Annotated in this window: 55 protein-coding genes (1 of these 55 running past the window's edge); 26 read left to right on the forward strand and 29 right to left on the reverse strand. The window is 40.3% G+C overall.

The features are described 5' to 3' along the window. Positions 1 to 17: 17 nt before the first annotated feature. The 3 genes from V7O61_RS13950 (at position 18) to V7O61_RS13960 (ending at position 5,698) form a co-directional block, all read left to right on the forward strand. The gene (locus V7O61_RS13950) at positions 18 to 1,334 is read left to right on the forward strand and encodes a Fic family protein (protein ID WP_407283276.1); all 1,317 of its coding nucleotides are present in this window, start codon (positions 18 to 20) and stop codon (positions 1,332 to 1,334) included. Between the two features lie 85 nt (positions 1,335 to 1,419). Next, positions 1,420 to 2,250, forward strand: coding sequence for a CbbQ/NirQ/NorQ/GpvN family protein (locus tag V7O61_RS13955; protein WP_407283275.1), 831 nt, complete (start codon positions 1,420 to 1,422; stop codon positions 2,248 to 2,250). Positions 2,251 to 2,275: 25 nt separating this feature from the next. Further along, positions 2,276 to 5,698 (forward strand): nitric oxide reductase activation protein NorD, encoded by a 3,423-nt coding sequence (locus V7O61_RS13960; RefSeq protein WP_407283274.1) that lies wholly within the window; start codon positions 2,276 to 2,278, stop codon positions 5,696 to 5,698. 72 nt (positions 5,699 to 5,770) lie between these two features. Here the strand turns inward: V7O61_RS13960 and V7O61_RS13965 are convergent, their stop codons facing one another. The 3 genes from V7O61_RS13965 to V7O61_RS13975 all read right to left on the reverse strand — a co-directional run bounded on the left by V7O61_RS13965 (position 5,771) and on the right by V7O61_RS13975 (position 8,028). Further along, positions 5,771 to 6,211: a hypothetical protein gene (locus V7O61_RS13965; protein WP_023845372.1), complete on the reverse strand. Its 441-nt coding sequence runs from the start codon at positions 6,209 to 6,211 to the stop codon at positions 5,771 to 5,773. Between the two features lie 241 nt (positions 6,212 to 6,452). After that, entirely contained in the window at positions 6,453 to 7,493 is a 1,041-nt protein-coding gene (locus V7O61_RS13970) for a DUF2278 family protein (protein WP_407283273.1), read from the reverse strand. A gap of 64 nt (positions 7,494 to 7,557) precedes the next feature. Then, positions 7,558 to 8,028 (reverse strand): GIY-YIG nuclease family protein, encoded by a 471-nt coding sequence (locus V7O61_RS13975; RefSeq protein WP_407283272.1) that lies wholly within the window; start codon positions 8,026 to 8,028, stop codon positions 7,558 to 7,560. 109 nt (positions 8,029 to 8,137) lie between these two features. On the opposite strand from V7O61_RS13975, the gene V7O61_RS13980 reads away from it, so the two are divergent. After that, the gene (locus V7O61_RS13980; protein ID WP_023845369.1) at positions 8,138 to 8,497 is read left to right on the forward strand and encodes a carboxymuconolactone decarboxylase family protein; all 360 of its coding nucleotides are present in this window, start codon (positions 8,138 to 8,140) and stop codon (positions 8,495 to 8,497) included. Between the two features lie 9 nt (positions 8,498 to 8,506). On the opposite strand, the gene V7O61_RS13985 is transcribed toward V7O61_RS13980, so the two are convergent. Then, complete coding sequence (locus tag V7O61_RS13985) at positions 8,507 to 8,794, reverse strand: DUF1294 domain-containing protein (protein WP_023845368.1); 288 nt, start codon at positions 8,792 to 8,794, stop codon at positions 8,507 to 8,509. A gap of 117 nt (positions 8,795 to 8,911) precedes the next feature. On the opposite strand from V7O61_RS13985, the gene V7O61_RS13990 reads away from it, so the two are divergent. Continuing rightward, a complete protein-coding gene (locus tag V7O61_RS13990) occupies positions 8,912 to 9,328 on the forward strand; it encodes a hypothetical protein (protein ID WP_023845367.1) in 417 nt (138 codons plus the stop codon). Positions 9,329 to 9,356: 28 nt separating this feature from the next. On the opposite strand, the gene msrB is transcribed toward V7O61_RS13990, so the two are convergent. Then, positions 9,357 to 9,776: a peptide-methionine (R)-S-oxide reductase MsrB gene (msrB, locus tag V7O61_RS13995; RefSeq protein WP_288068607.1), complete on the reverse strand. Its 420-nt coding sequence runs from the start codon at positions 9,774 to 9,776 to the stop codon at positions 9,357 to 9,359. A 184-nt stretch (positions 9,777 to 9,960) separates the two neighbouring features. Between msrB and V7O61_RS14000 the strand changes: the two genes are divergently transcribed. The 4 genes from V7O61_RS14000 to V7O61_RS14015 all read left to right on the forward strand — a co-directional run bounded on the left by V7O61_RS14000 (position 9,961) and on the right by V7O61_RS14015 (position 14,156). Beyond that, a complete protein-coding gene (locus V7O61_RS14000) occupies positions 9,961 to 10,290 on the forward strand; it encodes a hypothetical protein (protein ID WP_023845365.1) in 330 nt (109 codons plus the stop codon). A 125-nt stretch (positions 10,291 to 10,415) separates the two neighbouring features. Continuing rightward, positions 10,416 to 11,852, forward strand: a complete 1,437-nt coding sequence (locus V7O61_RS14005; RefSeq protein ID WP_407283271.1) for an MATE family efflux transporter — start codon at positions 10,416 to 10,418, stop codon at positions 11,850 to 11,852. 47 nt (positions 11,853 to 11,899) lie between these two features. Then, the gene (gene gpmI / locus V7O61_RS14010; RefSeq protein WP_407283270.1) at positions 11,900 to 13,447 is read left to right on the forward strand and encodes a 2,3-bisphosphoglycerate-independent phosphoglycerate mutase; all 1,548 of its coding nucleotides are present in this window, start codon (positions 11,900 to 11,902) and stop codon (positions 13,445 to 13,447) included. Positions 13,448 to 13,499: 52 nt separating this feature from the next. Then, positions 13,500 to 14,156 carry a hypothetical protein gene (locus V7O61_RS14015; RefSeq protein WP_407283269.1) on the forward strand — a complete coding sequence of 219 codons (657 nt, stop codon included), beginning with the start codon at positions 13,500 to 13,502 and terminating at the stop codon, positions 14,154 to 14,156. Between the two features lies 1 nt (position 14,157). Here V7O61_RS14015 and fen read toward each other — a convergent pair whose 3' ends face one another. From fen to V7O61_RS14030, 3 genes are all read right to left on the reverse strand, one after another. Beyond that, positions 14,158 to 15,174 carry a flap endonuclease-1 gene (gene fen, locus V7O61_RS14020; RefSeq protein WP_288068598.1) on the reverse strand — a complete coding sequence of 339 codons (1,017 nt, stop codon included), beginning with the start codon at positions 15,172 to 15,174 and terminating at the stop codon, positions 14,158 to 14,160. A gap of 35 nt (positions 15,175 to 15,209) precedes the next feature. Then, a complete protein-coding gene (locus V7O61_RS14025; RefSeq protein ID WP_023845361.1) occupies positions 15,210 to 15,524 on the reverse strand; it encodes a hypothetical protein in 315 nt (104 codons plus the stop codon). Positions 15,525 to 15,626: 102 nt separating this feature from the next. After that, positions 15,627 to 15,950 carry a hypothetical protein gene (locus V7O61_RS14030; RefSeq protein ID WP_023845360.1) on the reverse strand — a complete coding sequence of 108 codons (324 nt, stop codon included), beginning with the start codon at positions 15,948 to 15,950 and terminating at the stop codon, positions 15,627 to 15,629. Between the two features lie 148 nt (positions 15,951 to 16,098). On the opposite strand from V7O61_RS14030, the gene V7O61_RS14035 reads away from it, so the two are divergent. Then, entirely contained in the window at positions 16,099 to 17,034 is a 936-nt protein-coding gene (locus V7O61_RS14035; RefSeq protein ID WP_407283268.1) for a presenilin family intramembrane aspartyl protease PSH, read from the forward strand. Between the two features lie 35 nt (positions 17,035 to 17,069). Here the strand turns inward: V7O61_RS14035 and V7O61_RS14040 are convergent, their stop codons facing one another. The 9 genes from V7O61_RS14040 to V7O61_RS14080 all read right to left on the reverse strand — a co-directional run bounded on the left by V7O61_RS14040 (position 17,070) and on the right by V7O61_RS14080 (position 25,529). Then, the gene (locus tag V7O61_RS14040; RefSeq protein ID WP_023845358.1) at positions 17,070 to 17,537 is read right to left on the reverse strand and encodes a carboxymuconolactone decarboxylase family protein; all 468 of its coding nucleotides are present in this window, start codon (positions 17,535 to 17,537) and stop codon (positions 17,070 to 17,072) included. 48 nt (positions 17,538 to 17,585) lie between these two features. After that, complete coding sequence (locus tag V7O61_RS14045; RefSeq protein WP_407283267.1) at positions 17,586 to 18,524, reverse strand: methanogenesis marker 7 protein; 939 nt, start codon at positions 18,522 to 18,524, stop codon at positions 17,586 to 17,588. Continuing rightward, a complete protein-coding gene (locus tag V7O61_RS14050; RefSeq protein WP_288068589.1) occupies positions 18,524 to 19,120 on the reverse strand; it encodes a methanogenesis marker 17 protein in 597 nt (198 codons plus the stop codon). Before V7O61_RS14050 ends, V7O61_RS14045 begins: the two co-directional genes overlap by 1 nt. Before the next feature lie 4 nt (positions 19,121 to 19,124). Continuing rightward, positions 19,125 to 20,366: a methanogenesis marker 15 protein gene (locus tag V7O61_RS14055; protein ID WP_023845355.1), complete on the reverse strand. Its 1,242-nt coding sequence runs from the start codon at positions 20,364 to 20,366 to the stop codon at positions 19,125 to 19,127. Next, positions 20,363 to 20,827 carry a methanogenesis marker 5 protein gene (locus tag V7O61_RS14060; RefSeq protein ID WP_023845354.1) on the reverse strand — a complete coding sequence of 155 codons (465 nt, stop codon included), beginning with the start codon at positions 20,825 to 20,827 and terminating at the stop codon, positions 20,363 to 20,365. The genes V7O61_RS14055 and V7O61_RS14060 overlap by 4 nt, the downstream gene beginning before the upstream one ends. Positions 20,828 to 20,836: 9 nt before the next feature. After that, a complete protein-coding gene (locus V7O61_RS14065; RefSeq protein ID WP_407283266.1) occupies positions 20,837 to 21,271 on the reverse strand; it encodes a methanogenesis marker 6 protein in 435 nt (144 codons plus the stop codon). 2 nt (positions 21,272 to 21,273) lie between these two features. Continuing rightward, complete coding sequence (locus tag V7O61_RS14070) at positions 21,274 to 22,842, reverse strand: methanogenesis marker 3 protein (protein WP_407347496.1); 1,569 nt, start codon at positions 22,840 to 22,842, stop codon at positions 21,274 to 21,276. Positions 22,843 to 22,850: 8 nt separating this feature from the next. Then, entirely contained in the window at positions 22,851 to 24,461 is a 1,611-nt protein-coding gene (gene atwA, locus V7O61_RS14075; protein ID WP_023845351.1) for a methyl coenzyme M reductase system, component A2, read from the reverse strand. Positions 24,462 to 24,710: 249 nt separating this feature from the next. Continuing rightward, positions 24,711 to 25,529, reverse strand: a complete 819-nt coding sequence (locus V7O61_RS14080; protein ID WP_288069671.1) for an HAD family hydrolase — start codon at positions 25,527 to 25,529, stop codon at positions 24,711 to 24,713. 109 nt (positions 25,530 to 25,638) lie between these two features. Between V7O61_RS14080 and V7O61_RS14085 the strand changes: the two genes are divergently transcribed. From V7O61_RS14085 to V7O61_RS14110, 6 genes are all read left to right on the forward strand, one after another. After that, positions 25,639 to 26,355, forward strand: coding sequence for a matrixin family metalloprotease (locus tag V7O61_RS14085; protein WP_407283265.1), 717 nt, complete (start codon positions 25,639 to 25,641; stop codon positions 26,353 to 26,355). Between the two features lie 2 nt (positions 26,356 to 26,357). Next, positions 26,358 to 26,723: a methylated-DNA--[protein]-cysteine S-methyltransferase gene (locus V7O61_RS14090; protein ID WP_288069674.1), complete on the forward strand. Its 366-nt coding sequence runs from the start codon at positions 26,358 to 26,360 to the stop codon at positions 26,721 to 26,723. Further along, positions 26,724 to 28,517 (forward strand): aldehyde ferredoxin oxidoreductase family protein, encoded by a 1,794-nt coding sequence (locus V7O61_RS14095; RefSeq protein ID WP_407283264.1) that lies wholly within the window; start codon positions 26,724 to 26,726, stop codon positions 28,515 to 28,517. Between the two features lie 149 nt (positions 28,518 to 28,666). Beyond that, positions 28,667 to 29,050, forward strand: a complete 384-nt coding sequence (locus V7O61_RS14100) for a translation initiation factor IF-5A (protein ID WP_023845346.1) — start codon at positions 28,667 to 28,669, stop codon at positions 29,048 to 29,050. A 42-nt stretch (positions 29,051 to 29,092) separates the two neighbouring features. Next, the gene (gene speB, locus V7O61_RS14105; protein ID WP_023845345.1) at positions 29,093 to 29,962 is read left to right on the forward strand and encodes an agmatinase; all 870 of its coding nucleotides are present in this window, start codon (positions 29,093 to 29,095) and stop codon (positions 29,960 to 29,962) included. A 68-nt stretch (positions 29,963 to 30,030) separates the two neighbouring features. Then, on the forward strand, positions 30,031 to 30,555 hold the full coding sequence (locus V7O61_RS14110) for a GNAT family N-acetyltransferase (RefSeq protein ID WP_407283263.1): 525 nt from the start codon (positions 30,031 to 30,033) through the stop codon (positions 30,553 to 30,555). A 21-nt stretch (positions 30,556 to 30,576) separates the two neighbouring features. Here V7O61_RS14110 and V7O61_RS14115 read toward each other — a convergent pair whose 3' ends face one another. Beyond that, positions 30,577 to 32,406: a PAS domain S-box protein gene (locus V7O61_RS14115; RefSeq protein ID WP_407283262.1), complete on the reverse strand. Its 1,830-nt coding sequence runs from the start codon at positions 32,404 to 32,406 to the stop codon at positions 30,577 to 30,579. Positions 32,407 to 32,606: 200 nt separating this feature from the next. Beyond that, on the reverse strand, positions 32,607 to 33,815 hold the full coding sequence (locus tag V7O61_RS14120) for an ISL3 family transposase (RefSeq protein WP_023843742.1): 1,209 nt from the start codon (positions 33,813 to 33,815) through the stop codon (positions 32,607 to 32,609). A gap of 133 nt (positions 33,816 to 33,948) precedes the next feature. On the opposite strand from V7O61_RS14120, the gene hsdR reads away from it, so the two are divergent. Genes hsdR through V7O61_RS14140 form a run of 4 tightly spaced genes read left to right on the forward strand, consistent with a single transcriptional unit; the run spans position 33,949 to position 40,099 of the window. Further along, complete coding sequence (hsdR, locus tag V7O61_RS14125) at positions 33,949 to 36,237, forward strand: EcoAI/FtnUII family type I restriction enzme subunit R (protein WP_407283261.1); 2,289 nt, start codon at positions 33,949 to 33,951, stop codon at positions 36,235 to 36,237. Between the two features lie 29 nt (positions 36,238 to 36,266). Continuing rightward, positions 36,267 to 37,715, forward strand: coding sequence for an N-6 DNA methylase (locus V7O61_RS14130; protein ID WP_407283260.1), 1,449 nt, complete (start codon positions 36,267 to 36,269; stop codon positions 37,713 to 37,715). Then, on the forward strand, positions 37,712 to 39,376 hold the full coding sequence (locus V7O61_RS14135; RefSeq protein ID WP_407283259.1) for a restriction endonuclease subunit S: 1,665 nt from the start codon (positions 37,712 to 37,714) through the stop codon (positions 39,374 to 39,376). The genes V7O61_RS14130 and V7O61_RS14135 overlap by 4 nt, the downstream gene beginning before the upstream one ends. A 54-nt stretch (positions 39,377 to 39,430) precedes the next feature. Next, complete coding sequence (locus V7O61_RS14140; RefSeq protein ID WP_407283258.1) at positions 39,431 to 40,099, forward strand: hypothetical protein; 669 nt, start codon at positions 39,431 to 39,433, stop codon at positions 40,097 to 40,099. On the opposite strand, the gene V7O61_RS14145 is transcribed toward V7O61_RS14140, so the two are convergent. From V7O61_RS14145 to V7O61_RS14175, 7 genes are all read right to left on the reverse strand, one after another. Beyond that, positions 40,096 to 40,605, reverse strand: a complete 510-nt coding sequence (locus tag V7O61_RS14145; protein ID WP_407283257.1) for a DUF4411 family protein — start codon at positions 40,603 to 40,605, stop codon at positions 40,096 to 40,098. The two genes, V7O61_RS14140 and V7O61_RS14145, sit on opposite strands and share 4 nt — an antisense overlap. A 19-nt stretch (positions 40,606 to 40,624) precedes the next feature. Continuing rightward, entirely contained in the window at positions 40,625 to 41,776 is a 1,152-nt protein-coding gene (locus V7O61_RS14150; RefSeq protein WP_407283256.1) for an XRE family transcriptional regulator, read from the reverse strand. 139 nt (positions 41,777 to 41,915) lie between these two features. Next, positions 41,916 to 42,623 (reverse strand): DUF1614 domain-containing protein, encoded by a 708-nt coding sequence (locus tag V7O61_RS14155; protein WP_407283255.1) that lies wholly within the window; start codon positions 42,621 to 42,623, stop codon positions 41,916 to 41,918. An 82-nt stretch (positions 42,624 to 42,705) separates the two neighbouring features. Continuing rightward, positions 42,706 to 43,194: a bifunctional nuclease family protein gene (locus tag V7O61_RS14160; protein ID WP_407283254.1), complete on the reverse strand. Its 489-nt coding sequence runs from the start codon at positions 43,192 to 43,194 to the stop codon at positions 42,706 to 42,708. A gap of 40 nt (positions 43,195 to 43,234) precedes the next feature. Then, a complete protein-coding gene (locus tag V7O61_RS14165) occupies positions 43,235 to 46,873 on the reverse strand; it encodes a hydantoinase B/oxoprolinase family protein (RefSeq protein WP_407283253.1) in 3,639 nt (1,212 codons plus the stop codon). 97 nt (positions 46,874 to 46,970) lie between these two features. Further along, positions 46,971 to 47,630 (reverse strand): protein-L-isoaspartate O-methyltransferase, encoded by a 660-nt coding sequence (locus V7O61_RS14170; protein ID WP_407283252.1) that lies wholly within the window; start codon positions 47,628 to 47,630, stop codon positions 46,971 to 46,973. Beyond that, a complete protein-coding gene (locus V7O61_RS14175; RefSeq protein WP_407283251.1) occupies positions 47,597 to 48,250 on the reverse strand; it encodes an HVO_0476 family zinc finger protein in 654 nt (217 codons plus the stop codon). Before V7O61_RS14175 ends, V7O61_RS14170 begins: the two co-directional genes overlap by 34 nt. A 278-nt stretch (positions 48,251 to 48,528) precedes the next feature. On the opposite strand from V7O61_RS14175, the gene V7O61_RS14180 reads away from it, so the two are divergent. Both V7O61_RS14180 and V7O61_RS14185 read left to right on the forward strand, forming a co-directional pair. Beyond that, positions 48,529 to 50,766 (forward strand): PAS domain S-box protein, encoded by a 2,238-nt coding sequence (locus V7O61_RS14180; protein ID WP_407283250.1) that lies wholly within the window; start codon positions 48,529 to 48,531, stop codon positions 50,764 to 50,766. Positions 50,767 to 50,830: 64 nt separating this feature from the next. Then, a complete protein-coding gene (locus V7O61_RS14185) occupies positions 50,831 to 52,039 on the forward strand; it encodes an ISL3 family transposase (RefSeq protein ID WP_023843742.1) in 1,209 nt (402 codons plus the stop codon). 45 nt (positions 52,040 to 52,084) lie between these two features. Here V7O61_RS14185 and V7O61_RS14190 read toward each other — a convergent pair whose 3' ends face one another. The 3 genes from V7O61_RS14190 to V7O61_RS14200 form a co-directional block, all read right to left on the reverse strand. Further along, positions 52,085 to 52,432 carry a DUF86 domain-containing protein gene (locus tag V7O61_RS14190; protein ID WP_407283249.1) on the reverse strand — a complete coding sequence of 116 codons (348 nt, stop codon included), beginning with the start codon at positions 52,430 to 52,432 and terminating at the stop codon, positions 52,085 to 52,087. Further along, positions 52,429 to 52,719: a nucleotidyltransferase family protein gene (locus V7O61_RS14195; protein WP_407283248.1), complete on the reverse strand. Its 291-nt coding sequence runs from the start codon at positions 52,717 to 52,719 to the stop codon at positions 52,429 to 52,431. The genes V7O61_RS14190 and V7O61_RS14195 overlap by 4 nt, the downstream gene beginning before the upstream one ends. Positions 52,720 to 52,885: 166 nt before the next feature. Continuing rightward, complete coding sequence (locus V7O61_RS14200) at positions 52,886 to 53,515, reverse strand: DUF6064 family protein (protein WP_407283247.1); 630 nt, start codon at positions 53,513 to 53,515, stop codon at positions 52,886 to 52,888. Between the two features lie 241 nt (positions 53,516 to 53,756). Between V7O61_RS14200 and hisF the strand changes: the two genes are divergently transcribed. The 4 genes from hisF to V7O61_RS14220 all read left to right on the forward strand — a co-directional run. Then, positions 53,757 to 54,578 (forward strand): imidazole glycerol phosphate synthase subunit HisF, encoded by an 822-nt coding sequence (gene hisF, locus V7O61_RS14205; RefSeq protein ID WP_407283246.1) that lies wholly within the window; start codon positions 53,757 to 53,759, stop codon positions 54,576 to 54,578. Positions 54,579 to 54,607: 29 nt separating this feature from the next. Then, on the forward strand, positions 54,608 to 54,895 hold the full coding sequence (locus V7O61_RS14210) for a MazG nucleotide pyrophosphohydrolase domain-containing protein (RefSeq protein ID WP_407283245.1): 288 nt from the start codon (positions 54,608 to 54,610) through the stop codon (positions 54,893 to 54,895). A 133-nt stretch (positions 54,896 to 55,028) separates the two neighbouring features. Continuing rightward, on the forward strand, positions 55,029 to 55,736 hold the full coding sequence (locus V7O61_RS14215) for a class I SAM-dependent methyltransferase (RefSeq protein ID WP_407283244.1): 708 nt from the start codon (positions 55,029 to 55,031) through the stop codon (positions 55,734 to 55,736). Positions 55,737 to 55,799: 63 nt separating this feature from the next. Next, on the forward strand, positions 55,800 to 57,671 hold the 5' portion of the coding sequence (locus V7O61_RS14220) for a DUF3656 domain-containing protein (protein WP_407283243.1). It continues 609 nt past the right edge of the window; 1,872 of the gene's 2,481 nt are visible here — the first part of the coding sequence; it begins with the start codon at positions 55,800 to 55,802; its stop codon lies off the right edge, out of view.

The following is a 57,671-nucleotide window of genomic DNA, read 5'->3' on the forward strand; positions in this document are numbered from 1 at the left end:
TGATAGATATTGATAATATGAAAAGGTTAGCCAGAACACCGAAGTTATCGGAAAGCGAAGAACAAAAAGCTGTTCTTAGTCTCGATAATAAAGAAGTCGTGGAAATAGTTAATGACTACAATGAAAGATATCTTCACTGGGAAGAAGTCAACAGAAGAAAAGACAAACTTCCTGTGAAACCGGAATATATCTGGCACCTTATGAAATTTTTCAGAATAATGAAATCCAGAAATATTGTTTTTGGCAGATACAGCCTCCACTACAACATACTTGATGACTTTCAGGAAAAGCTTCACATTCTGGATAAGGGCGCAGCAGGAAATCTCGCCAGCACTATCGATGCAATATCCGATACAAGGGAAAAATACATACTAAACTCACTAATGGAAGAAGCCATCGCTTCAAGCCAGATTGAAGGAGCAACACCATCACGCAGGGTTGCAAAGGAAATGCTAAGAGAGAACAGGCGTCCGCGGAATAAAGACGAGAGGATGATCATCAATAATTACAACACTATGAAATACATCCTTAAGATCAAAAATGAGGAACTTACACCTGAACTTCTGTTAGAGATACAGAAAAGAATGACATACGGAACTCTGGATGACAAAGAAGACGAAGGTACATTCAGGGACAACAACGAAATCCGTGTTTTTGATAACGACGGAGAAGTGCTTCATGTTCCCCCGGAACACAGTGAAATACCGGAACTCGTAGACGCTCTCTGTGATTTTACAAATGACAGAAATAACAATTTCGTACACCCGATAATAAAGGGAATACTCCTGCATTACCTGCTTAACTACATACACCCGTTCAATGATGGAAACGGACGAACCGGAAGGAGCCTCTTTTACTGGTATGTTCTCAGGAAAGATTACTGGCTCTTTGAATACATGTCAGTTTCACGTCTAATCTACCAGAAACGCAGACAATACAAAATGGCATACCAGTATGCAGAATCGGACCTTATGTTCGATTCAGATAACGGACTGGGAGACCTTACCTATTTTATCAGATTCAACCTGAACACCATAATGGAATCACTTGAACATATCCAAAAATATCTTAAAGAGAAACAGAAAGAACAATACCTTGCACTGAAGAAACTGGAAGAATCTGATAATCTCAATACACGCCAATTACAAATCATCCAAGAGTTTGTGAAGCATCCGCAAAAGACCATAAACATCAAAACCATCATGAGTACTTACGGAGTGGCCTATGCAACAGCAAGAAATGACCTGTTTTATCTTGAAAAACTTGGATATCTGAAAAAGATAAAAGCAGGAAAGGAATTCATTTTTATTTTCAACGAACGGCATGGACAATAAAACCAACTGTTGACTCTCACAAAACTTCCTGCACAGCACATTTAAACCAGAAAAGGATAGTTACTACCATAAAAGGAGGATTGCTATGGCAATGAAATGCGCTTTATCCGAGGAACTGCCGGTTGATGAATACCTGATAACTGAAGAACCTTATTACGTACCAGTAGGCAACGAAGTGGAAATCTTTATAGCCGCTTACAGGAACAAACTTCCGGTTAACCTCAAAGGACCGACAGGTTGTGGAAAAACACGATTCATGGAGTACATGGCATGGAAATTACAGCGTCCTCTGATAACAATTGCCTGCCATGAAGACCTCACAGCAACTGACCTTGTGGGAAGATTCCTAATCAAAGGTGACAACGTTGAATGGAGTGACGGACCTCTCACAAAAGCAGTGAAAAGCGGTGCTATCTGCTACCTTGATGAAGTTGTAGAAGCCAGAAAAGATACTATAGTAGTCATTCACCCGCTAACCGATGACAGGCGCATAATCCCAATTGACAAACTCGGAGTAATTGTCAAAGCACCGGATGAATTCATGCTTTCTGTTTCATATAATCCCGGCTACCAGAGCATTGTAAAGGACATGAAGCAGAGCACAAGACAAAGATTCGTTGCCGTAGAATTCGATTATCCGCCTGCTGATCTGGAAAAAGAGATTGTTGCACACGAGACACATGTTGACGAGCAAACTGCAGCCAGGCTTGTTGAGATAGGCCAAAGCATAAGGAACTTCAAGCACCACGGACTCGAAGAAGGAGTCAGTACACGTCTGCTCATCTATGCTGGCAAACTTATTCAGGAAGGAATCGAGGCAAAAGAAGCCTGCCGTATTGCCATGTCACAGCCAATAACTGACAACCAGGACCTGCAGAAAAGCATTGATGAAATTATTGCCGCAATAATGGGATGAGTAATAAATCGAATAGCGGGGATAAATGAGTACTGAAAAGATTACAGGACTTATATCATCCTATTTTCCATCACTGGAAAGTTCACTGGTTTCTGAAATTGCAACAGAATTTTCCAATCTTGATGACAATGCACTGGAAATCATACTCCATGCAGGAAAAGGAGCAAAAAAAAGAGGGCAGAGAGTCCTTATTGCCTATATTGGAGCAGCACCCGGAGTATTCAAAGTTCTTGGAAAAAGAGAGTTCATCAACTGGCTTGGGCTCGCAAAGAAGGTATCCCTTCTTAGTGTGTCATGCTGCGAAGGATTCTTTGATTCTTCACTTGACATAATTAATAAAGGCAAATTTGAACTTCTTGAAAAGTGGACCCTGAAAGGAATAGAACTATCATCCCAGAACAAATGGATTGCAATAGCCTATTTCAAACATACTGGTAAAGTTGTTGTCATCACAGAACCTGAATGGTTCCAAAAACTGGTTTCTTATGGAAGTGAGCTAGGGTACATTAATACAAAAGTCGCAGAAGCTTATTTTGAACATCTGGAACAACTGAATTTACTAATAAATGAAGATGACTTTTCAACATACTGCGAAATTGTAGAGAAAATCAGCAGCATACACTGGCTTACAGGAATTGAACTAATTGACATCACAGAAAATATATTAACCGATATTCCAGCTCAAAAAAGAAAAACAATTCTTGTTTCAATGAAAGAAACATTGGAATGCGGAGAACTCGTCACAATGGCACTGTTCAGAAATGCCGTAACAATTGTGGAAAAAGCAGATGACACAAAGCTGACAAGACTAATTGATGCCACCTGTAGCCTTGCAGACAAAGACAAAAAAAGCGCCGGTTACTTTCTAAAAACATATCCGCAGCATATTGGTGCATTGGAACTTTCCGAAGCATTGGAATGGATAGACAGAGGAACAAGGGAATTAAGCAACAACAAAGATGTTCTTCGGAATTTTGTATCAACTGTCTTCACACTTGGAAAATATGAAAACACAACTGCTGAGAAGAGATCAGCAATTGTAGATGCAGGTATCAAACTTGCAGACATCCAGACCGGATGCCTTGAAAGCTATTTTGAGAATGCATCTGAAGCCTCAAATATTCTTGGCAAGGACATGTTCATTATCTGGACAGAGATTGGTGAAGGAATCGCATTGCAAGACCCGGATGGAGGCAGAGAATACTACGAAAAATCGGTTATATCTTTATCAAAAGTACCACCTCAACTACACGAAGAAACGTTCAATATCGCTGACAGACTTCTTCAAAGAGAAGGAGCCCTTACAAGCACATTCTTTGCTAATCTTGGAAACTTTGCAGACAAAAACAAAATTGAAAATGCTGAAAAATGGGCAAATATAGCAACCAGGGTTTACGAAAAAGACAGGAACCTTGCACTGGATTTTTTTGCGAACTCTCCCACTCTTCTTGAAAAGCTGGATATTGAAGAACTGGAAGACTGGACTCTAAAAGGACTTGAAGCAGCAAGTGAAAAAGAACCTGCAGGAAAAGCCTATTTTTCACTTGAATCAAAAAGTTCCAGAGAGCTTGTTGAGGAACTCACAGGTGCTGTTGCTCTTAAGAAAGTTGCCAACGTCCTGAGATATTATACCCTCGGGCTTTCAGGAAGCAATTTCATAATACGTTCCATGGCAGCTTTACCTTTACAAGTCGAAGTTCAGGGAATGAATCCTATCATCGCAGGTAACACAATCTATCTCGCACCGAAGATGAGAGTTTACGAGAATATAGACGATAATTTCAAGATCTATAAACTCAGTGTGATGCACGAAGTTGGACATGCACGCTACAGTTCACTGGATGCTGACCCGCAAAAGCTAACCGAACTTGAAAAGTGTATTAGAAATAGATATCTCTCAGCAGTTACTGAAAATAAGGAAAATGGAAAAATCATCAACCTTGTGGACATGCTCTCACTTTTCCCAAACCAGATACTTGCTGCAACCATATTTGGAATACTGGAAGATGCGCGTGTTGAGTATATGATAATGGAGCATTACAGAGGAGTGCGTACTGACCTTGAAGAAGTACGCCACCAGATGCTTTTAATGAGAGAAATACCGGAAGATGAACTTGAGAAATTCATGGAGGGGTTGTTATGGATCTCTACAGGACATACTCCTAAAGCCAAACTTGAACTGGACAAGACTATGAATCAAATCCTGAATAGACTTCAGGATGAGCTTGAAAACAGGATATTCACCACTAAATCCAGCACCTTTTCAACCTTTGAACTGGCTTTTGAAATATACTGTACTCTGGAAGATAAACTCGGATCACTTGATGATATCGACTACAGGATGATAAAAAACATTGAATATCGTGGGATGGATGTGAGTGCAACAGGACAAACTGACCCTATGATGACTAATCCATCAGAGGATATCATCAAGAACTTTATTCCTGAGACAGAATCAGATCTTACTGCTGAGGAGGACAGGCCAAAAGAACAGGCAACAGATAAGCCGTCACAACCCCTTGAAAATAACTGGCGGGTGCTTGGCAGTTACAAGTATGATGAGTGGGACAGCACAATCAATGATTATCGCTCAGAGTGGAGCACTGTTAATGAAATGGAACCCCACGGAGGAAACACTGCTCACTACAAAAAAACGCTAGAACGTTACGGGAATGAAATTGCACTTCTCAAACATACATTTGGACTTATGAAACCGGAATCATTCCATCGGATGAAAGGACAAAACGACGGTACTGAGATTGATATTGATGCTTACACTGAGTCCCTGATTACCAAAAGATGTGGATCAAATCCTGACGAAGGAATGTACATCAGGTGGGATAAACAGGAAAGAGATGTTGCAACCCTTTTCCTTATGGATGTGAGCGCCTCCACACGCAAGATACTTGGAATGGATGGCAGAAGTATACTTGATGTTGAAAAAGAAGCTTTGATAATAATGAGCCAGGCGCTTGAGAGTATTGGTGACAAGTATGCAATCTATGCATTTTCCGGAAAAAGCAAGGATAATGTAGAATATTTCAAGATCAAGGAATTCGATGAGAGATTCTCAGATAATGTTGCAAAGAGAATGAGCATACTGGCTTCTGAGTCTAACACACGTCTTGGACCAGCTATCCGCCATTCCATAAAGAAACTGGAAAAGGCCGGTGCAAGGACTAAAATGCTGGTATTGCTGTCTGACGGTGAACCATATGACAGAGCCAGAGGTGAAGATTCATATCAGGGTGACATTGCGCAGGAAGATACCCGAATGGCAATCTCTGAAGGACAAAATCGTGGAATATATTTCTTCTGCATAACGGTGGATAAAAACCCGGGACAATATCTCAATAACATCTTTTCCGATGTTGGATATACTATTATTGATGATGTATTGATGCTGCCTGAAATGCTGCCGCTTTTGTATAAGAGGCTGACAACATAATTATTATAGAAAAAGAAAACAGAGAGGAAGTAAAATGATATGTGGAAATACCACATATCCAAAATAACATCTTCAGTAAGATGCGTGGATCTTAGCTTCAAGAGTTGTGTCTTTGGCTTCACTCCACGTTACATCGAGTGAGATATTTGCTTTAAAACCGGTCTTGTGCTTGAAACTTATTTTGTCACCTTTCTTTACACCTTTTTTATTCAGGATAGTATGACTGCCGTCTTTAACAACAATATCCCAGGTGCCTTCGTCAGGAGATGTGATCTCAAAACTACCGGAAATTGTAACCCATGCTGTTGTCTGGGAAACTGACTGATGGCCTTTTCCATTTTTGACATTAAGCTTGAAAGTGATATCTTTACTTGCTCCAAGAATCACTTCTTCCTGGGACAGCTTCATCAGTTTCTCTAACTGGGCATCAGTAATACCAATATGTGCCATAATATCATTATGTACAGCAGTCATTGTTCCGGCAAGTTCTGTATTTTCTAATTGTCCTGTCATTTTTGTATCTCTCCTGTTTGAACCTTTAACCAGCTGCATCAGAATTCTATTCAAACAAACGTACTCTCATTTTATCAAAGCAAGGAAAGTAAATTTGATTGTACTTTCTGAATATATGTTGCTTAATATAAAACAGTGTTGGATATTTTTAATTGGACATAAAAATATAAATTTGAGATGAACCAGACGAACAATAGAAAAATAAAATAAGAAAAGAGGAACGGAAAATGAACAGCAATGGTCAGAACACAATAGTCCAGCCGGACCTGACTTCTCTACTGCTGTACTTCACTTCATGCATGAGCGTTCCCTGATTATCATAAAGGCTGATGGTTCCACCGCCGTTTGAGAGAATAACTCCCTTCCCGGAGAACAATATTCTTGTCCCCGAACCTGCTCGTATCTTGCCTTTAATGTTTGACTTACGACCTGATGCATCTTTAAGTGACCATCCTGCAAGATCAACTGTCTTTGGAGAAGCATTGAAAAGTGTCACGGATTCTTTACTGGAATCAACTCCCTCCGGATTAACAAGAGCCCCTACTATCAGTACAGAACCTGCCTCTGTTGACTCGGGTTCTTCAACCTCACATGTTTGTGATGAGGTTTCAGGTACTTTTTGAGGAACATCAGGCAAACAGTGCCCGGTCGTGTCATCCGTATTGAAACACTGTGACTGGAAAGCCAGGAAAATAGCAACCCAACGGTTTTCTTCCGGTAAGTGAATGAGCAGACCTCCGTCCTGGCACGGTGCATCATCATCCTGCCACTTTTCAGAATTACCCTGGTTCATATGAATATCATGAATTCCACTGCCTGGCCTGAAACCAAAGAAACTGTCTGGTAAAAAGGATTCCGGACCCCATCTTTCTCCAAATGCATAGAGCATACCGTTATCCATAGCAGCAGCTTTCTCAACATATTTCTGGATAAGTTCATTTAGGTCATTGGACGGACCAGGAACATCACATTCCAGCGGCACCATTTTTGATGTATCAAAAAGTCCTCCACGGACATAATCTAAACGCAGGTCCCTTGATGAACGGTCAAGGCTTTTGTAACCCATTTCAAGAGAATCAAGCTTTTCAATTATAGGATGACTGAAGTTATCATCTGCAAAATAAAGCAATTCAGAAGGAGCAACTTTCGAATTAATATTCACAGCTATGCGGTGTTCATTTTTTCCATCATCAACAAGAATCTGGTAATGAGCACTCCTGCCTTTTCCTCGTTTGCAGTCTTTTGGTTTACCTTTCAATATCCCATAATTTTCAAGAGACATAATGGAACTTATTCTGCAATTGATTTAAAAGTTTTCCGCATAATAGTTCCTGATTGCAGAACCACTAGACAAAATGTGCAACTTTGAATTTCAATCCAGGTGTATTAAATGAATCTTTGATTAAAGACAAAGGACGTTTTTTACTGTAAAAAAGATGAGAAGAACAGCTGCAATCGCCTGCTCCAAAACCCTGGATAGAATTGTTAAAAACGGATTTTAGTTTTCCTGCAAGTTCACATTCAATCGGTTTGTCAGTAATTGCATATACCACAGATATTAGTTCAAATTCCTGTGAAACCGAAAGATAATCCACATGCCAGCGTGGTTTTTTGTTTTTATCTAATGATAGCAGCACATGTCGTTTCAGTCTTTTAAGACCTCCACTTCCAAGTGCAGAACCAACATATATATAGTAACCTTTTGAAAATCCAATCTTTTTAAGGCTACCTGCATCCAGAATGCAGTTTCTATTTCTGAATATGAGACAATAAACACCTTTTTCAGAAATATCCGGAAAATTCCTTTTATCCTGCATATTAAAGAAAGAGCAAAGAAAGCATTAAATTGTTTCCTGCCAAACCTTCATTGATAAATCTAAAGGTTATAAAAAACATAGATTCAAAATCAAAAGAAGGGAAGAATAAATGCCAGATGAAATAAAGGAAGCAAAAGATGTGAAAGGTTTCCAGCCAAGGGCTGTGACCTATGCAAAAAAGATGGATGACGATTTCTCAGAAGCTGTAGCCGGATTATATAGTTCTGTCTGGGAAGAAAAAGAAGGTGGACTCTCCAAGAAACAGAAACATCTTCTGGTATTTGCAATTGCATGCTCAAATCAGAAAACAAAAAGTGCTGTGAAGATCCTCCAGAGACTGAAGAAATATGGAGTAACCGCACAGGAAATAAAGGACGTCATGATGATAGCAGCCTGGACCAGCGGTATTCAGAATTTCACTAATTTAAGCCCCGAAGTCCTTAAAGAAATGGAGAGACTGGAATTCTGAGCTTTCGTCTCAATTTAAGGCGTATAATGGAAGCAGAAAGCGTATCAAAACATAGATTTGAATTAGCAGTATAAGAGGCATTCCTATTGTAAAGGAGCTATGCTTTGTCTTATGACGAAAACGATACATCCCTGCAATAGAACCTATACTGCCACCGATTACCGCAATTGTAAACAGGGTTTTTTCAGGAATCCTGAAAGCATCTTTTTTTGCTTTTCTTTTATCAGCCCACATAAGGTAAAATCCTATTAGATTTACCAGCAGCAAATACATAAGGATTATAAAGGATGTTTCCATAGCCTTTATTTCACTATAAGCCGTATAAATTTTCCGGGAACAGGATATAAAATCGCTGCCTGAGATAAAAGGCGGCTTTTTTAATTAAACTAAAACTCAGAAACTGGGTGGTATAATATGACAAAAAAGTGGCTGATATTAATTACAATACTTATGCTTGCAGGTGTGCTTGTCAGCGGATGTGCCGACACTGCAGATGATGATACTGCAATGGAAGAAGAAAATGCTGAGGAAACAACAGCAGATGATGTTGAAGAAGTTGCTGTGGTTGGGGACGGTGTAGACCATGGTATCAGAATGGAATACTATGGGATGATGAAACCTTCTGAAATAGAAATAAACAGAGGGGACACACTTGTATGGACAAATTACAAACCACAGAATACTTTTGTGCTTGTAAGCGATGATGGGCTCTTTGAAGACCAGGAAATGTATGTCCACGACACATATGATTACACTTTCATGAACACCGGCACTTACACATTCAGTGTTGTTGATGTTCCTGATATGACTCTTACAGTAACAGTAAACTAATCAGAGGTGCAAACCTCTGAACATTACTTTACTCCTCTTTTTTAAAATCCAGTGAAATAGAATTCATGCAGTATCTTTTTCCGGTGGGTGCGGGTCCGTCATCAAAAACATGACCAAGGTGACTTCCACAACGGCTGCAGACAACTTCTGTTCTTTTCATGAAATGACTGTTATCTTCTTTCAGTGAGACTTTATCCTCTGAAATCGGTTTGAAATAACTTGGCCAGCCGGTACCTGAATCGTATTTTGCATCTGAACTGAACAGTTCCTGACCGCAGGCTGCACACAAATAGGTACCCTTTTCCTTATTCGCATAATATTTTCCAGTAAAAGCTGCTTCTGTGCCTTTTTGTCTTAATACTATGAACTGATCTTTTGTCAGTATTTCTTTCCATTGCTCGTCCGATTTTTCAATAGTGTCTGACACATCTGCCGTCTTATCTGCCATATTTAAACTCCCATTTAAATGGAGTAGATATCAGATAAAAAGATATCGTGGTGAAGAAGGCAATAGGAAGAGAAAGAGGAGATTTAGTAGATAAATATAAATATTATTTTTGAGAAAATAAATACTGTTGAACAAGATCACAAATTAGAGTTCAATATTTGGGTAAACTCACAGGGGAAATTACATGTCGGATTGGATTAACTACTATGAAGACAACAAGCAGACAGCATTAATGAGAATAAATAACATGGCTCTTTCCACTGGTTACAGCCGTGAACTCAACTGCTGGGTAAACAAATACCTCGATCCTTTTTCAGTTGCAAGAGCAATCTCTGAGGAGAGAAAAGAAAATCTGGATCCTTTTTCAAGAATTCGTATGGAAGCAGAAAAGGATCTTGAATTTACTGTTCTCAGGGCAAATAACAGGGATAGAAGAAACGGTGAAATCATTTTCTTTGAAAGCAACCTCTTGCTTATGTTTAATCTGATGCTCAAACACATAAGGACTGCATAAGCCATTTTAAGGATGATCTTCCCAATAAATCTGAAATAAAATCATCAGAAAAAGCGTAAGAAAAGGGATAAATACACCTATTTCACCTATTAGTTGCATCCCTTTTCGGGAAGAAGGCATGCTCATTGCACGAACGAAGTAAACTCTTAGCTGATGAAAGCATAGGTAAACTCCTTTTCAAATTATCCGCACCTGCTACAGTGGGAATGCTGGTACAGGCCCTTTACAATATAGTAGATACTGTTTTTGTAGGTCAGGCCCTTGGAGAGAACAGTGTTCAGGGAATTGCCGGAATATCTATAGCTTTCCCGATAATGATGGTCATCATGGCTATTGCACTTGCCATTGGAATTGGCGGAGCTTCCATGATATCCCGAAGTCTTGGTGAAGGAAATCAGGAAAGAGCAGAGAACGTAATGGGAAACGTACTCTCACTTGTCCTTATTATGAGTTTATTTATCATAATTGCAGGTAGTATTTATCTTACGCCGCTTCTGAAATTATTCGGAGCAACTGACACTATTTTACCTTATGCCACCGAATACATGACAGTGATATTGCATGGATCAGGGTTTTTCATGTTTGCACTCGCCATGAACAATGTTGTGCGTTCCGAGGGAAATGCCAAAGTTGCAATGTACACAATGCTTATCTCGGCCCTAGTAAATGTCATACTTGATCCGTTGTTTATTTTCAAGTCAGGATACATTGAATTTAATTTCCTTGCAGATAAACTGGGAACCACAGTCCAGCCATTATACCTGCATGGTTTCGGACTTGGAGTAAAAGGTGCAGCTATTGCAACAATTCTTGCACAGGCTACAGGAGCCTTATTCCTTATATGGTATTTTGCTTCGGGAAACTCCAGTCTTCGTTTCCGTTTGAAGAATCTCATACCGAGATTTGATATTGCCTTTGAAAGTATTTCCATAGGAATGGGACCTCTTGCAAGAAACGCATCAAGCAGTCTTGTGGTTATTGTGCTGAATAATATACTACTGATATATGGCGGAGGAGATGTTGCAATTGCAATTTTTGGTGTTGTAAACCGTCTTTTCATGTTCACATTCATGCCGATGTACGGTATAGTTCAGGGACTGCAACCAATCGTTGGTTTCAACTATGGAGCCAGAAACTTTTCCAGGGTAATGGAATCAGTGAAACTCTCCATAATGGTAACTACTACTATGGCTGTGGCTGGTTTCATTGTACTCCTTGTATTTCCGGGACAGCTTTTTGGCATATTTACTTCAGATCAGCAACTGATATCATCAGGAGCATCTGCCACCAGAATAATGATACTTGCACTCCCACTGGTGGGTTTTCAGGTTGTAGGAGCTTCACTCTACCAGGCCATAGGAAAAGCATTACCATCCTTCTTCCTTGCCATGAGCAGACAATTATTGTTCCTTATCCCCCTGGTGATCATTCTTCCACACTTTTTCCAGCTTACTGGTGTATGGATGGCATTTCCACTATCAGACAGCCTTTCATTTTTGCTCACATTCATGTTGGTGTTGAGAGAATTTAAGATTCTTACAAGGCTTGAAAATGGCTCCTGATTAGCCGATACAATGCATTTAAAAGGAATCGGGACAATTCAGGATTCATGTCATATGAGAATGGACCGCTTTTACTTATGATACTTGATGGCTGGGGCTACACTACCGAAGAGAAAGGAAATGCAGTAATGACTGCAAATACCCCGGTGCTTGATTCTCTTGTGGAAAAATATCCTTCATGCTTACTACAGGTTTCAGGAGAGGGCGTTGGACTTCCTGAAGGACAGATGGGAAACTCAGAAGTTGGACACCTGAACATTGGAGCTGGAAGAATAATCTACCAGGATCTTACACGCATTAACAAAGACATAAAAGAAGGTTCTTTTTTCAAAAATCAGGTTTTGCTTGAATCCATGGAAAATGTGAAAAAAAATAACTCTGCACTGCACCTTATGGGACTTTTCTCATACGGAGGTGTTCACAGTCACATGGACCACATGAGAGCACTTGTGGAAATGGCAAAGAAAGAAGGTGTTGAAAGAGTTTACATTCACACATTCCTTGATGGCAGAGACGTGCCACCTCAGACTGCACTTGAAGACATGAAAGCTCATGAGGAATTCTGCAAGAGCACAGGCATTGCAAAGACTACAACTGTAAGCGGCAGATATTATGCAATGGACCGTGACAAACGCTGGGACCGTATACAACTGGCATACGATGCACTAACACTTGGGGAAGGTATCCTTGCAGATGACGCTGTTTCAGCAGTAAATATGGCTTACGAAAGGGGCGGAAATGACGAGTTTGTAAAGCCAACTGTCATAACAGATGCTGATGGGAAACCTCTTGCAACCGTAAAAGATGGAGATTCAGTTATCTTTTTCAATTTCCGTCCTGACAGGGCAAGACAGATGACATATGCATTTGTGAACGATGATTTTGATGGTTTTGAGAGAAAAGTAAAGCCAGAAGTTCACTACACCTGTATGGCTGAATATGATGAGAATCTGGATATTCCAATAGCATACCCACCAGAGACCATTACTAACACACTTGGTGAAGTCCTCAGCAAGAATAACAAAAAACAGCTCCGTATAGCTGAAACTGAGAAGTATGCTCATGTTACATTCTTCTTCAACGGCGGCGTGGAAAAGGAGAATGAAGGAGAGGACAGATGTCTTGTATCTTCACCTGATGTTGCAACATATGATCTTAAACCTGAAATGAGTGCATACGAAGTTACAGAGAAACTTGTGGAAAAGATACAGTCCGGCAAGTATGATGCCATAATTCTCAACTTTGCCAACATGGATATGGTTGGTCACACCGGAATCGTGGATGCGGCTATCAAAGCAATCGAAGCTGTGGATGAATGTGTTGGAAAAATCATCAATGCAATTATCGAACAAAATGGAGCTGCACTTATAACAGCAGACCACGGTAATGCCGAGAAGATGATTGATTATAATACCGGCAAGCCACACACTGCACACACATCAAATCCTGTAAGATGTCTTCTTGTAAATGGTCCGGAAGGAGCAAAACTTAAGGATGGAAAGCTTTCCGACCTTGCACCAACAATGCTTGAGATTATGAAAATAGAACAGCCTGCCGAGATGACAGGAGTTTCACTTATCAAAAAAAGTAAATAATATAACCATAAATATTATGTTGTAAATACCTCTTTATTATTCAGGTGGGAATGTGGGAACAAAAGGGATAACAGCAGTCAGACTGATTATCAGTTTCATAATACTTCTTTTAGTTTTCGATACATTGTATGCACATTTTGATTATTACCCTACATATGATGAAATGAAAGAAGACTTGCCATTGTCATATTCACCTCTTATTAAAGTAGGTCAATTATGGGCTATCTCACAAAACCAGAGAATTACCCTTGAAACAGAAATACCTCGATTACCTGACAGCAACCTACCTGTTTACAAAGGAAATAGTTCAACTGCTATTTTGAAAATCAATTTTTCAGACTCTGCGAATATTTCAAACATAAATGATGATGAAATTTATTTTGTAATAAACAGTGATTCTATACAAGAAAGTGAAACCATTGCAGGAAATTTAGAAGTTTTAGGTGACTCAAAAATAGAAAAATCCGAAGATTACATTATGGATGAATTAAAAAATGGAGAGTTCTCACTTTCTGAAGGGAATTATCCCATGTCAGCACTTGGAAGAGTGAAAATTCAGAGTCTGGAACTTGTTTATTTTGGGCTTTTTGACAATTATGGTATGCAAATAGGAGAAAAAACATACTATCCGGCATGGAAAATAGAGGCCATTACATCCAATTATGGAAACCAGATTTTATTCATCCGGGCAAGTAATAATGAAAACTAGTTTAGAACCATTTGTCAAGGGTACTCTGGCCGCTTCCTGATGAAGCTTCGAGGCGTTCCAGAGCCTTTGTAACCCTATCCTCTGAGAAATCGTGTTCTGTGCAGAGAAAATCAATTACCTCTGAAGAATTCGGTTTGTTCCATTTGAGGGAATAATCATTGGTCACCGGAGGGGATTTGAAAAACTCTTTTATCCCATCAAGATTCTCGATTTCCAGACCTTTTTCCTGTAGAATTCTCTCTATATTTCCGTGTTCTTTTACAAGCTTAAGAGCAGTCTTCGGACCAACTCCCTCGATACCATCATTATAATCGGTACCTACACAAAGAGCAATATCAATAAGTTGTGACTGGTCAATTCCCAGTTCATCCAGATTTTCCTGAAGGTCAATGAGTTCAGGTTTAACATCCACATAGATGTTCTTCTTTGGGAGTTTTCGCTTACCTGAAACTGTGAGGTTCCTGACAACTTTAGGGGAACCAAAAAGCAGTGAATCATAATCCTGAGACGCTATCCTGTCTGCATCTCCTTTTTTAACCATGTAAGCTGCCTGTGCTTCACCTTCTGAAGGAGCATCAACATAAGGAATACCCATTGCAGCCAGTAGTTTCTTTGAGTCCTCAACAATTGTCGCATCAACTTTGGCAGATGCTTGGGCATATTTGTATGCTTCTTCAGCAAGTCCTTTTTCCTTTGCTTCAGCCCATTTTGCCTTAGCATTCTCACGGACTTCAGTACGCTTCTGAATAGTTGAAGATTTGAACTCAGGTGGCTTTCCATCGAAAACAAAAACAGGTTTCACTCCAGCTTCAACTATGTTGGTCATCCTGTAAAGAATGCCAGACAGGTGCGATGTAACATTGCCCTGAGAATCTTTCAGGGGAGTGCCATCCCTCTGTCGGATAATACTTAAGAATTGATAAAGTGTATTAAAGGCGTCTATAGCCACTGTATTTAATGAAAGGTCAGATACTTCAATCGTTCTCCTCTGAAGGAGATCTCCTATATCAACACCCATGAAGAATCGTATAATTTTGATAATGAAACCTTTTTTCAGGCTTCAGTTGTTATAAATCCATTGCATTCAAGTCTTACATCGATAACAGAATCATCATTTGCATCGATCTTTCCGACTTTAAGGATATTTCCTACCCTGTCAATTAGATGTGTTTTAGTAATCTGTACCTGGTGGATATCGTTTGTATCTCTGTTTTTGTGTACCACCACAAGACTGTGCTGATCAGTCTCATCCTTGCTTAACTTTGACATCATGTTCTTCACAAGCTGCTCAAAGTCAGAGTAGATAAGAATCTCAGAACATTTCCCGGCTTTTTTGATAATACCAATAGGTTCTAAATTAATGCGCATATACGCACCTCTTATAGATAGAAAATATTTCTCATCAATCTACTACAACCTAGTTAATATGGTTTTCGGAACTTAAAATAGTATCATCATAATGATAGTAAATTACCTGTACCTTCTCCTGTCCATTGAATCCATTACATCATCCATCTTGATAAGAACTTCATTCATACGTGCGTCAAGGTTATTTTCAACACTCTGAACATTGATTCTTAAAGAGCGCTCTTTTGCTTCAAGCATATTATCGATCTTACGCAGACGCATATCTACTAAAAGGATCATGCCTGCCAGCGCACCAACCATTACCATTGCAGAAAGTATAATCAAAGCATTTGCAGGACTGTATTTAAATCTGCCAAGCCATTCGTAAGTAAGTACAAACGAAGACACAACCATTACAACTGAGAATATTAGATCTCTGGTTTCCATTCTGTTCCCTCTTTCTTAATATGAGCTGTTTTGCTATTTATATTATTTAACTTTACTTTTTTAAAGAGAATTACTTAAATACTGAACAGAGTATTTACTATACATAATTATATAATATTCAATGATTTATATATTTGGAGTTGCTGAGTTGAGTTCTGAAAAGACGGTAATCAAAGATTACGTTCCAATGCTTGTAATGGCGGGGATTATACTGGTAGTACAGATTACGGCGCTGCTTCTGGCTGCGCCAATGAATGCAAATGACATGCAGGCTTTTGAAGACCCAGACTCGACTTCAAATGCCATTTATTACATAGGCTTAATTCTTGTGTTCACTGGCTTTTTGCTACTGGCTATCAAAAAGAATATGGAATGGGTGATACAGTTAGTAATTCTGCTGGCTGTAGGGGCCACTATGTACTATGTCTTCTATGCACTGCTGTCACTTGTTGATATATCAGTCATGACAAACAACATTGTATCAGGTCTTGTGGCTGCCATACTCACGATACTACTCTACAAATTCCCGGAATGGTATGTCATTGACATAGTAGGACTTATCATCGGAGCCGGAGCAAGTGCTATATTTGGGATATCACTGTCAATCCTGCCGGTTATTGTACTTCTGACGCTGCTTGCGGTCTATGACGCAATTTCCGTTTACAAGACAAAGCATATGATAGACCTTGCAGAAGGAGTAATGGACCTTCACCTTCCAATCCTTTTTGTGATTCCAAAACACTTGAAGTACTCATTCATTGAGGACTCACTCAACAAGGAAGAAGGAAAGGAAAAAGAAGCATTCTTCATGGGACTTGGAGATGCTATAATGCCAACAATCCTGGTTGTTTCTGCAAATGTGTTCCTTGTGCAGAAAGCTCTTGAACAGAACATTACAATTGCATCAATTGGATTCATATCCTATCCTGCCCTTGGTGCAATGATAGGAACAATCATAGGATTCATGGCTCTGACAATACTGGTCATGAAAGGAAAACCACAGGCTGGTCTCCCATTCCTTAACAGTGGAGTCATACTGGGATATTTAGCTGGAGTGCTGCTCAGCGGAGCACCGCTCTACTAATCTTATTTTTAGATTTATTTAGAGAAAAAAATAACTCAGTCTTCCTCAGGAAGTTCTGAATTAATATTACATATTGAACAGTTTGCAGATGAGGGCACACCTTGTTCCTCGTCAGCAAAAGCATTGTCTACAGAACGAGTTCCTTCTGCAAGGACAGCTGCTGTTGAAACACTACTGGCTATGAGGACAGAATCAAATATCTCCTCTTTAGAAACACCAAGTCTTTTTGCAACCCTTACATGGGTCTTCAGGCAGTGCTCACAACGAAGTGCCGATGCCACTGCAATGCTGATAAGTTCCACGGTCTTAGGGTCCATACGTTTGAATTCACGCATAACACTGTTCTCGTAGATCATTCTTGATATGAAAATTTCCGGCATATCCTTCATAAAATTAGTAATATAGGGAATTTCTCCATACCTTTTCTCAACATCAGCCAGAATTTCATCTACAGCATCTTCTGGCTCTTTGTCAAGAAGCTCTTTGATTTTTTCAAGTTCCATAATAACCCCGGATAAGTTTCAAACATAACAAACGTTTTTAATCAAAATTTAAGCAGTGAATCCGACCTCAGATTCACGTTTGATCTTGACCAATATATAATTTTTCATACGGGATTTTGTGATACTTGCCATATCAGAAAGTCTCACACCTTCATCAAATTCAAGATTCTCCACTCTTTCATGGAACTCATCATATGGAAGTTTCACACGCAATCCATCAAGCTGAAGTGTCACCGGTGCAGGAGAGAATACATCAAATATCTCAGGTATCTGTTCATGTATTTCTTTCATAACCCTTGGGGGGAGCACTGCAAGCGGATCCTTTGCAAGATCCTCACGCATCTTTTCAACGACTTCCACAACCTTCTCAAGCAGGTTGTCAAGTGAACCAAGTTCTCCCGGTTTTCTCAGACGATGGGCAACCCTGCCGATACCGCCAACATAGAGATCAGCACCAACTACCTCCTCGGTCTTTACGTTGAGAGGACCTCCGGCAACGATCTTTGGAACTGTTACACCTTCAAGAAGCTTTGGTTTTTTGTTCTTGATACAATCTGCAAAAGTACCAAATGAGAATACAGCAAGGTCGTGCTCATTAATGAGTTTCCTCTCGTAGTTATCAGAAAGTGAGACCCTTCTGCCCATGCCTCTTGCAAGACCGAGCATATTGGTATTTGCACCACCTCTGCGCATAAATTCTGCAACATCACAGGCAGAATGTGGTAGGTGATGGGATGCAAGAGTAGGAGAAACTACAGCGATCTCAGTTCCTGTGAGAGGTGCACGTTCCAGCTTGCCAAGGAGTTTCTTTCCAAGTTCTTCGATGAGATGAACATCGTCTCTTGGGATAAGCATCACAAGAGTAACTTCTGTAGCTGCCGGAACTTTCTGGATAAGATAGCCTCCTAGGTCTTCCAGAAGTTCGGTGATGAGAGTATGCTGGTGAATTCCACCCTCGTAAATATATGGTTCAAGAACTGCTGCCATTATTCATCCTCCTGGAGTTCCGCTGCAATATCCTGCGCTTCCTGTATCCATTCTTTCTTGAGAATATCCTCTGTTGCAGCAAAAACAAAGACATGCTTATCCATAGAATGATAACGCACCCTGAATCCCTCAGGTGTTGCACGGATAGCCATTTCTACAAGTCTGGACTGGAGAGTCTTCTGAGGATCTGCAACAACGAGATTCCTCAGGAATTCTACCTCTTCATCAAGATTCTCTGCTGTAAGGATAAGGGTCTTCCTTTCAGGCTGCCGTACACCAGCACGTCCATATTTTGCCCAGAGTTGTTCGAGTAATTGAGGAAGATATTTTTCCTGTTCAATTGAAATTGTGACTTCTTTAGTAAGATGGTTAGTAACATCCACGCTGCCCATATCAGATACTTTTACTGTTGGCTGTGTGCCTCTGAGGATTATAGCCATCATAAAAAGGGAATCCTCTGGTCTTACTCTTACTTTTATTCTTCCGATTGCACCGCCAAGAACCAGTTCAGTGATTATATCCGCAACTATGCTTTTGTAGGCATCTCCCTCCTCCGGTATCGTGGACTCTACAATGAAAGTCTCAAGAGGTTCCATAGAATTACTCCTCCACGTATCCTGAAGCCAGTAAAGCACTTCCTACAGCACCAATAAGGTGGGAGTTCGGTGGTACGAGAACATTGATCTTGAGCAGCTCACCAAGAGCTTTTGGAACTCCTTCGATAAGAGATGAACCTCCTACAAGGATAAGCGGTTCCTTAACATCGACTTCCTGAAGCTGCTGTTCAAAAATTTGCTCTACAACACTGTGACATGCTGCCGCTGCAACATCCTCAGGTGTTGAACCCTTCGCAAGGGAGTTGACAAGTGACTGAATACCGAAAACAATACAGTAACTGTTCATATCAACATTCTGTTCCATACCCTTAACCGCAAGTGCACCCAGTTCTGTAATATCGACACCAAGCCTTTTTGCAGTCATATCAAGGAAACGACCTGATGCACCTGCACAGATACCTCCCATGGTAAACATTCCTGGGATTCCATCGTCGACTGATATGGCTTTGTTGTCCATCCCACCAATATCAATTACAGTTGCATGACCTTTTTGGGAATCTGCAAGGTAAACTGCACCCTTTGAGTTGACAGTGATCTCTTCCTGTACCAGTTTGGCACCAAAGTGTTCACCGATAAGGAAACGTCCGTAACCTGTAGTGCCGATCGCCTGGATATCCTCTTCTTTAACTCCGGCTTCTTCAAGAGCCTGATCAAAAGCTTCCCTTGCACTGTCAATAACTTTGATAGTAGGCACCCAGCCGGAACCAATTATCTTATTGTCCTTCATGATAACAGCCTTGGTGGTTGTTGAACCTGAGTCAAGTCCTGCTGTTAGGCCACTCTGCTTTTCCCTTGCAAGCAGATGTCTGCGTCTTGCGATAGTTGTGAGAGCCTCCATACGTGTCAGCAATGTTGCTGCAGTCGTACGCTCTGTAAATGAATAACTGATAACCGGAAGTTCTGAATGTTTGTTGATGTAACGGCGGATTTCATTTCTGACGATTGCTGCTTCTGCACATCTGAAACATGATGTGATAAAAACACCATCTACGTCCGTGATGCCTTCTACAACAGCTTTTGCCCTTGCCATCATAAGACGAAGATCAGGACTTGCTGCCTCTATTCCAAAATCCTTACCGATATCATCAAGGATATCGATCTCAATTTCAGGATAGACAAGTTTAGCATTAACACTTGAAGCCACAGACTCCAATTCTCCGTGAACGCCTGCATATTCGGAACCGCATGATACGAGTGCCACTTTTACAACAGCTTCATCATTCATTCTGTTGCCTCCTCTGATTTGACTTCATCCAGTGATTTCAAAAATTCTGCAATCTTATACACAAATTCCTGTCCCTCATCATCGTCTTTTGGGAACTCCAGTTCAAGAATTGGCATTTCGCGGCTTCTTATGAGATACTTGGTAAGTTCGTTGGTACGGGCACATCCCATGCAACCAAAAGCCATTGGGGATTCTCCTACAATGATGCCAGCTTCTGCCTCCTCTATCATGGGGCCTACGATGGCCATCCTGCCCCTGACACCTGCAGGAACTTCAACAGCAGCGTACTTCAGACCATGCTTTGGTTCTTCTGCTGTAATATTCATAGGTGGTGAATCAACACCAACGGTCGTGACCTTTTCCTTTATCTTTTCCATCATTGCCAGTGGTGTGTGACCGAACCTCTGCACCAGGTCAGAAAGGATCAGACTGTTTGTAGGGTATATGATAACTTTAGCCATGGTATTGCCTCATAAGCTGGATTCAACTATATCCTGAAGATCTTTCACTCCAAGTTTTTTCTTGTGTTCTGTTTCTTTAAGCGGAACATGTTCATAGTATTTGTCAAGCGCATTTCCTATCACCGGGAGCATCATTGCCTCTTCCTTGAGGAAATAGAAACCAGGTCTGGAACCTCCTCCACGGGAAGCACGGCATCGCCTGTCATCACCTGGAGGGAAACCTCTCTCTTTTACGAAAATATGATTTTTATCAAGATCAACGATCTCTTTTACTACTTTGTTAACAGCCTCTCTGGGCCCGGTGACCATTGTCCCAAAACATGTCTCCTTAATCACAATATCTGTGCTGGATTCGTATATCTTCATGGCAGCATCGATAGGCAGCACACTATCAGAACTTGTAACAACAAGCTTTGTTATGACATCAATATTATCTTCGGCCATTTTCATTCCTCCTTGCTGCTCTCTAAGACATACATTAGATCGTTATCCTTGAAATGTTTGAGTTTTTCAGGATTCAGTATCTTACCAATAATATTGGTGTTTCCAAATCTCTCACCTGTCGGACCAAAAAGGTCATCATCAGCTAATTTTACACCTATCATTCCGGCTCTCTTTGCAGCCTGGTTTGTAACACCTATCTCACCTGCAATTGTCTTGGACGGAGTGTTTTCCGGGAAAATCTCCTTATAAGATTCTGCAGGCTTTTCAGCCTTGAAAATATAGGTATTTTCGTAAGTCATCATTACCGGAAGCTCGCCAACCGGATTATACTGCAGACCCACTGCATGCCTGAAGAAATCAAGAGTCTTTGGAGCAAGATCATCATAAAGTTCGATCTCTACAAGCATCTCAGGATCAACACCCTGTACTGTTACTTTCTTTTCATCCAGAATCTCAATTGTGGTTGATGGAGACTGTTTTACAATAAACCCATCATCACCGGTATAGCCTTCCCTTGTAAGTTCAATTCCCTGCTCTGACATTTCAGCTTCTGCTTCCGCATTAGTCATTCCAAGAAGCATTACCTGGTCCGGAACTGATTCAAGCATGACCTTCTGGCCTTTTTCTGCAATCCTTGCAAGTTCGATTCCCTGCACAACATGACCTATCACAGAATGCATGATAGATGAAGTGCGGGCGTCGGTTGAAATGAAAAGTTTTCCGGCACCGTATCCCACGGTCCTTACAAATACCGAACCAGTGGATCTTGCCTCGAAATTCTCATAGGTTACAAGTTCACCCTGGAAACGATGATCGGATATAAATGAAGTTGAAAGATAATCAATATGGAAAGTTCCATCCCTTGTTACTGAGAAGAAGAACTCTGCACCTTCGGGAGCAAGAGGGTCTATCTCAATCTTAATATAAGTAAAAATGCGATAACCGTCTTCAAGTTTTGTTGAAAGATCTGTAGTAGAGATGTGTTCTCCAACTTTTTCCCATTCAACAACCGGTTCGACAGATAATATTCTGTCTCCTCTATCAAGATCAGAAATTACATGTTTTCCACTTATTAGTCTTGCAAACACACCTTCCTCTGGTGCGCCATATTCTGCTGAGTGACGTGTTTTGCTTACAATAATGTGAGTGTTTGCAGCATCGCCACCACCTGCACCAAAAAGCAGTGTGAACCGTTCCATATCGGATTTTTCACGTGACGGTTCCATGTCAGTGCTGAAAGGACCAAATGCAAGTACGTCTTTGTTTGTCCAGCGCACAGGAAGTTCTGTAAGCTCTTTAAAAATGGAAATCCAGCGTTTGGAAGAAGGAGAAGATTCATCGATGAGCTCTATTTTGAACTCACCTTTAGAAGTCTTCACAAGATATTCTTTTGAAGCCTGTGACTTCTGATCTTCCTTCTCAATAAGTATACCAATTGCTGTACCCTTTTTATAGGGGGCGTTTGACACCTTGATGGCGTCCTCAAGAGTTGAACTTTCGGGTAATTTAAGTTCCTGTCCGTTAATCTCTACCGTTATTTCGCCACTCGTGCCAAACTCCTCCGTGTATATCTAAAATATCATGTTTCTGCTGCTTCCATACGCTCTTCTTCGGTAAGCTCTGCCAGAACGGTCTTTGGATCACCGACACTGACTATCTTGCCATGCCTCATAAGAGCTACGCGGTCACATATCTCTTCCAGGAAGTCCATATCGTGAGATACGATCACGAATGTATCACCCATTTTCTCACGTGCTTCCAGAATAGATTTTGTAACCTCTTTCTTTGTGAACGGGTCCATTGTTCCCGTTGGTTCATCCATTATAATGATATTAGGTTCCTTCATCAGGATCTGGGCAAGTGCAACCCTGTGCCTTTCACCTTCACTAATCTCATCTGACATCTTTGATAATATAGATTTTGCCTTCTCCTCAGTAAATCCGGTTGCAATCAGTGTGTTGATGGCCTTTCTGACAGCAAGCTCGTATGGAAGGTCAATACCTATGGATTCAGTAAGGTTGTCGATGATAGTCCTGTGAATGTAAAGACCATATTCCTGGTGCAGTATTCCCATGTACTTGACAGCACGACCCCTGCATTCAGGACCCGGTTTTCTCATGTCGACCCATTCCTCACCAACGCGTACCTGTACATCACCGCTGGTTGGGGACACAATGCCCATTAGTACTTCAGATGTTGTTGTCTTTCCGGCACCACTTGTACCTGCAAGACCGAATATTTCTCCTTCTTTTACATCAAAGGAGATATCATTAACGGCGTAAACAACACCCCTGCTTACGGAAATATATTTCTTGACAAGGTTGTCCACTTTAATAAGCGGGTCACCTACAGGAACATCACATTTCTTTTCAATAGTGCAGATCATCTGCATGAAGTCTTTAGCAACTTCGGAAGGTTCACCTTCCTTTACAATTGCACCATCTTCAAGAATAATAGCCTTGTCTGCAAGGTCTTCAACTACTTCTGACCAGTGGGAAGTAATGACCATTGTCATGTTGTAGTCTTTTACTGCCTTTGCAATAACATCATGGACCACATCAGCAGTCCTTGGGTCAAGTGTACCGGTTGGCTCGTCTGCAATGAGAAGCATTGGGTCTCTTACAAGCTGACGGGCGAGTACTACTCTCTGCTTTTCTCCCCCACTAAGATCACGTGCCACGTGCATCATACGGTGTGAGAGCTGAACCTTTTCCAGTAACTCCACCGCGCGGGAAACAGCAGTTTCACTGTTAACACCGACCTCTGTAAGTGAGTTTACCACATTGGTAATAACCCTGTCATCACCATAAAGCGCGAAAGTACGCTGGAGCATGATAGCAATCCTTTTGGTGATCTCACGTCTGTCACCATCGTGTAAGGAAAGTTTAATGAAATCAGCTTCGAAAGGTTTGAGAGTTTCACCACATTCAGGACACTGCTGTCCCGCTTTGCTTGGCGGCTCCATGTGTCCGCACTTCTCGCATCTTGCAAGATGGTATATTACTTCTCCACTAATGCCTTCGTACTCTTCAACACCACGCAGGACGTGCATCAATACTGTTTTACCAGAACCACTTCTACCGAGGATTCCGAGAACTTCTCCCTCGTTTATGGTTAGATTTATATCTTTGAGAACTTTGACACCATCAAATTCAAGTGTCAGGTTTTTGACTTCAATGAATAATGCCATTTGATTTCCTCCGCCCAGGGGTGCATAGGAGTCCTGTTTCACTAATAATGATATGCATATCTACTCAAATTACTTAACGGTTTTGCAGACTACATACAAAACTAGCTCTGCTGGAACCCATGCAGACCTGATAACAAGTTTTTAGCGTCTTTTTTAAAGAATTACTGTTGGATTATTGAACTCAATACATAAACATAACGCATCTGCTTCGCGGTGTTAACTTCTAAAAAAGGGATACACATGTTGATTTTATGAAGTGACGTAACCATCCACATTCTTTATAATGTTCACTACATCAATGATATTGCCTATGATAATGTCTGCAGAATCCTTCAACACCTGGGGGCGTTCATCTCCCTGCTGCGACGTAAGGATTCCAATATCAGCAGCCCTCAATGCAAGTATATCGTTCATTCCGTCGCCCACCATGACAACAATATCGTGATTATTTTTCAGGTTTCTCACAATACGTTCTTTATCATGTGTTGTGGCAACTGCAAAAACATCTTTCATGGGGATTGAGAGTGAAGACGCAAGTACCTGAAGATTTTGGGAGTCGTCTCCTGAAGCTATGAAAATATCAACACCAAGTTCTCTTACAGTCCGAATGGTTTCCAGGGTACTGGAATACATTTTTCCACCGGTGCTAAGAACATAAGGAATCAGACTCTCCTGAGAATCCACAACAAGACCTGCTGCCAGATATGAAATCTCAGGACAACGTCCTTTTACGTGAGAAACTACGTCATAGATGTCTTTGATTTTCACAGTATTGTCACGAATTATACTGTAAACATCTTCAAGCTCAAAAGGACTGCTTGAACAGCTTATTCCCAGAGGAACATCATACATCTCAATGAATTCCCTGAGCTCAAGGTCGGGTGAACATTGCCACAAATCATCAAAGCGGGTGCGCATAACCACAAGTGCCCTGTTAGCTTTTTCAGCAACAAGAAGAGTTGTCTGTATGTCTTCCAGCACAGAGCCATCGCTCATGTCCTTTGCAACACGATACATATGCAACAGTGTCCCGGCACTGTCAAAGACAACAGCAACACGTTTTTTCATAAATTGTGATAGGACTTATCAAATATACGTTTACTCCTTTGCTGCAAATTCACAGCAATACTGACTGCCAAATAACTAATAAGCAAACAGAAACAATTTCAGAATACCAATGAGCAGAACGAACCTGATCATAAAAATACTCATAGTTACTGTCTTGCTGGCTCTTGCTTTTGAGGATATGCGACATACAGATTATAACGAACCTGTTATAGTGTCACAACCGTGGGACCACAGCCCCATTACAGTTTACATTGACGACACCGATTTACCGGAGCATTACAGCCCCAGTTACAGGGAAGACGTACTGAATGCCCTTGCATACTGGGAAAATGGAGGAAACGGACAGCTTGATTACCAGCCCGAATTCCAGGTTGTTGAAGTAGATAATGCTGACATATTGATTATGTGGGTAGATAATCTAGAAAAGGATGCAGGTTCAGCAAATGGAATCGCAGGATTTACAAGACCATACATCGCAAACGGTCAATATGAAAGAGTGGATATTGTCCTTGAAACCGGAAACTATGAAGGTTATGCATGGAGACAATACGGCGACAGTTCCATGGAAGATATAGCCGCACATGAACTTGGACACGCACTTGGACTTGGGCACAGTGACGACAGAAATGACATTATGTACCCAAAATATGACCGCCGTGAAAATCTTAATCCACTGCTCTTCAATTCTACTCGTTATGTGCTTCTGGCTCTGTTGATCGGAGCAGCGATTTTAGTTTCATATCACGGAACAGGATGGCTTCGCTATAAGAAACAGAGAAAAAAGCTTGAAGATGATGTATTCAGAGATACTGGCAGAGGAAGATAAAAATGAGTGACATGACCATCTTTCAAGCCATACTGAGATATTTTGGCGGAGAGATAATTGATTTTTCAGATTATGAAGTTGACCTTTCAGGGCTCACTCAATTCCAGCGTGAAGTCCTTGAAGAAGTCAGAAAAATACCCTATGGAGAAACAGTAACGTATCGGGAACTGGCGTGCAGAGTTGGAAGAGAAGGGGCGGCCAGAGCTGTTGGCTCTGCTGTTGCCAAAAATCCTTATCCAATAATCATACCCTGCCACCGTGTAGTTTCGTCTTCCGGCATTGGAGGGTTTTGTGGTGAGACCTGTGGAGAAAAGGTCGAGCTTAAAAGACAAATGCTTGAAATGGAATCGAACTGCAAAAGAAAATAAATGATGAAAAAGATAATATGTATTGATGGTGGGGAAAAAGAGAAACATATGGGGAAAAATATGTACGGATGGACTGGAAGAACAGTTATCGTAGATCTGGGCAACAACTCAGTAACAGAAACTAAAACTGAAAAAAATTATGTTGAACAATTTATAGGTGGACGTGGTCTTGCATGCAGGCTTATGCAGGATTTTGCCGACCCTGAACTTGACCCGCTGAGCCCTGAAAACCCCCTTATAATCACAACCGGACCACTCACAGGAACCTCTGTCCCGATGTCCGGACATTTTTCTATCACATGTAAGTCTCCGCTTACGTCAACATTATTCAGCACAAATGTGGGTGGCTATTTTGGAGCCGAGCTCAAATTTGCAGGCATTGATGCCCTTGTGATAACAGGCAAAGCTGAAAAACCGGTGTATATCAAAATCTTTGACGAAGAAGTGGAAATATTGCCTGCGGAACATCTCTGGGGAAAAAATACTGCTGAAACAACTAATCTTCTTGAGGAAAAAGGAAAGGTTGCCTGTATAGGCAAAGCCGGTGAAACGTTAGTCAGTATGGCAAACATCGTTAATGATCACATATATTCAAGCGGCCGTGGCGGGCATGGTGCCATTGCAGGTTCAAAGAATCTCAAAGCTATCGTTGTCAAAGGCACTAATAAAATAGAAGTTGCAAAGCCTGATGAGTTTGAAAAAGGTATAGAAAAAGCAAAGAAACTTCTGACTGCAAGCCCTCCTGCTTCCAAGGGACTTAAAAAGTACGGCAGTTCCGTGATTATTGACCTTCTGGACTATATGGGAACTTTGCCAGCCATGAACTTCCGTGAAAAGAAGTTCCAGAATTCAGAGAAGCTTTCAGGAGAAGAGCTAAACAATACATTCCATTTAAAAGAGGCACCATGCTACGCCTGCCCCATTGGCTGCAAACGAACAGACCCGGATGGAAAGCCTGTGCCGGATTATGATTCAATATGGGCATTCGGACCGAACATCGGAAATGATGACATTATACTTGTCAGGGAACTTGACAGCCTCTGTCTAGATTATGGACTGGACCCCATTTCAGTAGGATCTGCAATCGCAGCCTACATGGAAATTAAGCCATGGATCACAATGGATGAAGTCAAAGAAATTGCCACAGAAATTGGAGAAGGAACACATTACGTTTGCAAAGGTACCCATGATTACCTGCAGTCTATTGGAAAAGAAGAGTGTGACACTGCAGTGAAAGGTCTTGAGATTCCGGGATATGACCCCAGGGAAATAAAAGGAATGGCAATTGCTTATGCGACATCAAACACAGGTGGCTCTCATCTAAGCGCATTTATGGTTGGCCCGGAGATAATGGGCAAACCCATGCTTCTGGAGAGAGACAAATTTGATGGAAAAGCTGCTCTTGTACTATATTTCCAGGACCTTACGGCTGTTATTGATTCACTGGTTCTGTGTCCGTTTACAATGCTTGCGGTAGGAGAGGTTGATTTTGCCGCTCTGCTGAATAATCTTACCGGTGAGAACTATTCTGCTGAAGAACTGCTCAAGGCAGGTGAAAGAATATTCAACATGGAAAGGATGTTCAACCTGAAAGCAGGAATTAAATCAAAAGACGATACACTTCCCGATATTTTCTTTGATGATGGTGACATTGACAAAAACGAGTTTGAAAAGACTATTCTGGACTATTACCATTTCAGAGGATGGAATGTTGAGGGTATACCGGAAGAAGAGAAACTAAAAGAACTCGACATTTGTGAAGAAAAAGATAGAAAAGATAGTTCTGCAGAATGAAGAGGATATAAATACATATATATTAGATTCCTCTATTATTACCTCCGATTAATGCGGAATCAAAGGTTAAGTTCATATATAGCATTAAGAATTATACCCTTATACCTTTTAAGCTCATAACTAATTGTTACGATTATGGAGGATTTTAAGTGAAAATACAAGTTGAAATTAAAGAACTCAAAGAGGGTAAGTACGTCATTGTAGATGACGAACCCTGTGTCATTAAAAGCATATCCAAATCAAAACCAGGAAAACACGGTTCAGCAAAGGCAAGAATCGATGTAATCGGACTTTTTGACGGACAGAAGAGGTCAATTATCGGTCCGGTATCTGACAAGACATACGTCCCTGTTGTCGAAAGAAAGAACGCACAGGTACTATCACTTTCAGGTAATATTGCACAGCTCATGGACATGGGCGACTTCTCAACATTCGAAATGACTGTTCCTGAGGAATACAAGGAGAGAATCGTTGAGGGAGAAGAGGTTTCCTACCTCACCGCAATGGGCAAGATGAAGTTCGATCTCAGATGATCGAACCCTAACTTTTCTTATCTTTTTTTAATTTCTGAATTTATGTTCTACAAACCTGATATGATGGATGCGTTTGCAGACTATGATTCTGCAAAGTATGTTATATTCGGTGTCCCTTTTGATGCTACATCCTCATTCAGGCCTGGAAGTCGCTGGGCTCCTGATGCAATGAGAAAAGCCTCAGTGAATTTTGAAACCTATAACCAGCATTTTGACATTGATTTTGAAGACCTGCTAATACACGATATCGGAAACCTTGAGCCTTATTCTTCAGTTGACGAAACACTTGAGGATCTTTACCATGCAGTCAGGCCAATTGTAAAAGACGGTAAGATTCCTATTATGATGGGAGGAGAACACTCACTTACCTATCCCTGTGTTAAAGCATGTGCAGAGGAAGCAGGAGAAGAAATTGGCTTTGTGGTACTGGACGCACATTTTGACCTCCGGGAAGAGTACGGAGGTATCAGGAATAACCATGCATGTGTTTCAAGGCACGTTCGCGATGATATCACAGACACCTACGTGACAATAGGTGTTCGCAGCGGACCAAAGGAAGAATGGGTCTATGCCAAAGAAAATGGCATCAAATACTACACTGCAGACGATGTCCGTGAAACTGGAATTAAACAGGTCATTTCAGAAGTCAAGGAATACCTCGGTTGTAAGAAAATCTACCTTTCACTTGATATGGATGCAATTGACCCCGCGTATGCACCCGGTCTTGGCACACCTGAACCTTTCGGACTGACAGATATCGATGTTCGCGAAGTTATACGTGCACTTGCACCAATTTCTATTGGTTTTGATGTTATGGAAATTGCTCCGGAATATGATAACGGGATAAGCGCACTTCTGGGAACGAAACTTCTCAGGGAATTCATTGCTGCTCACGCTGCAAGTGAGAAATAAATCCTGCATAAGACATGGCATGAATTCATGCCTTTGAACTCATTTTTACTATCAATTCCGGTGGTCCAGTGAAGATTTCAATAAGGAATGCTGAAAAAGAGGATATTGAAGGAATAATGTGTGTTGAGCATGACTCATTCCATCCCAATATCACCGAAAACAGTGACAATTTCCTTGAAAGAATCGAAGTATTCCAGAAAGGATTTCTTGTAATGCTAATTGACGGGGAAATCGCAGGATATATTTCTTCTGAACTCTGGAATTATTCAAAGAACATCGGCACTGAAAAATTCGTTCTTGGCCACAGCATTACTGAAACTCACAAAAATGACGGGAAAGAACTTTACATATCTTCCATCGGAGTTCTGGAAAAATATCGTGGAAGTGGTTATGGAAATACTCTTTTCTCAGAACTTGTAAGCAGAATTTGCAGCAAATATGAAATATCAAGCATTGTCCTTATTGTATCAGAAAACTGGCATGCTGCAAAAAGAATCTATGAAAAAAGTGGATTCCACGAAATTCAGATAATAAAATGCTTTTTTGATGACGATGAAAAGTCAGATGCAATCGTCATGAGAAAACAAATATGAATTTCAAAATTAAAAGTAAAATTACAATTTTTGTGGAATTGTAAAAGTAACTGTGGTTCCTTCTCCAACCTTACTTACAAGAGAAATCTTACCACCATGCATTTCAACAAGTCCTTTTACAAGAGAAAGACCGATGCCTACGCCACTGTATCTGCGTGCGTGTGACCAGTCAAGCTGGACAAATGGTTCAAAAAATATTTCCTGCTTATCTTCCAAAATACCGATGCCGGTATCAATTACCTGAACACGAATATCATTGCCGGCATCTTCAAAAATGATTTTTACAGATCCTCCTTCCCTATTGAATTTAATGGCATTTTCAATCAAATTATGAAGAATAGCATTGAATTTAGAGTCATCTGCAAAGATACATTCAAGACCCGTCCCGATCTCAAATTCAATCATAACGTTCTTTTTGGAAGCCATTGGACGAAATATATTTTCAAGTTCAACGACCATTGGCTTCAAATCAAAATTTATAATATCGAGTTCGCAGTTTCCAGCTTCAATCTCTGCAACATATATCAAAGAGTTTACTGTTTCAAGAAGGTTAGAACCTGCTTCATTAATCCGGCAAAAATATTTTAGTTGTTCTTCGTTTAATTTATCAGAGAGCTCATTTAACAATACATCAGTATAACCAATTATTATATCAAGAGGAGTGCGCAGCTCATGGCTGATATTAGCCAAAAATTCACTTTTTGAATTTGAAGCGTGTTCTGCAAGTACTTTTGCATCCATTAACATTTTCTCAGAAAGATTGCGCACAGTTGTATCCACACAAAGTGCCAGAAGTTTATTGCCATTCAGCATTACCGCTTCTATCTGCATATAGAAATCAGTACCATCCTTTTTTGTGAATAAAAACTCACCAGAAGCTTCACCTTCTGTCTCCACCCTCAAAAAATAATCTGTAGTTTCAGACATAGATTCTTGATTACATAGATCAAGGATGTTCATACCCATGAGTTCTTCAGCAGAATATTCTGTATGAGAACATGCAGCTGGATTCACATCAAGAACCATACCAAATATATCAGTTACAAAAATAGGATGTGGTGAATTGTCAACATATGTACGGTATTTTTCCTCACTTCTCTTAAGACGTTGCTGAGATGTTCGTATATCGGTTATATCAAGCACACTGCTAATGTAATATGGAACATCTTTACTATTGTAGACGATATCTACGTGAACCAAAGCATGCACAAAGTATCCGGACTTGTGAATGTATCTTTTTTCGATCTCAAATGAATCAATATCCCCGTCAAGCATTTTTTTTAGCATTTTAGCTTCGGTTTCACTCTCATCAGGGTATGTGATATCCATAGATTTTATTGAGAGAAGTTCTTCCTGTGTATAACCTACGATCTCACAAAAACGGGCGTTTACTTTCAGGAGATCTCCTTCCATGGTCGTATAGAAAATACCTACTGCCGATTGTTGAGAAGTATCTTTGAAAAGAGAATCATCATCACAATAAAAGGATTCAGGTTCATGAATAGCAAAATTGGATTTTTGTACCTGATTTTTTGCCTGACTTGAAAACAATTTTTTTTGGCTCTGTCCCTTGCTGATAAGAGCTTCCAGATAGGAAATTGTAGTATCCATATAAAATGGCTCTTCTAAATAACCATCTGCTCCTGACTCAATGAGTCTCGCTTTATCTTCAATAGAGAAATCAGAATCAACAAATACCAATGGTATAAAGTAATATTTGCCGGAGAACTTTACCTGCTGAGATATCTGATAAGCGTCCTGTTTACAGGAAGATACATCAATTGCAATAAGGTCTGGTATTAATGTATCAAGTTCTGCCATAATGGAATTACATGGATTTACTTCAACCACATCGAAATATTTTTTAATAATATTAGTGAATGAGCTTCTTTTATCAGACCCATTCCTGATATTAAATATTACATGTTTCAAAGAAATATCAGTCCATATAAAATTATAATAAAGAACAAGTATGTTTTATGTATAGAACATATATAAAAATGCAATTGAAAGCTGATATTATATGACATTATTTAAAAAAATGGTTCTCTTTAACATCGTGTGGGTAAACGAAGTTTACCCGCCATCAAGAATATCATTGTATTCCTACACTTCTCAGTCTTCAATCCATATGATCTCTTAAAAGCAGTTTTAATTTTGTTGTTCAATCCTTCAACAACACCGTTGCTGATACCTTGTTTGATTGATTCCAATATCCCATGAGAATTTCTTTTAATCATCTTGGCCAATGTGATAATTTCCTTGATGTTGCTATGTGTTCCCCAATAATGCCATTTGTCAAGATATTCCCTCGCTACCTCTATATTTTTTATATCCCACAGACGTTGAAGTCCAAGCTTAAATCTGTAAGCTTTTGCTGTTTTAGTATCCAAATCTTTGATTGATCGAATCTTAGCTATTTCCCGATCCGATAGATTTTCAGGATTTTTCAACCACATGAATCTCGTTTTACCCAGATCTTTATTTGTTTGATACTCCTTTCTTCGAACCTTATCAATTGCATCATTCATCATTTTGACAATATGGAACTTATCGTAAACGATCTTAGCATTTGGGAAATATTCCCTTGCTCCACCCCTAAAAGCAGGATACATGTCCATTGAAATATACTTGATATTATCAGGGTCTATTTTTCTGGAAAGAACTTCCCTGAAGTTCTTGAAAACACTTCTTTTCTTTCCATTTTCAATATGAATTACTCTTGATTGATTTAGATCATAGAACAAGGTCACATAGCTGTGACCTTTTTTGACAGATATTTCATCTACTCCAATAGTATCTAACTCAGAGAGATCCATCTTTGCTCTGGCTTCTTCAACATAATGAGCTAGAATTATCCATACAGAATTTTCATGAATATTGATCAATTCAGCAATTGAAGAAACACTCATTTCTTTGGACATTGCAACGATTAGTGCTTCGAAAAATAATGTAAATCCAGTATTTTGTCTTGTCCATGGAACTTCTACAAGTTTTACATCATCTCCATCACACTTTGTTCGGGGAACTCGTGCATGAATGTATGTTTCATGATGGAAGAAATCAAGGTGTCTCCATACTTTTTCTTTGGTATCATGGAGATCACACAGTTTGTTGCAAACTGGGCAAGGGAACTTCGTTCCCTTGGTAAAATCTAGATAAATATCCATTCTTTTCTTAGAAACATTAAGATCAATGTCTTTCACATACCATGGAGGGGTTATTCCCAGAGCCATTTGAATCAAGAGTTTATCGTCCATCCAATATGGATTGGATGAACAGAATATTAAATTACCCACTCAATGTTGAGGAGATCCATTTTTTATATGCTAATTGCATTTTTATCTATGAAGTATTTCATAAAGTATTCTCAGTGGGTTCAGGGAACAGACAATGACTGATATTGATAAACGAAGTCTGAGTGAAAGAGATATCTGTACAAAGTATATCACTCCTGCAATTAAAAAGGCAGGCTGGAATTTGCATACTCAGGTACGTGAAGAAGTTTTTCTCACAAATGGCAGAGTTATTGTCGATGGCCAAACTGTTTCCCGTGGAACAAGAAAACGTGCGGATTATGTTCTTTACTATAAGCCAAACATCCCTCTGGCTATAATTGAAGCTAAGAAAAATGAATATGAAGTTGGAAAAGGGATGCAACAGGCACTTGATTATACTCAGATGATGGATTTGCCTTTTGCTTTTAGTTCCAATGGGGATGCTTTTCTTTTTCATGATCTTTCAGGAAACTCGGAGTTTGTAGAAAAAGAACTTTCATTGGACAGTTTTCCATCTCCTGATGAATTATGGGATTCTTACTGTAAATGGAAGAATATTGACGAGATTAAAGGTGTTTCAATTGATCAGGATTATTATTCCGATTTCAGCGGTAAAACTCCGCGCTATTATCAAGTGAATGCAATAAACAAAACCATAGAAGCTATATCCAAAGGGCAAAACCGTATTCTACTTGTTATGGCCACTGGGACTGGAAAGACATATACTGCATTTCATATTATCTGGAGATTATGGAAATCGAAAGCAAAAAGGCGAATCCTTTTCCTTGTTGATAGAGATGTTCTTGCCAATCAGGCTAAAACTAAAGATTTCAAGCCTTTTGGCAATGCTATGACAAGAATCGAAAAACGACAGGTGGATACATCCTATGAGATTTATCTTTCCCTTTATCAGGCTGTAACGGGTAGTGAAGAGGAAAAGAACATCTACAAGCAGTTTTCAAAGGATTTTTTTGATCTTATTGTTGTAGATGAATGTCACCGTGGAAGTGCTGATGAAAATTCAGCATGGAGGGAGATTCTGGAGTATTTTGATTCTGCAACTCAGATCGGAATGACGGCCACACCAAAGGAAACCAAGACTGTTTCTAATATTGAGTATTTTGGTGAGCCGATTTACACTTATTCTCTAAAACAGGGTATTGAGGACGGTTTTCTTGCTCCTTACAAGGTCATTCGTATTGATCTTGATAAAGACTTACAGGGATGGAGACCTGAAAAGGGACAATTAGATAAGTATGGCAGGGAAATTGAAGACCGGATATATAATCAGAAGGACTTTGACAGGGAAATTGTTCTGGAAAAGAGGACTGAGATCGTTGCCCGGAAGGTTACAGAGTTCCTTAAAGCTACAAATCGTTATGATAAGACCATTGTTTTCTGTGAGAACATTTCTCATGCTGAAAGAATGAGGCAGGCTATTATTAATGAAAATCCTGATCTTGTGGATGAAAGTAAGTATGTGATGAGGATTACTGGAGATGAGAAGAAAGGTAAAAACGAACTTGATAATTTCATCCTTCCTGAAAGTAAATATCCTGTAATTGCCACGACTTCTAAGCTTCTTGGGACTGGGGTTGATGTACAAACCTGCAAGCTCATTGTGCTTGATAAGAGAATCCAGTCAATGACAGAATTTAAGCAGATAATTGGTCGTGGAACCCGTATCCATGAGGAATACGATAAGCTCTTTTTCACGATTATGGATTTCAAGAAGGCTACGGAATTATTTGCTGACCCTGATTTTGATGGTGAACCGGTTGATATTTTTGAAGGAAAGGCAGATGTTCCTCTAAAACCTGATCTGCCGGGGCAGAAGATTAAGCCCTATAAAGTTTCCGATGTAGGAGTTTCAATTGTTGCTGAAAGGGTTCAATATTATGGTTCTGATGGTAAATTGATAACTGAATCCATTAAAGATTATACACGTAAGACACTGCTTGATGAATTTGAATCTCTTGATATGTTCCTGAAGTATTGGAGTGAAAGTGGCAAGAAGATGGCAATTATTCAGGAATTAGAAGACAAAGGATTAATGCTGAATGCTCTTGCAGAGGAAGTTGGAAGGGAATATGATCCTTTTGATCTTATCTGTCATGTGGTTTTTGACAGGCCGCCACTGAGCCGAAAGGAGAGGGCGAGCAATGTTAAGAAAAACGGGTATTTTGAGAAATACGGAGATAAAGCCCGTGCTGTTTTGAATGCTCTTCTGGATAAGTATGCGGATGAAGGGATTAGAAACCTTGAGGATATGGATGTTCTGAGGGTGAAACCGTTAAATGAGCTTGGAACTCCTATTGAAATTGTGAAGCTGTTTGGGGGCAAGCAGAAGTTTTTTGAAGCGGTTGCGGATATGGAAACGCAATTATACATGGCTGAAGCTTAATGTAGTAAGCGCGGGATGAAGGTAAAACGATGTCTATCAGTACCACTATTAAAAGTATTCAGGATATAATGCGAAAAGACGCTGGTGTGGACGGAGACGCACAGCGTATAAGTCAGCTTGTCTGGATGATTTTCCTTAAGATTTATGATGACAGGGAAGAAGAATATGAGTTGATTGAGGATGGCTATGAGTCTCCTGTCCCTGAGCGTCTGAGGTGGAGAAACTGGGCGAAGGATCCGGAGGGAATTACGGGGGAGGAACTTCTTGATTTTGTGAACAATGACCTTTTCAAGACGCTGAAAGAGCTTCAGTTCACGCCTGATTCTGATCCACGTGGTTTTGTGGTTCGTGATGTTTTTGAGGATTCCTATAACTACATGAAGAATGGTACATTGATACGTCAGGTTATCAATAAGATAAACGATATTGATTTCAATAGTTCTGATGACAGGCACCTTTTCGGAGATGTTTACGAGAAGATTCTTAAGGATCTGCAAAGTGCGGGAAATGCCGGAGAATTCTACACACCCCGTGCTGTTACTGAGTTTATGGTGCAGATGGTCGACCCGAAAATCGGAGAGAGCATTCTTGACCCTGCATGTGGAACTGGTGGTTTTCTTACTTCTTCCATTGACCATCTGAGAAAGCAGGTTAAGATGGTTGAAGATGAAGAAGCTCTGCAAAAATCCATTCATGGTGTTGAGAAAAAGCCACTTCCGCACCTTTTATGTGTTACTAATATGATGCTGCATGGCGTTAAGAATCCCTCACAGATAAAGAGGGATAATTCCCTTGCCAGACCTCTGAGAGATTACAAGCCATCTGACAGGGTGGATGTGATAATCACCAATCCGCCATTCGGAGGTACAGAGGAAGATGGAATTGAATCCGGTTTTCCGGGTTCTTATCAGACAAGGGAAACTGCTGACCTTTTCCTTGTTCTTATCACTCACTTGCTCAAGAAAGACGGACGTGGTGCAATAGTTCTCCCAGACGGTACGCTGTTTGGTGAAGGTGTTAAGACCCGCATCAAGGAGAAACTGCTTGAAGAGTGCAACCTGCACACTATTGTACGCCTGCCAAATGGTGTTTTCAATCCCTACACAGGCATCAAGACAAACCTGCTCTTCTTCACAAAAGGTGAGCCAACCAAAGAGATATGGTACTACGAGCACCCATACCCCGATGGCTACAAGTCATATTCCAAGACTAAACCCATGCGAATACAGGAGTTCAAACCCGAAAAAACATGGTGGGAAAACCGCGAGGAAACTGAGTTTGCCTGGAAGGTCACTATAGATGAGATAAAAGCCAACAACTACAATCTCGATATCAAAAACCCTCACGTCACAGACATCGACCACGGCGACCCTGAAGAACTCCTTGCAGACTACAAAGCCCTTCTCTCAGAGATCGAAGATACCCGCAACTCCCTGAAAGCAGAACTCATGTCAGCCCTTGAGGGAAAGAACGCATGAACTCCTATTCCTTTTTTGAAAATTTCTCCCTGCTTGCAGAAACTCCCAACGGCATCCCGAAGTTGCGTGAAATGATCCTGCAAATGGCAGTTCAGGGTAAACTCGCACCGCAGAATCCTGATGATGGGCCTGCGGAAGTTTTATCTGAAAGACTCCATCATAAAAAATTACAAAGAAAAATGACGGAACATGATTTGGATGATGTCTTTTTCATGCGACATATACCAGAAAATTGGTTGATTTGTAGTTTAGATGAGATTCTAGATGTTCAGAATGGACATGCTTTCAAGTCAAGTCTATTTTCGGAATCAGAGGACGGAGTTCCATTAATTCGTATCCGGGATTTAAACCAAAAACAAACAACTGTAAGATACACTGGCGAGTATGATGATGAGTACTTAGTATATCCTGGAGATTATCTAATAGGGATGGATGGTAAATTTGAAATTCATAAATGGCAAGGTCAAGTTGCACTTTTGAATCAGCGAGTATGTCGCCTTATTAATCTGTCTGATGATATCGAACCTGATTATATTCTTTATATTTTGCAAGATAAATTGGATCGAATTCATTCTAGTACTTCTTATGTAACTGTAAAACATCTGTCCTCAAAGAAGATAAAATCTATCTCTATTCCACTTCCTCCCCTCGAAGAACAAAAACGTATCGTAACTAAAGTCGACCAGCTCATGGAACTCTGCGACCAGCTTGAATCCCTGCAACAAAAAAAGCATGAAAACCGTGTTAATCTCAACAACGCAGCCCTCAACAAGATGCTTGATGCCGGCAGCCCGGGGGAGTTTGCAGAAAACTGGCGGCTCGTATGTGATAATTTCGGGTTACTGTATGATAATCTGGAAAACGTGGAGAAACTGAGGCAGGCTATTTTGCAGCTTGCGGTGATGGGGAAGCTTGTGGAGCAGGATGATGAGGATGAGCCTGCTGAGGTTTTGTTGGAGAAGATTAGGGATGAGAAAGAGAGATTGGTGAAGGAAAAGAAGATTAAGAAATCCAAAGTCTCACCGATTGTTGAGGGACATGAAATACCCTACCAAGTTCCAAATAACTGGAGGTGGACACGAGCAGATGTTCTTTCAGAGATTATAGAATATGGTACTTCACATAAAGCATCAACAAACGATTCAGATGTTCCTGTTTTAAGAATGAACAATATCAATCAAGGAAAAATCTCATATGACAACTTAAAGTATGTTCCAAATGAAATTAAAGACCTTCCTCGCTTATTCTTAAAAAACAATGATCTTCTTTTCAATAGAACTAACAGTTATGAATTGGTTGGAAAAACTGGTATATTCAAAGGAAATGACAAGGAATACACTTTTGCTTCATACTTAATACGAATGTCTTTGCTTTATGATTATGTGAACCCTGATTTTGTTAATAATGCTATGAACGCTGAATACTTCCGAAAAACACAAATTGAACCGGAGATCACGCAACAATGTGGACAAGCAAACTTTAACGGTACAAAATTGAAACATTCTTTAATACCACTCCCACCCCTCGCAGAACAAAAACGCATCGTAGCCAAAGTTGACCAACTAATGGAACTCTGCGACCGGCTTGAATCTGACATAAGGCAGGCGCAGGAGGATGGGGAGAGGTTGATGGAAGCTGTGGTTAATGGGCTTTTAACCTGACATTTTATTTTTACATAGCAAATCATCAGAAAATCTAGTATAGATTATGATAACATGAATATTAAAGAAAGAACTGATACGATTGAGTTTTTCATTGATAGTTCCAGATATCACTACAATATTTTGGAACATAAATTATCAATGGAGAATAAGCCAGAGGTTGATGAATCTGGGCTTAGGAATATAGTTGGAAAAGGTGGAATGGAAGTTCGTATTCCTGTGGCTATTTCATATGAAAAAGGAGCTGCTGTGGAATTGTATGAATTCTACTCTTTTATCAGTTCTGTCATGGCTTCAATTAATGGAATGGTTGACTTAAAATGCAGAATTGTTGATGGTTATAATGAAGAGCGTTCATTCTCTTTTGGTCAATATATGAATAAAAAAGCTCGTGAAAAATTACCGGATTTCCAGGATTCTCTGATTCATGAATTAATTCTCCAAAATTCAGAATGGATAGATGAAATAAAAGAAGTAAGAAATACAATTCAGCACAAGCCAATACAAACCTTTTTCCAGGCAAATCTGGTTTTCAAAGCACAAATTGAAGGTCAAGAACAATTTAATGATGAGAGTCATGTAAAAATGTTTGTCCCTTTAATGCATGAAGAACCAAAAGAAGTCGTTCAATTTTGTAGTGATGTTTTAGTTAAGTTAGAACAGCTCTGGCAAGTGTTTAAAGATGAAATTCCATCATGTCAGGAAAACACAAACAATTCTTAAAACTCCCAGCCTTCATTTGTTATCAGGTCTAAAAGCTGGATGCAGGGGATATTGTAATGGGTGCAGACCTGTGGGATCTTTGTCTTTTTTGACCTTTTGCCGTTGTAGCGTTCCTGGGTTACAATAACCACTTCAGGGCAGTCGAAGAGGGATTTTTGTGGGCCATCTGTTATTTCAAGAGCCATAGCGATAAGAAAAGGATCGGCTTGTTCGTGGTCATCGTTTGGGTCGATAAGTTTTGGGAACTCGCTGAGAATGTCTATAACTCTGAGGTACATGTCCGAAGAATCACGGAATAAAATCTGGCTGTGGATTTTCGCCCAATCTGTAAGTTCATCATCCTGACGTTCCAGTTCACTAAGGACAATATCAGGTGCAGCAATTCGGTGATGATGAATAAGTTCCTCGAACTTTCTCCAGAAAGAAGGGAAAATGGACATGGGATAATTTCTACCCATATCGATCAATGAAGAGGTATCAATAACATAAAAAACACTCCTCTCCATACTATCCACAACTCACGTTTTATTTTGATTCGGTTAACTCTTTCATATGTCTTGTTTTGACATCCAGATAATTCAGAGCTTCACTGCTTGTTATGTAACCAGCCTGTGAATTTTCAAGAACCAGCGAAACGAATGAATCTCCTTTCTCACGGCGTGCCTTCTTTGCCGAAGATTCGCCCACACCACCATTTTTGCTTTCATCTTCACCATTTGATTCAGCAGCCTGAAGTTTGTTAATCTCAAACCTGTATTCTTTCTGGGATATCAGACCAAGAGCGACCAGCCGGGTTAAAGTGGTTGAAAGACTCACTTTATACCGTCTTGCTATCTTGCCATAGTTTTCCATTCCAAACTTAGCAAAATCAGCTTCAATAACATTTGCCGGGAGTAAAAAAGAAGCCGCAAAACAATTACACCACGCTTCAATCTTTTCTCTCTCACCTTTTTCGGCAACACCAATCTCCCCTTCATGCGGAATACACATAGCAGGCTTATTTAGCAGAATATGTGCATATTCATGAAGAAGTGAAAATAAGCGGGCTTGAATAATATCTGAGGAATTAACAACAATAGCAAATGGTTTAATATCCATCAGTGTGAATCCTCTGAAATCGTCCAAATCAGCAGAAAGCTGGAATACAAGTATATTCTGATGTTCAATGATCTCTCTCAGAATATTGAACGCATCATAGGGATTTTTCCATTTGCGCTGTACCTCAAGAGTTATGTTCATTCTTTCTCTTACAACGGAAGAAACAATTTCCGGGTCATCTTTCAGATTTGCAAATTCTACATCTGCATCCGCGTTCTGCCGAAGATTCTCCATAAGCTCGGCACTTTCAGTCTGCATATTACGAGCTTTCCTGATAGCAAAAAGGCTCTTCTTTGATAAACTGTATGAACCATCAGGCAGTTTTCTGTAATCTGTTGGGAGTGCCTGTTTCTCTCCCGGTTCAGACAACAGGAAAGCCGCCAGAGGTCTTTTGTATTCTTTAGCCAGAACCTTCAGATTATCAATAGTTGGAGACTTTTTTCCACTTTCCCAATCCTCAACCTGATTCACAGATACCTCTAACTTGTCACTAATATCTCCGTAAGTCCATCCTGAACTTTCTCTTAACCAGCGGAAAACTTCCGGGTTAACAGGTATCTGTTTATCGTATTTGAGCATCGAGAGTCCCTATTTTATAAAATGTCGTTATTAGTAAATGAATTTAAGTGCAATTCCGGTCTGAGATTGATGAGCTTATAGTTATATTTTTTGAATTAGTCCCAACTTTTATATAAAAGTATGTTATTGATTTTAATCATCAAACCAACAACACCGCAATTACCCCGGCCAAAAAAACTCCATCAAAAGTCCCAGCGCCGCCAATACTGACCACAGGCGCACCCAGCTTTGTGATTGCGCGCATATTCAGCAGGTCGGCTCCTATCAGAGTACCTAAAGTGCCGCTGATGTAGGCTACTGCGAAGATGAGGTCATGCTGGATGCCAGTGGTGTAGACCACAACAATGGAGCTCAAAGCAGCTGCAACCGGTGGCAGGAGTGCGGGAGAAACGATTCCCACACCTTTAACAGGTCTTGCAACCGATTTTGTGATGATGGCAACCATCAGGGTTGCGTAGAGAACATAAACTGAAGAATCCGGGAAAAGTCCAAGCAGGTAGACCGAAACAATAGTTGGTATCAGGGCACCGCCTACGTTGATAGCTACTGTTGTCCTGGTTTTGTGAGTTTCCTTGAAAGGCACCCGATATGAAACTCCAAAAATCTTCACATATTTGTTATTCTCAATCGGGACTTCAGTTTCAAGAGTTCTGAGAGGGATATTGATACTGCTTCCAATAAGGGATGCGAGAAGCAGGATAAGAGCATCGTTCCATGAGAATCCGATTTTGCTGAAAGCGCTGCTAACCAGCCCGTAAAAGAGCACGGAAATACTAAACGCCAGCACAAAGGCTAATATGATGGTGAAAACCAATTTTAAAGGATTATAGAATATCCGATGCCTCATAGCATAGTGTCCTAATTATCAGTATATACTTTTTGTGGGTCTTGATTACAAAAGCAAAAGATATTCAAAGGCAAATAAAAGATCAGGTAAATCCTGTGATCGCCTTAGAACCAGTGAAATTCTCCTTACTGATAGCATCCTCATTAAACACATCTTCACTAATCAGGATAGGAGCATCATTTCGGAGTGCAATTGCGATACAATCACTTGGTCTTGCATCGAATTCCATCCTGTTTCCTTCTTTAATCAAGGTCATTCTGGCATAATAGATATTGTCCTTTTTCTCATCTATCAGTATTCTCTCAACCTCGGCCTCTAGTCTTGAAAGCACAGAAACAATAAGATCATGTGTCATGGGTCTTGGCATCGTCTCATTCTTCAAAACCGAATTGATAGACAGGGCTTCAGACTGCCCGATATGAATCGGCATAATCATTCCATCATCATCCTCAAGCATCACAGCAGGCACAGCTCGCCCAAAGATGTTGATCATGTAAACTCCCTTTACGGTAACTTCCTTAATATTGGTTGCAGCGTCCATGTTATTTACAACAGCCTTCCCTTTTAGCAATATATCCCTAATTCCACAGATGTTTAATAAGTATCCTTACTTAACTCTTTCTTTTTGTTTGTACTCCAAAACCACCTGCGCCGGGAGTTTCAATAACAAAAACATCATCTTCTTTCATCTCCGTGATATCCCTGCCATCAAGTTCTTCAATCTGCAAATTCCCGCTTCTGACAACATAATTCCTTCCAACCTTCCCATCCTCACCACCACACAGGCCACGAGGTGCAAACTTCCTGTTACTGGAAATAATAGCAGCTCTCATAGATTTCAGGAACCTTATCTTCCTGAGAACACCATCTCCACCATGATATTCTCCATCACCACCGCTGCCTTCACGAATAGAGAACTCCTCAAGTCTCACCGGGAACCTCCATTCCAGAACCTCCGGGTCAGTGATTCTGGAATTCGTCATATGGGTCTGCACAGCACTGGTTCCATCAAATCCCTCTCCTGCACCAGAACCACCACAAATAGTTTCATAATACTGGAACTCCTCATCTCCAAAAGTAAAATTATTCATGGTTCCCTGCGAGGCTGCCATAACTCCCAGCGCACCGAAAAGAGCATCGACAATATACTGCGAAGTCTCAACATTTCCAGCCACCACAGCCGCAGGATATTCAGGATTCAGGATGCTGCCTTCAGGAATAGTTATCCTGAGCGGTCTCATGCAGCCTTCATTGAGTGGAATATCCCTGTCAACAAGTGACCTGAAAACATAAAGCACAGCAGCCTTGCAAACTGCAACAGGAGCATTCAGGTTTCCGGGATGCTGTCCTGAAGTACCAGTAAAGTCAATATGAACTTTCCTGTTCTCATGGTCAATACTAACTTTAACTGATACAATAGTCCCGTCATCAAAGGCAAGTGAGTATTCCCCGTCTTTTAATATCTCAATTACTCTCCTGACAGATTCCTCGGCATTATTCATCACATGCTGCATGTATGCTTGTACAGTCTCCATTGAAAAATGCTCGACAAGCTTTAAAAGTTCCCTTACGCCTTTTTCATTTGCAGCAACCTGTGCCTTCAGGTCAGCGATATTCTGGAACGGGTTTCGTGCCGGATATTTTCCCGAATTCAGCCACTCTGCAACCTCATCTTCAAGGAATTTCCCATCAGCAACAATACGCTGCCCTCCGGTAATCACACCTTCCTCTTCAATGTGCCTGCTCTCAGGAGGTATCGACCCCGGCGTCACTCCGCCAATATCGGCGTGATGTCCCCTTGAAGCAACATAGAACTCAACATCTCCATCATGGAATACAGGAGTTATAACCGTAATATCCGGCAGATGCGTTCCTCCCTCAAATGGGGAGTTCAGCATGAAAACATCGCCTTCTTCCATATCAGGAAACTTCCGGATTATCGCCTTAACACTCTCTCCCATGGAGCCAAGATGCACAGGTATGTGAGGTGCATTGGCAATCAGGTCTCCGTTCCTGTTAAAAACAGCACACGAAAAATCAAGTCTCTCTTTGATGTTAACAGAATAAGCAGTGTTCTGAAGAGTATACCCCATCTGTTGTGCAATGGACATGAACCTGTTATTGAATATCTCAAGCATCACAGGGTCAGCCTCAGTCCCTATTGATTCTCTTTTTGGCAATGGAGCAACTCTTTCAAGTATCAATTCCTGACCTTTTCTTAGTTCTGCTTTCCATCCGGGTTCAATAATTACAGTTGTATTAGTTTCAACAATCACAGCCGGTCCAATAACTCCTTCTTCAACTTTCTTCAGTTCCTCTCGCCTGTAAACCGGTGTTTCATGGAATTTTCCGCATGTGTACATTGTAGTTCCAGACAAACCAATATTTTCTGCATCTTCTGAAATATAACTGTCAGAAAGAGAATCTCCATGCATTTTCTCCCCTGAACCGATTATTTCCGTAGAGACTGCTTCTATGAAAAGTTCTTTGTTTTCCATCACAAAACCAAAACGGTTTTTATGCTCCTCTTCAAATGTGCTTTTAATCTCACTTTCAGCGCCAAAATCAACAATAATAGAAGTTCCTGCATCCTTATACTTAACATGAACCTTGTGCAGTGCGCTTATATATTCATCTGCAACGCCCTGAAATCTCATTTCTTCCCTGCCGATTGTTTCAAGTTCAGCAACAAAACCTTGCAGCTCTTCAATCAGGCTGATTTCAAGTTTTTTCTCAATGGCCTGTTCCTTCATAATTCTCTGGTCCGCAAGTCCCACCCCATAAGCTGAAAGAACACCTGCCAGAGGATGTATCAATATCCTGCTGATTCCCAGTGCATCTGCAACACCGCAGGCATGTTGTGCCCCTGCTCCTCCAAAACAGCAAAGCGCGTATTCTTTTGTATCATAGCCACGCTGGATTGATATTTTCTTGATGGCGTTTGCCATGTTCTCAATAGCGATTTTCAGGAAACCTTCGGCAACCTGCTCAGCACTTGTTTTCTCTCCGGTAAATTCACTAACCTCTTCCGCAAGAGCTGCAAACTTCTCTCTAACAACATCCGCATCAAGTGGCATGTCTGCGTTATGTCCGAAAACATGAGGAAAATGTTTCGGGTCTATTTTTCCAAGCATCAGGTTACAGTCTGTAATTGTGAGAGGTCCACCTTTTCTGTAACATGCAGGTCCGGGTTCAGAACCTGCAGAATCCGGTCCAACTCTGAATCTTCCTGCATCAAAATGTAGTATCGAACCTCCACCTGCTGCAACAGTATGAATGTAAAGCATGGGAGAACGCAGGTGAACACCGGCAATCTCTGTCTCAAAACTCCTCTCGTATTCTCCGTTGTAGTGAGCTACATCTGTTGAAGTCCCACCCATATCAAAAGTGACAATTTTATCAAAACCTGCTTTTCTGGAAGTTTCCACAGCTCCTACAATACCACCCGCTGGTCCTGAAAGGATACAGTCCTTGCCCCTAAAATGGCTTGCTTCCACAAGTCCACCGCTTGACTGCATGAACATGAGTTTTGTATTGTTGCCACCCGCTTCAAGGGTTGAAGTTATCATGCTGATGTATCTTTTGAGCACCGGGGAAAGATATGCATCGACAACCGTGGTTTCACCACTGCTGATAAATTTCATTAGCGGGCTGACTTCGTGTGAAAGTGATATCTGGGCAAATCCAATTTCCTCTGCAATTTCACGAAGCTGAATTTCATGTTCCGGATATCGGTAAGCGTGCATCAGTACAATAGCAACAGAGCGTATTCCTGATTGGTATATTCTCTCAAGTTCCAGACGTGCACTTTCAATGTCAACAGCTTTTAACTCTTCACCGGATGCACTGTATCGCTCATTTATCTCGATGACTTCATCATGAAGCAAATCAGGAAGCTCAATTTTCAGGGCAAATATATCAGGACGGTTCTGGTATCCTATTCGCAGCGCATCTCTGAAGCCTCTGGTAATTACAAGTGCTGTAGGCTCACCTTTGCGTTCAAGGAGTGCATTTGTTCCTACAGTGGTTCCCATTTTGATGGAAGCTATATTTTCAGTTGGAAGTACATCTTCAGAACCCAGGCCAAGAATAGTTCTGATTCCATGTATTGCAGCATCTGTATAATGTTCCGGGTCAACTGAAAGTAGTTTGTGGGCAATCAATTGTCCGTCAGGTTTTCGGGCAACAATATCAGTGAACGTGCCTCCTCTGTCTATCCAGAATTGCCATTTATTGTTGATAGGATCCATAATGTATCCACCAGTGAGCGATTTGTATTATTATAAAATATGCTACGCTAAATGAACCCGCAAATAAAAGTATTTTTGCCATGCTTGATGCATTGTATTATCTGTCACCACAAAGCATGTTGAAACCATGGTCTCCTACAAGAGGTACGAATATCACACCACCATGATCTTCTTTTGTGATATTTCCATCCATGTCCTTATTGATACGATAGAGACGCTGGTACCTTTTACCTTCAGGAATTGCCATAATTCCTCCGGGTTTAAGCTGCTCTATCAAAGGTAGTGGAGTGCACGGTGCAGAGGCAGTCACACAAATACGGTCATAAGGCGCATGTTCGGGAAGACCCAGAGAACCGTCTGTGCATATGATTTCAACATTAGTGTAACCTGCTTTTTTCAGATTTCCCCGTGCAGAAACAGAAAGCTTTTCAAGTCTTTCAATAGAATAGATCTCTCCCTTTGAACCGATTATCTCCGCCATTACTGCAGCATTGTAACCGGAGCCGGCACCAATCTCAAGTATTTTTAATCCTTCCTGAAGGTCAAGAAGGTCACACATCATAGCTACCATATGTGGCGCTGATATTGTCTGTGCGTAGCCTATGGGCAAAGGGTGGTCTACATAGGCATTCGCTATTTGAATAGAAGGTACGAAAAGGTGTCTGGGCACCTTTTTCATTGCTTTAAGTGTTTTTTCAGATATATTGTATTCTCGTAGAGAATTTACCAGCTTCTTCCTTTCCCTTTCATACTCCATTGGGTTTTTCCATCTCCCCAGCTTTTTCTGACAATTTCTTCTGCAAATATCCTTTTAATGAATTTTGCGGGAATCGCAATGCCAGTTTTAGACTCAAGGGTTCCGTCCCGTATCTTTATCTTTTTGATACGGATCTTTGTTTTATCCACAGTTTCTTCCTGGCCAATAACAAACTCATATCCGCCTGGCACTCTTTTATGAAGTGGTTCGGTTTTTCTTCCCCTGTGAACTGCGATTTTCACTACCACTTCATCAATGGCTCTGCCCCATATAGTAGATATCTCAGAAGCATTGGCTTTTTTGAGTCTTTTCTCACCGGATTCGATTGCGGTTATAAGTATAGGATAAACCTCGTCAGATTCTCCATCATCTACAATAATCTCATCTTCTACCATCAAGTCTTCTTCAGATGTCAGGAGGGTTGTCTGAGTGAAAGACTCATCACCTTTACTGATTATTACTTTGACATTGAAGGTTTTGACCTTCTCTATTTTAGCAGGATGGACATTTTCACATTCCTGGCACTGGACGACAGGATTCTGTCCTCCTTTTAAAACATCATGTGGCACTGCTATTTTTGGTGAACATGCCGGACATACAACTTCAACTTCGTCGTTCATACTCTCTAGTTATGTCATAGTCAGGGGTATGTAAATAATTATCTGTGTCTGTATCTGTAAAATAGGTTAAGTGTTAAAAATATGATAAATTTTATCACTACTACAGAAAATAATATATTGAGTATCTCTTATTATTAATGAGTATCAATTGCATTTTTATAGGTGTAGGGTGCATAAATATATTATCTCTGTGTATAGATGGTATGGAAGTATGATCATTGAACTCAGTTATATTCATAGCCAGTAATGGCTCCTGCGAAAATAGTCAATTTAAAAGTATGATCGAAAATGATTTCGATATAGTAGAGGTCAATCCATGCAAATCTCTTTTAACAAAGCTTGAAACTTTGATTCCGGATGCTATTGTTATTCAGGAATCCATCGATGATCCGGATACATATCAGGCATGCCAGCAGATAAAATTCTCAGATAAATATCACTTTATTCCAGTTATCTTTACAGGTTCACCTCTGCCCGGTGATAAAAAAGTGAGACTATTAGAATCCGGTGCAGATGATTATTTAGAAGAACCTTATGACTCGGATATTACAGTTGCCTATTTGAGAGCCCTTATTAATAAAAGGCAGAATTTTTCCTGTCTTGCTGAAAAGTATGATGCACTCAAAAAAGAAGTTTCCGGGGCAAAAGTCATATCTGCAGGATGTCTTGGTCCGGATGATGAGGAATTATTCAAGGCAACTTTCCAGCAATCAGCAGTAGGTATTGCCCAGATGTCCATAGAGGGCAGGTTCCTGAAGGTTAATGATCGTTTTTGCGATATTGTGGGTTACACCCGGGAAGAACTACTTTCTTTAAATTACATGGATATCACCTATCCTGACAAGGACGGAACTGAACTTAAAATGGTGAGAATGATTCTTGATGGGAATGCTGATTCATTTGAAATTGAAAAGAGGTACATCCACAAAAAAGGACATCCTGTATGGGTTAAGTTATACACCAATGTAAGCCGCGATGAATCCGGAAATATTAGAAATGCGTTTTCCATTGTGGCAGACATTTCTGCACAAAAAGAAGCAGAAGCAAGGCTTCATGAAAGTGAGGCATTTTTCAGGACAATGTACGAATCCAGTAGTATCGGTATTGTAAGAATGTCTGTTCATGATAAAAGAATTGAGAAGGCAAATGCTGCTTTTTGTGATATGCTGGGTTATGAAGAGCACGAACTTAAAGGCAAACATCTGCGTGACATAAGTTTTCTTGAAGACATGGCTGAGAATGTTAAGCAACATAACAAACTGGAATCTGGTGAAATTCCCGCTATTAAAATGGAAAAAAGGTATATTCATAAGTCCGGCTATCTTGTACATGCCCTTCTTCATGCAAATCTAATTTTTGACGAAAATGGGAATCCACTTTACTATATGGGCAATGTTCTTGATATAACAGATATCAGGACATCCCAGCAACGCCTGAAGGAAAGTGAGGAAAAGTATCGCGCTTATGTTGATAACTCTCCTCATCCTATTTTTGTAACAGATGTATTTGGTATGCTTCTTGATGTAAATCCTGCCGGATGCAGTCTTACAGGATATTCCCTTGAAGAACTAATGGACATGAATATCATAGACCTGTGCAGTCCAAAATCTGTAGATGCTGCAACTGAACACTTCCTGAGTGTTAAGAAGAATGCTAAGGTTTCTGCTGAGCTTTTGTTCCTGAAAAAAGATGGGACTGAATTCTATATGCAGGTAGAAGCTGTCATGATTGACAAGAAGACGCTTCTGGCACTCTGTGTAGATACAACAGAACGCAAGCTTACAGAGAAACTGCTCATTGAAGCAAAAATGCTTGCAGAAACTGCTTCTAACTCTAAAAGTGAGTTCCTTGCTAATATTAGTCACGAGCTGCGAACGCCATTAAATATTGTGATAGGTTATTCTGATGTTCTTTTAAGTGAAGTATCGGGTGAATTAAATGAGAAGCAGATGAAGTATTCTTCCAGTATCAAGGATGCGGGTTCGAACCTTCTTGAGATTGTTAATTCCCTTATTTATATTGCAGAGATAGAAGGTGGAAGCCGCGAACTCAACATTATGAAATTCGATCTTAAACCAATGGTGGCTGATCTTGAAAAAATATTCAGGTCTATGGCTTCTAAATATAATTTGATTATGGAATTTGATGTTGATATTAATATCAAGTATGTACTTGCAGACGAATCTAAATTTAAGACCATCCTTCATCATTTGATTGGAAACGCTATAAAATTCAACAAAGAGGGAGGTACAGTACATGTTGTTTTTGGCAGGGATGACGATGATATCAAGGTGCAGGTAATTGATACCGGAATAGGTATTCCGGAAGATAAGCAGGATGAACTTTTTGATCCTTTTGTCCAGCTTGACTGGTCACACGCACGCAGGTACAGTGGCGTAGGCATCGGTCTTTCTCTTGTAAAAGGCCTTGTTGAAATGCATGGTGGCAAAATTTCCCTTGTAAGTAAGGTTGGAGAAGGGACAACTGTTACTTTTACTATTCCCCAAAAGATCTAATTTTTTTGGATCTCCTCAACATTGAGTGGGTAATTTAATATTCTGTTCATCCAATCCATATTGGATGGACGATAAACTCTTGATTCAAATGGCTCTGGGAATAACCCCTCCATGGTATGTGAAAGACATTGATCTTAATGTTTCTAAGAAAAGAATGGATATTTATCTAGATTTTACCAAGGGAACGAAGTTCCCTTGCCCAGTTTGCAACAAACTGTGTGATCTCCATGATACCAAAGAAAAAGTATGGAGACACCTTGATTTCTTCCATCATGAAACATACATTCATGCACGAGTTCCCCGAACAAAGTGTGATGGAGATGATGTAAAACTTGTAGAAGTTCCATGGACAAGACAAAATACTGGATTTACATTATTTTTCGAAGCACTAATCGTTGCAATGTCCAAAGAAATGAGTGTTTCTTCAATTGCTGAATTGATCAATATTCATGAAAATTCTGTATGGATAATTCTAGCTCATTATGTTGAAGAAGCCAGAGCAAAGATGGATCTCTCTGAGTTAGATACTATTGGAGTAGATGAAATATCTGTCAAAAAAGGTCACAGCTATGTGACCTTGTTCTATGATCTAAATCAATCAAGAGTAATTCATATTGAAAATGGAAAGAAAAGAAGTGTTTTCAAGAACTTCAGGGAAGTTCTTTCCAGAAAAATAGACCCTGATAATATCAAGTATATTTCAATGGACATGTATCCTGCTTTTAGGGGTGGAGCAAGGGAATATTTCCCAAATGCTAAGATCGTTTACGATAAGTTCCATATTGTCAAAATGATGAATGATGCAATTGATAAGGTTCGAAGAAAGGAGTATCAAACAAATAAAGATCTGGGTAAAACGAGATTCATGTGGTTGAAAAATCCTGAAAATCTATCGGATCGGGAAATAGCTAAGATTCGATCAATCAAAGATTTGGATACTAAAACAGCAAAAGCTTACAGATTTAAGCTTGGACTTCAACGTCTGTGGGATATAAAAAATATAGAGGTAGCGAGGGAATATCTTGACAAATGGCATTATTGGGGAACACATAGCAACATCAAGGAAATTATCACATTGGCCAAGATGATTAAAAGAAATTCTCATGGGATATTGGAATCAATCAAACAAGGTATCAGCAACGGTGTTGTTGAAGGATTGAACAACAAAATTAAAACTGCTTTTAAGAGATCATATGGATTGAAGACTGAGAAGTGTAGGAATACAATGATATTCTTGATGGCGGGTAAACTTCGTTTACCCACACGATGTTAAAGAGAACCTAAAAAATTAATTAGCAGGTTGCAACAAAAATAAAATTCAATCCCTAACATTAAGTTTAGAGATTAAAGATTCTATTTTACTTTCAAGCTCAGGCAACTCAGCCTCCAATGTATCCCACACAAGACAATAATCAACATTAAAATAAGCATGAATGAGTCTGTCCCTCATGCCTGCAATGTTGCCCCAAGGAATCGTAGGATCAAGACTTCTTATTTCTTCAGGAATAGCCTTTGCAGCCTCACCCATAATCTCAAATTGCCTTACAACAGCACTTTTGGTTTTTTCATCTTCCAGAAATGCTTCCTTATCCATACCAGATGCGAAATCTTTCACTGATTGAACAGCAGAGAGTATCTCAGATAAATAAAGCAAAGGAGACCTCAAACAACCACCAGCTCATTCATCACATCATCGTGCATCATTGGATGAAGTGCTCTTTCAGAAACAACATCAACTGGAACACCTAAAATTAGACCAAGATAATCTGAAAGCCCCACGAGATCAAATAGAGTTGCTCCACTTTCAAATCTCACAAGCACATCAACATCGCTATCACTATGTTGCTCTCCACGAGCATAGGAACCAAAGATACCGATTACTTCAGCTTTGAACTGAGTTTTGATTTCAGGACTTCTTTCCCGAATTGTATTTGCAATGCTGGATTTATCCATCAATGTTCACTACTTTTTGTATTACTCTTTAATGAGTTATATTTGTTTATTAAAATTCCCTACCAATAACTTCCCAGTGACAACTTCGTGCAGAACCTACATGCCCAAGAAGACCTTTTTTCTATTAATTTAGCAATATTCGCTTTTATCTTTCAGTTTAGTACATTTACTTATCCCTGTACCAAATCAAAACAACCCCAACTATACCTGATACCAGTAACAGTACATCTTCCAGTATTCCAAATCCAAGGGCAGCCGTGGAACCCATGAACGACCAGAGCAGAGGAACTACAAGAATGATTTTTGGTATTTTTGGAGAAGTCCACAACAGAAGACCAAAAGTGAATATTGTGGTAGGGCATGGGACACCGAAAGTTGGCTGGTACGGATAAATATGCCCGATGAAATATCCGAACACCGGATAGATAACCAATCCATACATGACCATTATCAGTCCTACCAATCCGTATATATCCTTACTGAAACTGAAGGAGAGTTTTTTGTCAAGAACTCCAAATTTCAGGAACATGACACCCTGAATGATGAACAGGATACCAAACAGGTAAGATGACTTGTTTATTGGGGCAAAATAGAGGAGATGAAAAACAGCTCCCATCCAGACCCAGAAGAAAGCAAGTATACCGGATATAACTTTATCAGAGTATTCTTTTTTACTGAATACCAGATACAACACTACCCCTGCAAGCAGATAGAAGAGTATTTGAAAGGGAAAAACATCCGTATTGTAGCTTCCAAACATATCCATGAATTGTTCTTTTGTAAAGGGAAAATACATTTCATACACCTTGTTCCTATGTCATCACGCATCTGAAAGCATGTATGACATTTTATAGTAATTTACCTGCCCCGTGAATAAAAGGAGAAAATGCTATTTATTCATGTCCATCTAAGTTATAGGGTATAAATACACAACAAGAAGTATTAAATAAAAACTCGATATCTTCTTATTAAATACAGCCTCTGCCATCTTCTGGCAGAAACAAATAATCAAATGCAGTGAAAGGGACAAAGTCATAATGCTTACAAAAAGGATCATACCATGTCTTGATGTTACGCTTGATGAGGAAGGCGGAACAGTTGTTAAAGGAATAGAATTCGTAGACCTGAGAAAAGCAGGAGATCCTGTGGAACTCGCCAAGAGATACAACGAACAGGGAGCTGATGAACTTGTATTCCTTGATATTACCGCATCCCATGAGGGAAGAGGAACGATGGTTAAAGTCATCGAAAGGACCGCTGATGAGGTTTTCATTCCACTTACAGTAGGTGGCGGAATAAACTCCATCGAGGACATACGCCAGATTCTCAGGGCAGGTGCTGACAAAGTTTCCATCAACACAGCAGCAGTGAAGAATCCGGAACTCATTAAGGAATCATCTGAGATATTCGGTGCACAATGTATCGTCACAGCCATCGACTGCAAACGCAACCTTGATGTCGAAAATAATCCTGACAAGACAATAATTGAACTTGAAGACGGCACACCTGCATGGTATGAGGTTGTTATCTATGGCGGCAGGCAGCCAACCGGAATAGATGCTGTCCAGTGGGCAAAGAAAGTCGAGGAACTTGGTTCCGGAGAGATTCTCCTTACAAGCATGGACAGGGATGGAACCTATGACGGTTTTGACATTCCAATCACAAAGAAGCTTTCCGAGGAACTGGAAATTCCAATTATCGCATCCGGCGGAGTTGGCAATCCTGAGCACATGTACGAAGGATTCACAAAAGGAAAAGCCGATGCAGCACTTGCAGCAAGTATTTTCCACTTTGGAGAATACACTGTCAACGATGTCAAAGAACATCTCAAAGAAAAGGATATTCCAGTAAGGCTCTAAAATCCAGCTAAATCTTAGGAGGATATGACATGGAAATCTCCGAGTTTCAGAAACGCATGTACGACCTCTATGCACACAACGACAGGAGAAGAGGTGCACCTGCAACAACACTCTGGCTTGTGGAAGAGATAGGCGAACTTGCAGAAGCTATCCGCAGAGAAGACATGGAGAATATCAGGGAGGAGCTTGCAGATTGTTTTGCATGGATAGGAGCTCTGGCAAACCTTTATGATATCGACCTTGAAGCTGCATTTATGGAAAAATATCCTGATCATTGTCCTACATGCAAACAAAATCCGTGCATCTGTACGGATTAAATTTTTATTTTGATTTGAACTTTTGATTCTTCTTACTTTCCTGCTACTTTTTACTCAAAGCCATTAATCATTTCAGTCTACCAACAATCCCTTATTTATTTAAAAAATATAAGAGGATACAGAAGGAATGAATATGAAAAAATTACCTGAATGGTATTACGATGAACTGATCCAGGTTGGAACAGATTACGAAAGTGAAGAAGAAGTCCTGCAATATGACAGGAAAATGGGAAGCATCCGCAACATTGCCGGTGAAGCTGAAACTATGTGTAAACTCATCAGTATCCAGCCGGATAATGAGATTCTGGAAGTCGGGTGCGGAACGGGAGAGTTTTCCATTGAGCTTTCAAAGCATTGCAAACAGGTAACTGCACTGGATATATCACAGAAGATGCTTGATTTTGCGGAGAAGAAAGCAAGGTCAAGACAGAGAGATAATATCAGATTTATCAAGGCAGGATTTCTGACATTTGATTCAGAGGAAACAAAATACGATGCTGTTGTCACGCAACTGGTATTGCATCATCTGCCTGATTTCTGGAAATTCATAGCCCTGAAAAACATCAATTCAATGCTCAAAAGCGGTGGAAAGTTCTTCCTGAAAGATGTGGTTTTTTCATCAGATACTCCTGATTTTGATACATTTTTTCCACAGCTATTCCGCAATATCCCAGATGAAGCAGACGATAAGGTTGTTGAAGAAATGAAACTTCACATCAAGGAAGAGTACTCAACCTTTGACTGGACTATGAAAGGACTCATCGAACAGGCAGGTTTCCAGATTCAGGAACATGACCATAAGAATGGTTTCATGGCAAGCTACCTTTGCATAAAACAATAAGATTTTTCTGTGCTTACGGTGAGAGGGGCATTTATATACTCTCACCTCATCTGAGCGATTATCATGCTTAAAACTCCCGAACTTTTAGCTCCTGCCGGAAATATGGAATCCCTGATAGCTGCCGTAGAAAACGGTGCAGATGCAGTATATCTTGGAATAAAGGATTTCAGTGCCAGGGCATATGCAGGCAATTTTACAATAGAAGAATTCAGCGAAGCTCTTGACTTTGCTCACCTTAGAGGCGTCAAAGTCTACGTCACCATGAATACTCTTATCAAGGACAGTGAAATAGAAGAAGCACTTGAACTCATGTACACCCTTGATGAACTGGGAACTGATGCCATCATTGTGCAGGACATGGGACTTCTGGAACTTGCAAGGGAAAAAGTTCCGACACTTCCAATCCATGCAAGCACCCAGATGACGATTCACAACACAGAAGCTGTGCTGGCTCTGAAAGAAATGGGAGTTAAGAGAATTGTGCTTGCAAGGGAACTCTCACTTGAAGAGATTGCAAGGATTAAAAACGAGACGGGAGTGGAAATCGAGGCTTTTGTTCACGGTGCACTCTGCATCTGCTACTCAGGCCAGTGCCTCATGAGCAGCATGATAGGTGGCAGAAGCGGCAATCGTGGATATTGTGCCCAGCCATGCCGCAAACAATACAGATTACGAAGGAATGGAAAAGAAATCAAAACAGAAGGTAGCTACCTTCTGAGTCCTAAAGACCTGAATACATCTGAGATTATACCTGAACTCATAAAAGCAGGAATAGATTCTTTCAAGATAGAAGGCAGGATGAAGAGGCCTGAATATGTTGCAGGTGTTGTAAGGATTTATCGCAATCTAATTGACAGGTTTACAGAAGACCCGGACAACTATTTTGTTACCGATGAAGAAAAAGAGAATCTGGAACAGTTGTTCAACCGTGAGTTCACGACCGGATACTTCAAAGGCGATCCTGCTGGAGACCTGATGAGCCGTGAGAGGCCACACAACCAGGGAATCATGGTTGGAAAGGTCAGTGGATTTAACAATAAGCTCAAAAGAATGGAGATCACACTAGCCGGAGAACTTGAGGTAGGAGATGGCATCGGCTTTGAAGGAAAAAGAGATGCTGGAACAATAGTAAGAGGAATCTTCATTGGAGACAGACTTGAGAAGAAGGCAGCTAACGGAGATATCATAACAATCAATTTTGACCAGCCTCCAAAAAATGGAACGCCTGTTTACAGGACACTTGATGATTCCCTTATGAAAGAATCGCAGGCATCATACAGTTCACCTTCGCCAATACGCAAGGTTCCTGTTTCCATAAAATTCAAAGCACAAATTGGAGAGAGACTCGAAATCTCAATTTCTGATAATGAAAATAACACATTAACTGCTGTTTCAGACTACATTGTAGAGAAGTCGCAGAAAAGGCCCACTACAGAAGAGAACGTCAGAAAGCAGCTTGCCAAAACAGGAAATACTGTTTTTGAAGCTCAGGAAATTGAAGTTGACATGCCGGATGATGCATTTATCCCTATAAAAGAACTGAACAACGCAAGAACCGAAGCAACCACCGAACTGGAAAAAACCAGAATCGAAAAGTTCAGAAGACCGGCACATGACAGAAGTCCTGAAATCCAGGAAGAGGAACCAGAAAATGAAGCAGCTATTGAGATAGAAGAGAATAAAATACTGCTTTCAGTTAGTGTAAATAATTCTGAAAATCTTAATTCAGCACTAAAAAGCGGTGCAGATATTGTTTACATTGATGTTTCACTTAAAGAGCTTCAAAATATGGAATGGAAAGTGATGACAGAGCTTGCTGTTGAAAAGAACATTCCTGCTTATTTGCACACTCCAATCATTACAAAAGATTCAGAATTCCAGAATGTGAAAGAAAGTATTAAACTTGCAAAGGAACTGGGATTTGAAGGAATTATT

Origin of the sequence: Methanolobus sp. WCC1, from assembly GCF_045690315.1 — an archaeon.
GTDB lineage: Archaea > Halobacteriota > Methanosarcinia > Methanosarcinales > Methanosarcinaceae > Methanolobus > Methanolobus tindarius.

Coding starts and splice junctions, on each gene's coding strand:
- speB (WP_023845345.1), top strand. CDS start 29,093: ATGTTCTACAAACCTGATATGATGGATGCGTTTGCAGACTATGATTCT.
- V7O61_RS14060 (WP_023845354.1), bottom strand. CDS start 20,827: ATGGCTAAAGTTATCATATACCCTACAAACAGTCTGATCCTTTCTGAC.
- V7O61_RS14000 (WP_023845365.1), top strand. CDS start 9,961: ATGTCGGATTGGATTAACTACTATGAAGACAACAAGCAGACAGCATTA.
- V7O61_RS14080 (WP_288069671.1), bottom strand. CDS start 25,529: ATGAAAAAACGTGTTGCTGTTGTCTTTGACAGTGCCGGGACACTGTTG.
- V7O61_RS14215 (WP_407283244.1), top strand. CDS start 55,029: ATGAAAAAATTACCTGAATGGTATTACGATGAACTGATCCAGGTTGGA.
- V7O61_RS14120 (WP_023843742.1), bottom strand. CDS start 33,815: ATGGACGATAAACTCTTGATTCAAATGGCTCTGGGAATAACCCCTCCA.
- V7O61_RS14150 (WP_407283256.1), bottom strand. CDS start 41,776: ATGCTCAAATACGATAAACAGATACCTGTTAACCCGGAAGTTTTCCGC.
- V7O61_RS14210 (WP_407283245.1), top strand. CDS start 54,608: ATGGAAATCTCCGAGTTTCAGAAACGCATGTACGACCTCTATGCACAC.
- V7O61_RS14200 (WP_407283247.1), bottom strand. CDS start 53,515: ATGTATTTTCCCTTTACAAAAGAACAATTCATGGATATGTTTGGAAGC.
- V7O61_RS14165 (WP_407283253.1), bottom strand. CDS start 46,873: ATGGATCCTATCAACAATAAATGGCAATTCTGGATAGACAGAGGAGGC.
- V7O61_RS13950 (WP_407283276.1), top strand. CDS start 18: ATGAAAAGGTTAGCCAGAACACCGAAGTTATCGGAAAGCGAAGAACAA.
- gpmI (WP_407283270.1), top strand. CDS start 11,900: ATGTCATATGAGAATGGACCGCTTTTACTTATGATACTTGATGGCTGG.
- V7O61_RS14055 (WP_023845355.1), bottom strand. CDS start 20,366: ATGAATGATGAAGCTGTTGTAAAAGTGGCACTCGTATCATGCGGTTCC.
- V7O61_RS14050 (WP_288068589.1), bottom strand. CDS start 19,120: ATGGAACCTCTTGAGACTTTCATTGTAGAGTCCACGATACCGGAGGAG.
- msrB (WP_288068607.1), bottom strand. CDS start 9,776: ATGGCAGATAAGACGGCAGATGTGTCAGACACTATTGAAAAATCGGAC.
- V7O61_RS14025 (WP_023845361.1), bottom strand. CDS start 15,524: ATGCGCATTAATTTAGAACCTATTGGTATTATCAAAAAAGCCGGGAAA.
- V7O61_RS14030 (WP_023845360.1), bottom strand. CDS start 15,950: ATGGAAACCAGAGATCTAATATTCTCAGTTGTAATGGTTGTGTCTTCG.
- V7O61_RS14145 (WP_407283257.1), bottom strand. CDS start 40,605: ATGGAGAGGAGTGTTTTTTATGTTATTGATACCTCTTCATTGATCGAT.
- V7O61_RS13985 (WP_023845368.1), bottom strand. CDS start 8,794: ATGGAAACATCCTTTATAATCCTTATGTATTTGCTGCTGGTAAATCTA.
- fen (WP_288068598.1), bottom strand. CDS start 15,174: ATGGGTGTTGATATAGGAGATCTCCTTCAGAGGAGAACGATTGAAGTA.
- hsdR (WP_407283261.1), top strand. CDS start 33,949: ATGACTGATATTGATAAACGAAGTCTGAGTGAAAGAGATATCTGTACA.
- V7O61_RS14175 (WP_407283251.1), bottom strand. CDS start 48,250: ATGAACGACGAAGTTGAAGTTGTATGTCCGGCATGTTCACCAAAAATA.
- V7O61_RS13960 (WP_407283274.1), top strand. CDS start 2,276: ATGAGTACTGAAAAGATTACAGGACTTATATCATCCTATTTTCCATCA.
- V7O61_RS14195 (WP_407283248.1), bottom strand. CDS start 52,719: ATGGATAAATCCAGCATTGCAAATACAATTCGGGAAAGAAGTCCTGAA.
- V7O61_RS14090 (WP_288069674.1), top strand. CDS start 26,358: ATGAGTGACATGACCATCTTTCAAGCCATACTGAGATATTTTGGCGGA.
- V7O61_RS14180 (WP_407283250.1), top strand. CDS start 48,529: ATGATCGAAAATGATTTCGATATAGTAGAGGTCAATCCATGCAAATCT.
- V7O61_RS14065 (WP_407283266.1), bottom strand. CDS start 21,271: ATGGCCGAAGATAATATTGATGTCATAACAAAGCTTGTTGTTACAAGT.
- V7O61_RS14170 (WP_407283252.1), bottom strand. CDS start 47,630: ATGGAGTATGAAAGGGAAAGGAAGAAGCTGGTAAATTCTCTACGAGAA.
- V7O61_RS13970 (WP_407283273.1), bottom strand. CDS start 7,493: ATGTCTCTTGAAAATTATGGGATATTGAAAGGTAAACCAAAAGACTGC.
- hisF (WP_407283246.1), top strand. CDS start 53,757: ATGCTTACAAAAAGGATCATACCATGTCTTGATGTTACGCTTGATGAG.
- atwA (WP_023845351.1), bottom strand. CDS start 24,461: ATGGCATTATTCATTGAAGTCAAAAACCTGACACTTGAATTTGATGGT.
- V7O61_RS13965 (WP_023845372.1), bottom strand. CDS start 6,211: ATGACAGGACAATTAGAAAATACAGAACTTGCCGGAACAATGACTGCT.
- V7O61_RS14085 (WP_407283265.1), top strand. CDS start 25,639: ATGAGCAGAACGAACCTGATCATAAAAATACTCATAGTTACTGTCTTG.
- V7O61_RS13955 (WP_407283275.1), top strand. CDS start 1,420: ATGGCAATGAAATGCGCTTTATCCGAGGAACTGCCGGTTGATGAATAC.
- V7O61_RS14095 (WP_407283264.1), top strand. CDS start 26,724: ATGATGAAAAAGATAATATGTATTGATGGTGGGGAAAAAGAGAAACAT.
- V7O61_RS14135 (WP_407283259.1), top strand. CDS start 37,712: ATGAACTCCTATTCCTTTTTTGAAAATTTCTCCCTGCTTGCAGAAACT.
- V7O61_RS14155 (WP_407283255.1), bottom strand. CDS start 42,623: ATGAGGCATCGGATATTCTATAATCCTTTAAAATTGGTTTTCACCATC.
- V7O61_RS13990 (WP_023845367.1), top strand. CDS start 8,912: ATGACAAAAAAGTGGCTGATATTAATTACAATACTTATGCTTGCAGGT.
- V7O61_RS14140 (WP_407283258.1), top strand. CDS start 39,431: ATGAATATTAAAGAAAGAACTGATACGATTGAGTTTTTCATTGATAGT.
- V7O61_RS14045 (WP_407283267.1), bottom strand. CDS start 18,524: ATGGCAGCAGTTCTTGAACCATATATTTACGAGGGTGGAATTCACCAG.
- V7O61_RS14040 (WP_023845358.1), bottom strand. CDS start 17,537: ATGGAACTTGAAAAAATCAAAGAGCTTCTTGACAAAGAGCCAGAAGAT.
- V7O61_RS13980 (WP_023845369.1), top strand. CDS start 8,138: ATGCCAGATGAAATAAAGGAAGCAAAAGATGTGAAAGGTTTCCAGCCA.
- V7O61_RS14185 (WP_023843742.1), top strand. CDS start 50,831: ATGGACGATAAACTCTTGATTCAAATGGCTCTGGGAATAACCCCTCCA.
- V7O61_RS13975 (WP_407283272.1), bottom strand. CDS start 8,028: ATGCAGGATAAAAGGAATTTTCCGGATATTTCTGAAAAAGGTGTTTAT.
- V7O61_RS14130 (WP_407283260.1), top strand. CDS start 36,267: ATGTCTATCAGTACCACTATTAAAAGTATTCAGGATATAATGCGAAAA.